This is a genomic window from Salmonella sp. NW884 (assembly GCF_051700745.1).
GTDB lineage: Bacteria > Pseudomonadota > Gammaproteobacteria > Enterobacterales > Enterobacteriaceae > Salmonella > Salmonella enterica.
Map to the genome: position 1 here is coordinate 228,224 of NZ_JAMMDE010000006.1, position 42,154 is coordinate 270,377.

A 42,154-nucleotide genomic window follows, 5' to 3' on the forward strand; every position below is an offset into this window, starting at 1 on the left:
TCATCGCTGGCCGTTAGTCAGGCGACGTTCTCTCGTCTGGTTTCCGCGCATCAGGACGTCATCCAGTTTGGTAAAGCTCGTGCTACGCGCTACGCGCTTGTTCGGCCTGTTCGCGGCGTCGCGGCCTTTCCCCTCTGGCAGGTCAATGCACAAGGACAGGCCGCTAAGTTTGGCGTTCTTTATCCGTGTTGGCCTCAGGGGAGTTGCCTGGTTGCGCTTGATACAGGTGAATGGCAATGGTTTGACAGCCTGCCATGGTATCTGACCGATCTTAGGCCACAGGGATTCCTTGGGCGAGCTTGGGGAAGGGCCGTGGCTGGGTATGCGCATCTGCCTGATGACATCCGGTTGTGGCAAGAGGATGAAGTCCTGTATGCGCTGCGGGCGTATCAGGGTGAAAATGCGGGCGGCTGGATCGTGGGTGAGGAGAATTACCAGCGTTGGGTGACCGCGCCGGATGCGACGGCGATTACGCAGTCCGAAAAACTCAATCGCTATCAGCAGCTGGCGGAAGACGCGCTCGCAGGTGAGGTCATTGGCTCTTCAGCTGGTGGTGAGCAGCCTAAATTTGCCTGTTTTGCAGAAACAAGATGGGGCAATCAGAACGTACTGGTGAAATTCAGTGCGCGTGAAAGGAACGCCGTTTCTGAACGCTGGAGCGACCTCTTGATTGCCGAGTCCATCGCATTAGCCGTGCTTTCTGCCGCCAGCATCAACGCCAGCTTAGCCACGGCTATTTGCAGCGAGGGAGGACAGGTCTTTCTGGAAAGCATTCGCTTCGACTGCACCGGGATACGTGGTCGTCGGCAAATTGTTTCCCTGGAGGCGTTGCAAGGCGAGTATGCATCTTCGCCAGGCATCTGGCCGGTGGTCACGCATCGGCTTGCCGGGCAGGGCATTATAGATGCTGTTGCCCATCAGCAAATTGAGAAAATTTGGGCGTTTGGTCGGCTTATCGCCAACAGCGATATGCATGCGGGTAACCTCTCGTTTTATTACTCCGATGCCCCGATGGCGCTCGCGCCTGTCTATGATATGTTGCCGATGGCTTACGCTCCGGCGGCATCGGGCATGTTGCGCTACGCGCCTGTCGACATTCGTGTGGAGGCCACAATCGATAAGAAAGCGTGGGAATTTGCCTTGCCGTTGGCCGAGCGCTTTTGGGTGCTGGTCGCTGATGATAAACGCATCAGCGCGGGCTTTCAGGAGATTGCCCGCGCGATGGTGGGAAAATTGAAGTTAGCCGCGCAGACCATCGGGCGGCTGGCGTAGACGCTTAGCGTACAGCTTGAGCCATCCACGCAGCCAGTTCCCGCAGCTCACCTTTCTGAGCCGGGAATTCAGCAATTAAAGATTCGCAGGCCTGTTGCAGCACATCCGCGCGGTACAAACACCCTTGCAGCCGCTCGGCCAGCGCTTCCAGCGGTGCCGGGTTCAGGCTATCGGTAAACACCTGTGCGCGGGTAATCACACCTTTCTCGACGTCAAAATGCAACTCGACGCCGCCCCAGGTGAAACGTTCGTCCAGCAGATGGCTGAACGCCGGTGCCTGGCCGAAATTCCACTCCCAACTGCTCTGGCGCGCAAAGGTTTCGGCAAAATTCGGCAGATCCGGCGTTTTATCCGGTGAAATCACTTCCGCGTCGACGCGTTCGCCGTAATGGGCGAAAAAGGCTTCAGTGACCGCCTGGCAGACCTGTTCATGTGTGATACCCGGTATTAGCTCGGTAAGATTGGTCACGCGGGAGCGAACGGAGGTAATCCCTTTCGCCGCAAGTTTCTTTTTATCGGGATTCAGATAGTTCGCCAGGCGGCTGAGGTCGGCGTTCAACAGCAGCGTACCGTGATGGAAACCGCGATCTTTGGTTTCGCGATAGGCTGAACCGGAGACTTTGCGATCGCCGTCCGGCATTTTTACGACCAGATCGTTGCGTCCCGAAGCATCGGCCATGACCCCCAGCGAATTCAGCGCCGCGAGCACAATATGGGTGGAGATGGTTTTATCGTATTCCGGTTTACCGGCCATAAAGGTAAAGCAGGTATTACCGAGGTCATGGAATACCGCGCCGCCGCCGCTGCTACGGCGGGCCAGACGGACATTATCTTCTTCCATACGCCGCGTATTACACTCTTTCCACGGGTTTTGCGCGCGTCCAATGACCACCGTATCCGCGTTGCGCCACAGGAACAGCACGCGCTGGGTGGCGGGCATCTGGCGGAAAATGCACTCCTCGACCGCCAGGTTAAACCAGGGATCGTAAGAGTCAGAAATAAGCAGGCGTAATGTTGTCATAGTGGTTTTCCTTACCTTTATTAAGCCGTCATTTTACTCTTTTTCCTCACGTTCTTCCTCTTCCGGAACAGGCTTGCTGGCCGTTAGCAGGAAGGGCGACTGCTGCCAGCGGGTGCGTTTACCTTGTAGCAAGGTGCGCGTCAGCACCACGCCTATCGCCAGCGAGAGTAGCAGCATCAGACGTAGAATGTTGGTGGTGTTATCGACCTGCTTTGCTTCGGTGGCCAGCGTGTGGGTATCCAGCGTCAGACGCAGGTAGCCCAATGGGCCGTTTTTCCCCTGGATAGGCTCGACAATTTGTTGGTTAAAATAGCTGCCCGCTTTTTTGCCATCCAGCGCCAGCCTGTCGCGCACGTTGACGCTTTCACCAGCGCGAGTAATAAGATCGCCCTGTTCATCATAGACGCCGGCATCCAGAATTCGGCTCTCTTGCGTGAGCTGACGCAGCACGGCGTTGATGCGATTTTCATCCGGTGTTTCGCTGCGCATCAGCGGGGCGATGTTGAGCGTCACCTGGCGCGCCAGCGTGCGGGCCAGCTCTTCCAACTGCGGATTGCGCTGTCGCTGGTGGTTTTGACTAAACCAGGACGCGCCCTGCATGAGCGCGACGAGCAGTGTGAGACAGAACAATACAATGACTGCACGATGCAGCCGAAATTTCAGTTTTGCGCGAGCCATATTCCACCTGCTGAAAATTTGAGGCTTAATGTTGCCAGAAGCGATGGTTACAAGGTAGCCTCATGCGTTATTTTCCGCGGGGCGGTTACCGGCCTGAACGATTTACAGGAGCTTTAATGCCTAACATTACCTGGTGCGATCTGCCTGAAGATGTCTCTTTATGGCCTGGTTTGCCTCTTTCTTTAAGCGGCGACGAGGTGATGCCTCTGGATTACCATGCAGGCCGCAGCGGTTGGCTGTTGTATGGGCGCGGGCTGGATAAGCAGCGTTTAACTCAATATCAGACCAAACTGGGCGCCGCAATGGTGATTGTCGCCGCCTGGTGCGTGGAGGATTATCAGGTCATTCGTCTGGCGGGGTCGCTGACGCCGCGTGCGACGCGGCTGGCGCATGAGGCGCAGCTGGATGTCGCGCCGCTGGGTAAAATTCCGCATCTGCGCACACCGGGGCTGCTGGTCATGGATATGGATTCCACGGCGATCCAGATTGAGTGTATCGATGAAATCGCGAAGCTGGCCGGTACCGGTGAGAAGGTGGCTGAAGTGACGGAGCGCGCGATGCGCGGCGAGCTTGATTTTACCGCCAGCCTGCGCAGCCGCGTGGCGACGCTGAAAGGCGCGGATGCCGATATTTTGCGCCAGGTGCGCGGGAATCTGCCGCTAATGCCAGGATTAACGCAGTTGGTGCTAAAACTGGAAGCGCTTGGCTGGAAAATCGCTATCGCCTCCGGCGGCTTCACTTTCTTCGCCGACTATCTGCGTGACCAGCTACGCCTGACGGCGGCGGTCGCCAATGAGCTGGAGATCATGGACGGTAAATTTACCGGTCACGTTATCGGCGATATTGTGGATGCTGAGTATAAAGCCAATACCTTGCTTCGTCTGGCGCAAGAGCATGACATCCCGCTGGCGCAGACGGTGGCGATTGGCGACGGCGCTAACGATCTGCCAATGATCAAAGCGGCAGGGTTAGGTATTGCCTTCCATGCCAAGCCAAAAGTAAACGAAAAGACGGAGATTACGATCCGCCACGCTGACCTGATGGGCGTGTTTTGCATTCTCTCCGGCAGCATGAACCAGAAATGATTAACCTGCCCAATGGCAAGGCGACCGTAGGCCGGATAAGCGTCAGCGCCATCCGGCAACAGCGTTAACGAAAGAGGTAAAACGTGGCAAAAGCTCCCAAACGCGCCTTTGTTTGTAATGAATGTGGTGCCGATTACCCACGCTGGCAGGGGCAGTGCAGCGCCTGTCATGCCTGGAACACCATTACTGAGGTGCGCCTTGCCGCGTCGCCGACGGTGGCGCGTAACGAACGTCTGAGCGGATACGCCGGCAGTGCGGGCGTATCAAAAGTGCAGAAACTGTCTGACATCAGTCTTGAGGAACTGCCGCGCTTTTCTACCGGTTTTAAAGAGTTTGACCGCGTGCTGGGCGGCGGGGTGGTACCCGGCAGCGCCATTTTGATTGGCGGTAACCCCGGCGCGGGCAAATCAACGTTGCTGCTGCAAACGCTGTGCAAACTTGCCGAGCAGATGAAAACGCTGTACGTCACCGGCGAAGAGTCTCTACAGCAGGTGGCGATGCGCGCGCACCGTCTCGGCCTGCCGACCGCTAATCTGAATATGCTCTCCGAAACCAGCATCGAGCAGATCTGCCTGATAGCGGAAGAAGAACAGCCGAAGCTAATGGTGATCGACTCCATACAGGTGATGCATATGGCGGACATCCAGTCGTCGCCGGGCAGCGTCGCCCAGGTCCGCGAAACGGCAGCCTACCTGACGCGCTTCGCTAAAACGCGCGGCGTGGCGATCGTGATGGTCGGCCACGTCACCAAAGACGGGTCGCTGGCCGGGCCGAAAGTGCTGGAACACTGTATCGATTGCTCAGTATTGCTCGACGGCGACGCCGATTCTCGTTTCCGCACGCTGCGCAGCCACAAAAACCGCTTTGGCGCAGTCAATGAGCTGGGCGTCTTCGCTATGACCGAACAGGGGTTGCGCGAAGTGAGCAACCCGTCCGCCATCTTTTTAAGCCGCGGCGATGAGGTCACTTCCGGCAGCTCAGTGATGGTCGTCTGGGAAGGTACGCGACCGTTGCTGGTGGAGATTCAGGCGCTGGTCGATCACTCGATGATGGCGAACCCCAGACGCGTGGCGGTCGGTCTGGAACAAAACCGTCTGGCAATCCTGCTGGCGGTGCTGCACCGACACGGCGGTCTGCAAATGTCGGATCAGGACGTCTTCGTCAACGTGGTCGGCGGCGTGAAAGTCACCGAAACCAGCGCGGATCTGGCTTTACTGCTGGCGATGGTCTCCAGCCTGCGTGACAGGCCGTTGCCGCAGGATCTGGTGGTGTTTGGCGAAGTGGGGCTGGCAGGCGAGATTCGTCCGGTGCCGAGCGGGCAGGAGCGTATTTCCGAGGCGGCGAAACACGGTTTTCGTCGGGCGATTGTGCCTGCCGCCAACGTACCGAAAAAGCCGCCGGAAGGAATGCAGGTGTTCGGTGTTAAAAAGCTCGCAGATGCGTTAAGCGTGTTTGACGACTTATAATTCTCTGTATGTAGTGATGTTGTATAATTTGCCGGATGGCGATGCAATGCGTCTTATCCGGCCTACGGATTGATACGGATTGATGTTGTAGGCCTGATAAGCGAAGCGCCGTCAGGCAGTGTTATGCGATTTTTCCAGCAGGAGGCTCTTGTGTCATCGTTCGACTATCTCAAAACCGCGATTAAGCAGCAAGGTTGCACTCTGCAACAGGTGGCTGACGCCAGCGGTATGACCAAGGGGTATCTGAGTCAGTTACTTAACGCCAAAATCAAAAGCCCCAGCGCGCAAAAACTGGAGGCGCTACACCGTTTTCTCGGGCTGGAGTTTCCCCGCCGGCAGAAAAACATTGGCGTGGTGTTCGGTAAATTTTATCCATTGCATACCGGACACATCTACTTGATCCAGCGCGCCTGTAGCCAGGTGGATGAGTTGCACATCATTATGGGATATGACGATACGCGCGACCGCGGACTGTTTGAGGATAGCGCCATGTCGCAGCAGCCCACCGTGTCGGATCGCCTGCGCTGGTTGCTGCAAACCTTCAAATACCAAAAAAATATTCGCATCCACGCCTTTAATGAAGAGGGGATGGAGCCTTATCCGCATGGCTGGGACGTCTGGAGCAACGGCATTAAAGCGTTTATGGCAGAGAAGGGAATACAGCCGAGCTGGATCTACACTTCCGAAGAGGCTGATGCGCCGCAGTATCTTGAGCATTTAGGGATTGAGACGGTGCTGGTCGATCCTGAACGCACGTTTATGAATATCAGCGGGGCGCAAATCCGCGAAAATCCGTTTCGTTACTGGGAATATATTCCTACCGAAGTGAAGCCGTTTTTCGTGCGTACCGTCGCGATTCTGGGCGGGGAATCAAGCGGCAAGTCTACGCTGGTCAATAAGCTCGCCAATATTTTTAATACCACCAGCGCCTGGGAATATGGCCGCGACTATGTTTTTTCGCATCTGGGCGGCGATGAGATGGCGTTACAGTATTCCGACTACGATAAAATTGCGCTGGGCCATGCGCAATATATTGATTTCGCAGTGAAATATGCGAATAAAGTGGCGTTTATCGATACCGATTTCGTCACCACCCAGGCATTTTGCAAAAAATACGAAGGGCGCGAGCATCCCTTTGTCCAGGCGCTGATCGACGAGTATCGCTTCGACCTGGTGATTTTGCTGGAGAATAATACGCCGTGGATAGCTGACGGACTGCGAAGCCTGGGCAGTTCAGTGGATCGCAAAGCGTTCCAGAACCTGCTGGTCGAGATGCTGAAAGAAAACAACATTGAGTTCGTTCACGTTAAAGAGGCTGATTACGATGGCCGCTTTTTGCGCTGTGTGGAACTGGTGAAAGAGATGATGGGCGAGCAGGGATAAGAACCAATGCCTGATGCGACGCTTACCGTGTCTTATCAGGCCTACAGTTTCACAACGTATTGGAATCGCTGGGTTTGTAGGCCGGGTAAGCGCAAGCGCCACCCGGCATTCAGACGTTTATTTGGCAATACGCTTGTACTTGATACGCTTCGGCTCCAGCGCCTCAGCGCCCAGCGTGCGTTTCTTGTACTCTTCGTATTCGGTAAAGTTGCCTTCGAAGAATTCCACCTTACCTTCATCCTGATAATCCAGAATGTGGGTGGCGATACGGTCAAGGAACCAACGGTCGTGCGAGATAACCATCGCGCAGCCAGGGAACTCCAGCAGGGCGTTTTCCAGCGCGCGCAGGGTTTCGATATCCAGGTCGTTTGTCGGTTCGTCGAGCAGCAGGACGTTGCCGCCCACCTGCAGCAGCTTCGCCAGATGCAAACGACCACGCTCACCGCCGGACAGTTCGCCAACGCGTTTGCCCTGATCGACGCCTTTGAAGTTGAAGCGGCCTACATAGGCGCGGCTTGGCATTTCGGTATTGCCGATCTTCATGATATCCAGCCCGCCGGACACTTCTTCCCAGACGGTTTTGCTGTTGTCCATCGCGTCGCGGAACTGATCGACCGAGGCCAGCTTGACGGTTTCACCCAGCGTAATGGTGCCGCTATCAGGCTGCTCCTGACCGGACATCATGCGGAACAGGGTCGATTTACCCGCGCCGTTTGGCCCGATGATCCCGACGATAGCGCCTTTCGGCACCGAGAAGCTCAGGTCGTCGATCAGTACGCGGTCGCCGTAGGATTTACGCAGGTTGCTGACTTCAATGACTTTGTCGCCCAGGCGCGGTCCTGGTGGAATAAACAGTTCGTTGGTTTCGTTACGTTTCTGATACTCAACGCTGTTCAGTTCTTCAAAGCGAGCCAGACGCGCCTTACCTTTCGACTGACGGCCTTTCGCGCCCTGACGCACCCACTCCAGCTCTTTCTCAATGGATTTACGGCGCGCCGCTTCGGCAGACGCTTCCTGCGCCAGACGCTGATCTTTCTGCTCCAGCCAGGAGGAGTAGTTGCCTTCCCACGGAATACCTTCGCCGCGGTCAAGTTCCAGAATCCAACCGGCAACGTTATCGAGGAAGTAACGGTCGTGGGTAATCGCCACGACGGTGCCTTCGAAGTCGTGCAGGAAACGTTCCAGCCACGCAACAGATTCGGCATCCAGGTGGTTGGTGGGTTCGTCGAGCAGCAGCATGTCCGGCTTTTCCAGCAACAGACGGCACAGCGCCACGCGACGGCGCTCGCCGCCGGACAGTTTTTCGACTTTGGCATCCCAGTCCGGCAGACGCAGGGCGTCAGCTGCGCGCTCAAGCTGCACGTTCAGGTTATGACCGTCGTGCGCCTGGATAATCTCTTCAAGCCGGCCCTGCTCTGCGGCCAGCTTGTCGAAGTCGGCATCCGGATCGGCGTACAGCGCATACACTTCATCCAGACGTTTGAGGGCGTTAACCACTTCCGAAACGGCCTCTTCAATCGACTCGCGTACCGTGTGTTCCGGGTTTAGCTGAGGTTCCTGCGGCAGGTAGCCAATCTTAATGCCGGGCTGCGGGCGCGCTTCGCCCTCGATATCTTTATCGAGACCCGCCATGATGCGCAGCAGGGTAGACTTACCGGCGCCGTTAAGGCCCAGCACGCCGATTTTGGCGCCAGGGAAGAAGCTCAGCGAGATGTTTTTCAGAATATGACGTTTCGGCGGAACCACTTTGCCGACACGATGCATGGTATAAACGAATTGAGCCACGTTGGACTTCGCCTCTATGTTTATCGTGATGGTGAATAGATTTCAAAGGCGAAGTGTAGCCTTTTTCCCTGCCTAAGCCCAGCCAGCAGATCGCACTCGCAATAAAAGTAAAAAAGTGTCCGTAACGTGGCGCAAATGGCTATGACTGGTTAGCATAAATTCATTACGCGGCATGATGCTGCATTGGATAACAATTGAGGAAGTGCTTGTGGATAGAGCCAAACCATTTGTCTGGCGTCTCGTCGCCGCCAGCGTATGCCTGCTGACCTTTTGTCACCTCGCGCGGGCCGACTCACTGGAAGAGCAGCGTAACCGCTATGCGCAGATTAAGCAGGCCTGGGACAACCGCCAGATGGATGTGGTAGAGCAGATGATGCCGGGTCTGAAAGATTATCCGCTCTACCCGTATCTGGAATACCGTAAGATCACCGACGATTTGATGAACCAACCGGCGATTGCTGTCACGCAGTTTGTGCGCGCCAATCCTACGCTTCCGCCTGCGCGTACGCTGCAATCACGCTTCGTCAATGAGCTGGCGCGTCGTGAAGACTGGCGCGGCTTGCTGGCGTTTAGCCCGGAGAAACCCGGCACCACGGAAGCGCAATGTAACTATTACTACGCGAAATGGAGCACCGGGCAAACGGAAGCGGCCTGGCAGGGCGCGAAAGACCTTTGGCTGACCGGCAAAAGTCAGCCGAATGCCTGCGATAAACTGTTCAGCGTCTGGCGGGCCTCCGGCAAGCAAGACCCGCTGGCGTACCTGGAACGTATTCGGCTGGCGATGAAAGCCGGAAATACGGGTCTGGTTACGGTGCTGGCCGGACAGATGCCGGCGGAATATCAAACGATCGCCTCAGCGATCATTACCCTCGCTAATGACCCTAATAACGTGTTGACCTTCGCACGCACCACCGGCGCCACCGATTTTACCCGCCAGATGGCGGAAGTCGCGTTTGCCAGCGTCGCCCGCCAGGACGCGGAAAATGCGCGTCTGATGATCCCCTCGCTGGTACAGGCGCAGAAACTTAATGAGGAACAAACGCAGGCGCTGCGCGATATCGTTGCCTGGCGACTGATGGGCAACGATGTGACCGATGCGCAGGCGAAATGGCGCGATGACGCGATTATGCGCTCGCAATCGACGTCGCTTATCGAGCGGCGCGTGCGTATGGCGCTGGGGATGGGCGATCGTCGCGGTCTCAATACCTGGCTTGCCCGACTGCCGATGGAGGCGAAAGAGAAAGACGAGTGGCGTTACTGGCAGGCGGATTTATTGCTGGAGCGCGGTCGTGACGCCGAAGCGAAAGAGATCCTTCATGCTTTAATGCAGAAGCGCGGTTTTTATCCGATGGTCGCAGCGCAGCGTTTAGGCGAAGAGTACACGCTTAAAATCGATAAAGCGCCCGCCAACGTAAACAGCGCGTTGACGCAGGGGCCGGAGATGGCGCGTGTACGGGAGCTGATGTACTGGAACCTGGATAACACGGCGCGCAGCGAATGGGCGAATCTGGTAAAAAGCCGTAGTAAATCTGAACAGGCGCAGCTGGCGCGCTATGCGTTTAACCAGCACTGGTGGGATCTGAGCGTACAGGCGACGATCGCCGGAAAACTGTGGGATCATCTGGAGGAGCGTTTTCCGCTGGCGTATAACGATCTTTTTACCCGCTATACCCGCGGAAAAGATATCTCACAAAGCTATGCCATGGCGATTGCCCGCCAGGAGAGCGCCTGGAACCCGAAAGTAAAATCGCCGGTAGGGGCCAGCGGCTTAATGCAGATTATGCCGGGAACGGCCACCCATACGGTGAAAATGTTTTCGATTCCGGACTACCGTGGCCCCGGCCAACTGCTGGAGCCGGAGACCAACATCAACATTGGCACCAGCTATTTGCAGTATGTCTATCAGCAGTTTGGTAATAACCGTATTTTCGCCTCGGCGGCGTATAACGCCGGGCCGGGGCGCGTGCGCACCTGGCTTGGCAATAGCGCCGGGCGTATCGATGCCGTAGCGTTTGTCGAAAGCATTCCCTTTTCGGAAACGCGCGGCTACGTGAAAAACGTTCTGGCCTATGACGCTTACTATCGCCACTTTATGGGGCAGAAAGAGGCCTTAATGAGCGACTCTGAGTGGCAGCGACGGTATTAATGCAGACGGGTTATGTTATCATTTGTACTCGTGTAACAGTACAAACGGCGGTATAACATGACCCAGCATTCCCCTTATTCATCGGCTATCGCCGAACAACGTAATCAGGAGTGGCTTCGTTTTGTGGAGTTACTCCGTCAGGCATATGCAGAGGATCTGCATCTGCCTTTATTACAACTGATGCTTACGCCGGACGAGCGTGAAGCGCTGGGAACGCGCGTGCGCATTATTGAGGAGTTGCTGCGTGGCGAAATGAGCCAGCGCGAGTTGAAAACCGAGCTGGGGGCGGGCATCGCCACCATCACGCGCGGGTCAAACAGCCTGAAATCCGCGCCGGTTGAACTGCGTCATTGGCTTGAGAACGTACTGCTGAAAAACGCCTGATTTGCTCGTAGGCCGGATAAGGCGAAGCGGCTATCCGGCAACATCGCCGCGAAATGCCTGATGGCGCTGTGCTTATCAGGCTTACAATATAGCGCAAATAATTATCGATACACCGCGTTATGAAACGGGCTGAGCGCCAGGATCACCGCCTGGTAGTAAACGCTGGAGCGCGTTAATTTTCCGGCGGTAAATACGCCAATGGCGCCCTCTTTGCGGCCAATCTCATCAATACCTGTGTACTGCGACATTACCGGGCCAAGCGCTTCTCCCTGGCGGACTCTGTCGAGAATGACGGCGGGCAGCGGCAGCGTGGCCGATCGCGCTTCACCGCGCTGAACGCCGTTATCAATCACCACCCAACTGAAGGTGGCGTCATCGTCAATTCCGGCTTCAATGGCTACCCAGAAATCAGCTTGTGGATGCAGGCGTCGCGCATTACCCACGCGATTTCGTGCGCCAGCACGCGTTTCCTCGCTTCCGAAGGGCTGCTCCGGTACGCCGCTCTCGACGGCGACGGGCGTAATATGGCACGATCCTTCGCCGAAAATCTCTTCAAATGCCTGTAGAATTGCCTGAATTTTGGCAGGATTGGTGGTCGCAGAGATAACCTGGTGCATAATTAAGCTCAGTTTTAAAAATTTATCGCAGTATAACGGAAAAAAAACATGTTACAGGTATACCTTGTTCGCCACGGTGAAACGCAGTGGAACGCCGAGCGACGTATTCAGGGCCAATCGGACAGTCCCCTGACAGCAAAAGGCGAGCAGCAGGCCATGCAGGTAGGAGAACGCGCCCGCAGCCTCGGCATCACCCATATCATCAGCAGCGATTTAGGCCGCACAAAACGCACGGCGGAGATTATCGCCCAGGCGTGCGGGTGTGATATTACCTTTGACTCCCGCCTGCGCGAGCTGGATATGGGCGTGCTGGAAAAGCGCCAGATCGATTCGCTGACGGAAGAAGAAGAGGGCTGGCGTCGTCAGTTAGTCAACGGCACGCAGGATGGTCGTATTCCCGGTGGGGAATCGATGCAGGAGTTGAGCGATCGCGTTCATGCCGCGCTGGCGTCCTGTCTGGAGCTACCGCAGGGCAGCCGACCTTTATTAGTCAGTCACGGTATCGCGTTGGGCTGTCTGGTCAGTACTATACTGGGACTACCCGCCTGGGCGGAACGCCGGTTACGTTTGCGCAACTGCTCTATTTCCCGCATCGATTACCAGGAAAGCCAGTGGCTGGCGTCTGGGTGGGTGGTAGAAACCGCAGGGGACGTTTCGCATCTGGACGCCCCTGCATTGGATGAGCTACAGCGTTAACGACGAATCGGGATCAGAAATTCGCAGCGCAGGTTGATAGGGCGATCGCCGGTTTTGGTATCTTCTGACGGGTAGTATCGCTCTATATCCTGCCCTTTACGACGGGTCAGATTCAGCATTGGCATACAGGTGCCGTAAACGGTCAGGATAAAATCCTGCACGCCGGTTCCTAACCCTTCATAGGTGAACATGACGTATTCACCGCCCTGCAACAGCACGGGATGCGCCGACTGAACATAGCCATCGGCCTGCTCTTGCGGCAGTGCGGTGGTATAGAATACTTCCTGCTCATCGTCTTTCTCCATGCTGGGGCGCGTTTCATTAAGCCCATAAAGCACTGGCGGAATAGTTGGCGAATGACCGAGGAAATCATGCCAGAATTGCACGCGCATTTCGTGGCGGAAGTCGGAAATCTGTTCCAGCGAGCAGGAATAGCTCTGCGTGACGCCAAGGAGCGGCGTATCTTCCAGCGTAACGAACTGATGTTCCGGCACGGTAAACTCGCCCAGCCGTAATGGCGGGCGAATGCCAAAGGCGCTCCATTCCGAGGAGCGACGATACAGCGCTGGCGTCTGGGAAAACTGTTTCTTAAAGGCGCGCGTAAAGGTTTGCTGAGAATCGAAGCGGTACTGAAGAGCAATATCCAGAATTGGACGCGCGGTCAAACGCAGCGCCACTGCTGATTTCGATAAACGACGGGCGCGGATGTAAGCGCCAATGGCGTGGCCCGTCACGTCCTTAAACATTCTCTGCAGGTGCCACTTGGAATAGCCTGCTTTTGCCGCCACATTGTCAAGTGACAGCGGCTGATCCAGATGACCTTCCAGCCAGATTAACAGGTCGCGAATTATGCCAGCCTGATCCATAAAATATCCCCATCCTTTCAACAACGAGCACCCGATATCAGGTAAGAGGATAATAGCATTTTTTGTTCTTTTAGCATTCAGTGTTTTTTTTGAGCTTAAATGCTTTTTTTAGGCAACGTGACAGGTAATTATTCTAATCCTGTGATCTATAACCATTTTATTTTAGAATGTCTAATAATTACGCAATGTAACTTTTATGAATGGTAACAATATGAAATACAAGAGCTTAGTACTTTTCTCAATTTTGTTGCTGCTGGGGCAGAGCGCCCGCGCGGAACAAATTGGTTCAGTCGATACGGTATTTAAAATGTTCGGTCCTGACCATAAAATCGTGGTGGAAGCTTTTGACGATCCTGATGTCAAAAACGTGACGTGCTATGTTAGCCGGGCGAAAACGGGCGGCATAAAAGGCGGATTGGGGCTGGCGGAAGATACGTCTGACGCCGCCATCTCTTGTCAGCAGGTCGGGCCTATTGAACTGAGCGACAAAATTAAGAACGGCAAGGCGCAGGGAGAGGTGGTTTTCAAAAAACGCACCTCATTGATATTTAAGTCATTGCAGGTCGTGCGTTTCTATGATGAGAAACGCAACACGCTGGCGTATCTGGCCTACTCCGACAAAGTAGTCGACGGGTCGCCGAAGAACGCCATCAGCGCGGTGCCGGTCATGCCGTGGCGACAATAACAGGGAAAGAGTATGCAGCAACCGCAGGTCTGGTTAGTCGAGGATGAACAGGGAATCGCCGATACGCTCATCTACACCCTGCAACTGGAAGGGTTTACCGTTGAGCTATTCGCTCGCGGGCTGCCCGCGCTGGAAAAAGCGCGTCAGCAACGGCCGGATGCGGTGATTCTCGATGTGGGACTACCGGATATCAGCGGCTTTGAGCTGTGTCGGCAGTTGCTGGAACGCCATCCTGCGCTGCCGATTCTTTTCCTGACTGCCCGTAGCGATGAAGTGGATCGATTGCTTGGTCTGGAGATCGGCGCAGATGATTATGTCGCCAAGCCGTTCTCGCCGCGCGAAGTGAGCGCCCGCGTGCGCACGCTGTTGCGCCGGGTGAAAAAGTTTGCTGCGCCGTCGCCGGTGGTGCGTACCGGACATTTTGAACTCAATGAACCGGCGGCGCAGATCGCCTGGTTTGGTACGCCGCTCTCGCTGACGCGTTATGAGTTTCTGCTTCTTAAAACCCTGCTGCTGTCGCCGGAGCGCGTGTACTCGCGTCAGCAATTGATGGATATTGTCTGGTCTGATGCCCAGGAGACCTTCGATCGGACGGTCGATACACACATCAAAACCCTGCGCGCTAAGCTACGCGCGATCAACCCGGATCTCTCGCCAATTAACACGCATCGTGGAATGGGATACAGCCTGAGGAGCGTCTGATGCGCATCGGAATGCGTTTGCTACTGGGCTACTTTCTTATTGTCGCCGTCGCCGCCGTGTTTGTGCTGTCTATCTTCGTGCAGGAGGTAAAGCCGGGCGTCCGCCGCGCGACGGAAGGGACGCTGATTGACACCGCGACGCTGCTGGCGGCGCTGGCCCGCGACGATCTTCTCTCCGGCAACCCGACTGACGGCCAGTTGGCGAAAGCATTCGCCCAACTGCAACATCGCCCGTTTCGCGCCAATATCAGCGGGATCGTCAAAGTGCGCAATGAATACCATGTCTACATGACGGATGCGCAGGGGAAGGTGTTGTTTGATTCGGAAAACAAAGCGGTGGGGCAGGATTATTCTCGCTGGAATGACGTCTGGCTTACGCTGCGCGGACAGTATGGCGCCCGCAGCACGGCAAAAGATGCTGCTGATCCCAATAGCACCGTGATGTACGTAGCCGCGCCGATAATCAGCGATGGACGGATTATCGGCGTCCTGTCTGTCGGTAAACCGAATGCGGCAATGGCGCCGGTGATTAAGCGCAGCGAACGGCGCATTCTGTGGGCCAGCGCCGTTTTACTGGGGATTGCGCTGGCGATTGGCGCGGGGATGGTCTGGTGGATTAACCGCTCCATCGCCCGGTTGACGCGCTATGCGGATTCCGTCACCGAAAACCGCCCGCTTGCGTTACCTGCATTAGGCAGCAGCGAGCTGCGTAAACTGGCGCAGGCGCTGGAGAGTATGCGCATTAAGCTGGAAGGCAAGAATGAGATTGAGCAGTACGTGTATGCGTTGACTCATGAGCTGAAAAGTCCGCTGGCGGCGATACGAGGCGCGGCGGAGATTCTGCGTGAAGGACCGCCCGCGGATGTGGTTACCCGCTTTACAGAGAATATACTGGCGCAAAATACGCGAATGCAGGCGCTGGTAGAGACCCTGCTGCGCCAGGCGCGGCTGGAAAACCGGCAGGATATCCCTCTCGCGCCGGTTGCTGTTGATGAGCTATTTACGCAGCTTAGCGAGGCACGCAGTATTCAGTTGGCGGCAAAAAATATCACCCTTACTCTACGGCCTTCCTCGCTGGTCGTCGTCGCCGACGCGGAGCTTCTGGCGCAGGCGTTGGGCAATGTGTTGGACAATGCCATCGACTTTACGCCTGAAAATGGCGTTATCACATTAAGCGCTCAACCGATGGGAGAGAAAGCGATCCTGCAGGTGACGGATTCCGGCTGTGGTATTCCTGATTTTGCGCTGCCGCGCATTTTCGACCGATTCTATTCGTTGCCCCGTGAAAACGGGCGTAAAAGCAGCGGGCTTGGGCTGGCGTTTGTCAGCGAGGCGGCGCGACTCCTCAACGGTGAGGTGACGTTGTGCAATCGTCCCGAAGGCGGCGTGCTGGCCTCGTTGACACTTCACCGTCACTTCACATAACTTCAAATTCTCCCCACATCGCGTTCTTACACTGCTGGCATTGCAAAGGAGAACGCTATGTTGAAATCCCCCCTGTTGTGGAAAATGATTACGTTAGGCGGCGCCATGATCCTGCTGTTAATTCCCCTGATGATGGTACGGCACACCATCGTGGAGCGTGCTGATTATCGAAGCCATGTAGAAGCCGCTATTCGTCAGAGTACCAGCGGCCCACAAAAGGTTGTCGGCCCGCTGGTGGCGGTTCCGGTGACAGAGCTCTATACCGTGCTGGAAGAGGAGAAAGAGGTCCAGTATAAGCGCAGCTATCTCTATTTTTGGCTGCCGGAGTCGCTATTGGTCGAAGGCAATCAAAACGTTGAAGCGCGAAAAATAGGTATTTATCAGGGGCAGGTGTGGCATACCGATATGGCGATAAAGGCGGAGTTTGATGTGGCCCGTCTGCATGAGCTGAACAGACCGAACATTACCCTTGGAAAGCCCTTTATCGTCGTAGGCGTCGGCGATGCGCGCGGTATCAGCGCAGTAAAAGCGCCGCAGGTGAATGGTGAAACGCTCACTGTAGAACCGGGGACCGGCTTACCGGAAAGTAGAGAGGGCATTCATATCCCGCTGCCGGACAGTCAGTGGGCGACGCGCAACCTGACGTTGGTGATGTCGTTAAATTTAAGCGGAACCGGCAGCTTTTCACTGGTTCCCGTCGGGCGTAGCAGTGAAATGACCCTGACCAGCAACTGGCCGCACCCAAATTTTGTGGGGGATTTTCTTCCCGGTAAACGCGAAATCAGCGGTTCAGGATTTCAGGCCCAGTGGCAAACCAGTCGGTTTGCCACGAATCTCGGCGAACAGTTTGCTGATGCGCAAAAGGTGGATTGGGACAACTTACCAGCGTTTAGCGTCGCTGTATCGACGCCAGCCGATCAGTATCAACTGACGGACAGAGCGACGAAATACGCCATTTTGTTGATTACGCTAACGTTTATGGCTTTCTTTGTCTTCGAAACCCTGACGGGGCAGCGGTTACACCCGATGCAGTATCTGCTGGTGGGGTTATCGCTGGTGATGTTCTACCTGCTATTGCTGGCACTGTCGGAACATATCGGTTTCACGCCAGCCTGGATCGCCGCCAGCCTGGTGGGCGCGTTGATGAATAGCGTTTATTTGCAGGCAGTGCTGAAAGGATGGCGCAATAGCGTGCTGTTTACGTTAGCGTTATTGGCGCTGGATGGCGTGATGTGGGGATTGCTGCGTTCGGAAGATAGCTCGTTGCTTCTGGGTACCGGCGTTCTGCTACTGGCGCTTGGCGGCGTGATGTTCCTGACGCGCCATCTGGACTGGTATTCGCTCTCTTGTCAGCAACGTAAGTCATTACCGCCAGTACAAGATGACGAATTACGTTTGTGGAAATAAATCTAACGGGCGCGCGCGTTAACGTTTTCCCGCGCAGCGCCAGAAAATGTGATGCCGTTAGTTATAGGTCAGGTTTAATGTTGCCGTGGCATTCGCTTGCCCGGCCGTTACCGTGGCGGCGGTTTTATAGTAGCGCGCGCTAATTTTCAGGGTGGTCGACATATTCATGGTTCCGCCGTTAACCGTCTGGCTGCCATCGGCATTGGTGGTAATCGTGTGAGTAAAGAGATCAATTTTTTGATTGATTGGCAAACTGTCGGTAAAGAAACCGGCGTCCGGCGCCTGAATACCCAACTGTACGCCAACGCCGGTTGCGCTGGTTGGCGCGCTTGCATTGCTCAACTGGATGACTGAATTATCAGGATTGTTTCCGCTGGCCGGTTGGGCGCTTAACGATGCGGAAATAGCGGTGCCTTGTTCGCAGGTCAATAAGATATCCTGCTCGCCTGTGCCCGCCGTTTGACTGTTAGCGAAACTGCCTAAATTGACGCTGCCTAAATCAACGATGATGGCAGGTGTTTCTACCCGACATCCCATCGCTTTCATAATCAATTGTGTATTCCCCAAATACAGATGGGTCAGGATATCGCCGCCGGAGTCTTCCGTTGCGCTATCGCGAAAGGATACGCGCGCCAGTGGGCTTTGGAATGTCGCGGTACCGGAGGTGATCGGACCGCCTAAGGCGACCAGTTCAACATTGTAGGCGGGAGCCATCGCATGGTGTGTTTTATTGCCATCGCCATTATGGTAGGTATTATCGATTGGCATGACATTATCGTAAGGGCCAGCATTCGTTTGGGTTTTAATCGCAATGCCCACGCCGGAAATCCCTGTGCTAAATACCGGCGTGTTGTTCCCGTCATTCGCATTGATTGTCGCTGATGTATTTGACTGCGCGCTACCGGGTTCATATAAAAAACCGACCTTATAATCGCGACTACAGCCATCCATTGTGACTTCGGAGGTGGAAACCCAGCCCGATTGCCACAACACTTCGCCTGCGGTATAGGCGTGGCTATCCACCACAAGCTGCGACGGCGGGGTGATAGTGATCGCGCCTTCATTTCCGGAACGTTTACAGGAGGCGTAACCATGACCGGAATACGCGAACAGCAGAATAAGCGCCAGATATAACCTTCTCATGAAAAATTCCTGCTTTTATACCAGGTGAAATAGAAAGATGTTATTGCCATGCGATAGTGATCGTCACAACGGACGTGAAATCCCCTGCCGTGACTTTTCCATACGGGGTATACATCCTTGCGGCGACAGGCAAATTGGCTTCATGGGTATTACTGTTGATATCCACCGTGTAAGTGACGTTGTTGGCCAGATTGACCAGACTTTTACCGTCCAGGTTAAAAAGCTGTAATCCTAAATCCTGCGCCGGATTGGCCGCGCTGTTTGCATAAATCGCAGAAGCATAATTTGGATCGGGATAAGGTACGCCGTTAAATGAAATCGCGGCTTTTGTGGTCGTTGCCGGGCAATTCGTCATTTTTATGGTAAAAGGAATGGTGGCGGTATTGCCGCCGGCCACGGCGATATCCGCCCGGGCATATTGTCCAAGAGAGAGCGTGTCGGGGACCGTCACGGTACACGGATCGGCATAAATTAATCCCGTAACGTTAATGTCTACGGCATCTGCGGTATTGTATGCCGCGCTGATCGATGGCGACCATAATGCCAGACCCGTGAACGTTAACAGGGCGGCTAATGCAGCAAATCTGTTCATATTCATCTTTTATCCCACCAGAATCACTGGCATTGCTCGTGTAAGATTTCTACGCCAGAAGCGGAGGGGGAGCTCGGTATACGATAAGAGACCTGACACCGGTCTGCTGCTGTTGGTCCCCACTTCACTAATAACCGCCCTTGTTTTTCCAGTCCGGTTAACCAGGCTTGCCCCGCATCACCAACAAAACTGCTGTGATTGTCTGGTTTTGTTAAAGACGAGACGGTCGCGCCAAAAGGAACAGGAAGATTGTTTATGCGGGTTAATACCATCAATGCCTTGTAACCAATATTGGTTTTATATTCAGCCCTGACCACCGCGCCACGGGTAGGCACCAGCGTTTTACTGGTATCAATGAGCTCAATATTTTTTCTAATGCCCGTCGTATCTAAAGAGACTTCATTACGATGGTAAGGCGAAGCATAAGGTACAACGGCATAACCCCGAAAATCGGTGTCCACGCCCGTTTCGTTATTCACGGGGACACCCGCTGCGCCAGGGGCTTTAACCAATATGATGGTGTCGTCCATTGGCTGGGATAGTGTCAGGCCATTTCGATGTAGTAGTACGCCGCCCTGAACGCCATAATTCAGGCGACGCATATGATTATCGTAGCTATACCCGCCGTTAATATCCGCATACGTCCCGTTATAGGTTGCGCTCACATTACCGCTGGTGGCTTTCTCTTGAGAGGAATAACCTTCCTGAACGCTCCATGAGAGATTTTTCTGTGCCAGCGCTGTTCCGTTTAAACCGACAGTGTGCGTGGTATCGCCGTCTTTCGCGGAGTTCATATTGTAGGTGGCATACGTTGACGGCATAAAGGCATCTAACGGAATACTAATATTGATTGAAATTTGCTGGTCATTACTGTCTTCCGTATCGTCGTCTTCATCCTGAGAATTATCGGCGTTCAGCGTATAAGAATAGTTAATGCCATAGCTTACGTTATGCCATATGTTGTTATAGCCAATACCTAATGATGTGGTATGAGTGTCATTCCAGTAATCTTCATTATATAAAGTGAGTGAAATGGAACCGTAGATAATGTCTTGCGATAACGACAGGTCGGTGCGATTACGTACATGATCATAGTGACTATTATCGCTATAGGTATCCAGCACATCCTCAAGAGCGTAGTAATCTTTGGTCGAATAACGGTAGCCAGCGACAGTGAAATTGGTGCCTGTTGACTGAATATCTTTGCTGTAACGAATACGCCAGGACTGTCCGGTAAGCGTATCGCTAACCACATCGCCTGCTTTAATTTTTGACCATGAGTTGGTGACGTCTAAAGACAATGCGCCCAGATCGCCAAGGTTTAAACCTGTCCCGATGAGCGCCGCATGATAAATATCATTGCTCAGCGTACTCTCTATTCCGCCATAGGCGGTTATGCCGCCTGCTAATCCGTATAAGGCCGTCAGTTCTGCGAAATTTTGTTGTGCGGAATGCGTATCTGATGAACGCGTGCGGCCTACCGTCAGGTCGTATTTCAGGTGGCCTTCACGCTGTAATACCGGAACGCTGGCGTAGGGCACAATGAAATGCTGTTCAGAACCATCGGATTCTTTGATGGTGACGTACAGGTCGCCCGAACCGCCGGTTGGATAAAGATCGTTGATGGCGAATGGACCCGCCGGAACGTTAGTTTTGTAGATGGTATAACCGTTTTGTTCAACGGTTACCTGCGCGCTGCTTTTGGCCACCTCGCGAATGACCGGGGCGAACCCTTTCATACTGTCCGGCAACATATCGTCATCAGAAGAGATCTGTACGCCTTTAAATGAAATACTGTCAAAGACGTCCGCGGGCGTGTTATTTTCCCCGGCGATCAGCTGTCCTTTTAAAAATTCGATATCGCGAGAAACATAGGTGTAGGCAGAATCCCAGCTATTTTGCCCATCGCTATCATGATTCCAGGTTGAGTAGTTACGAAAACGCCATGCGCCAATGTTAATACCAGGGCGCAGGTTAGCGTATTCGCTATTTTCCGTCCGGTTTTCATCAATATCGTGATCCTGCGATCCGGTAAAACTGTAGTTCAGCAAAAAAGCATTAATGCCTTCATCCCATTCGCTGGTAGGGACGAATTCTCGCGGGTCGGCGATCAACGCGATTTGAGGGATCGCTAAATCCAGCCGGTTACCGATGACATTAAACTTTGCTACAGCGCCAGCCAGCAGACTAAGATCGGTACACCCGTTTGGGTCATTTTTAAGCTCGGGGAAGTTTTCTGTTTTTACGCCCCACTGCTTGAGTTGTTCAACGCTAAGACACGGCTGTAGGGAGAGCTTATTATCTGCTGATTTTTTATTTTTAAAGGCAATATTTTTTGTTTCAACACTGGTGTTATTAATATAAATATCAACATTATAGGTGCCTTCTGCCTGCCCCCCCTTTTCGAAAACCGATAGATCGACATTCTCCACGCCCGGTTCATCATTTTCCAACGATAATGGATTAAAATGATCATGCGCTAACGCTGGTTTTATGGAACAGCATATAAAGAGAAACGATAACGCTAATTGAGAACGGGGCTCTACTCTGGAGAATTGCACAGTAAAAGTCCTGAAAGGGTAAAAGTAAAGTGAAGTCGTTAATGGCTAGAATGAACCGGAATGCGGCTCTAAACTCATCCCATAATCGCTGATTAATCGCCACGTTACCGTGCCATGAGGGGCGGCAGTAGAACTCAATTTAAATGACGCTGAAGATTTTGGCGGAACGAAGGTCGCTGATTTCACTTCATGGCTGTTAAGCGTCACACTGGCAAAGTTCATATAATAGGGAGTGGGGTTATTTACGGTAATAACATCACCTGCCGTCTGCCATTTTAATTGTTGGCTCTGGCTATCAGGCGTTGATTTTGTTAATGCTGGCGGTCGATAAATAAGCTTTATTTGGGTATTAATGGAGATTTCCACGCGGTTCGCGGAGGCATTATCATCAATAGAAGGAATACCCTTAATATTGAGCCAGTACATAGACTCCCGATCTGCAGGTAGAGGGGCGCCAGAGCGAATAACCCGAATGCTGTTCTTTTGCCCGGCATCAAGGCGAAAAAGAGGCGGGGTGATAATAAACGCCTGCTTATTTGTGACCTGGGGATCGGCAACCGATAACCATGACTGAACAAGATTCGCTTTGCTGTCTTTATTCTCTACATTGATTGACGACTCATCATTATTGCCGTCGAAAACCAGTCGGGTTCCGCCAACAACAATGCTGGCATGGGCAACATGGCTTGTCAGTAATACGACCAACACGGATTTCTTTATGTGTTTCATTTTTTACTCTGTAAAGATGTTTTACGCTATGGACTGGCATCCTGCCTGTCCACATCAGGATGAGAATGCCTTACTGATACGAAACGGTATACGTAACCTGAGTGCTAACATCTCCACCGGTTACGGTTGCGGAACCATCGTTTGCCATGGCGGCGTAATAGGTAAAGGCTGCTGTCGAGCCGTCGGTTGGCAGGTTTACTGCGGCATCATCCGTGTTATCTGTTACATCGCTATGTGAAGCGTTCTGAATAGAAATACCGACACCCGCGGCGCCCGTTTCCGATCCTTCGTCCGCGTTTTTGAAGTACGTTGGGTTGGAATCATCCGTTGCGCCGTGGAAGCGGAACATGGCCTGGGTTGGTACGCCAGTCCCTGCTTCCGGGCAGCTAACCAGGCTTACGGTAAACGGCACGTAATCGGTTGTGGCGCCTTTTTCCGCGATGCGTTCTTTGCTGTAATTACCCAAATCAATGGTGGTATCCGTGGAGCCATTCACCTGAACCGTACACGCCTGATCGTAAATTTTGCCATTGAACGTAATCGTGTTCTGGGCAAATATCGGTGTGGATGCTACGGCAGTTAACATTGCCAGGATGATAATTTTCTTATTAAACATATTAATTGTTGCCTGATTCTATTCGCTGAAAAATAAAGATAGCTATATAAAATAAAATATTATATTTTACTCTGTATGCGCTTCTTTCTGTTCTGTAGATAAGCAGGCGGCTATTCTACGTATATCAACTATGAACTCAATAAAAATTCTGATGCAATATTGAACGGCAGTCCAGTTTCGGACCCGGTAACAAAGTTTAATAAAATACCACTAAAGAAATATGGTTGATGACTGAATTTATAGAGCAAGATCTCTTTTTTGATAATAGTTATTATTTCCTGGAGGATTTATTTAACTCTATATTGCTTTATTTTTAAGAGTATACGACGCTTGTCCGTTTAAAATGAAACCGGCAGGTTTCGAAGCTCTAACAGTCTTCCATGCAGTATTTTTATATAGTCCCCCGCTTTTAGTTCTGAAAGTACCTGCATGATACGGCTGCGTGAAAGCCCGGTTCTCTGCTGTATGAAGTTCTGTGCATTGATCTCAAATCGTGAGCTTTCAGGATACGACCACAGTTCAAGTAACAGCGCTTTTATCTGGCTATAGGCGTCCTGCCCGATAAGATTTCTGTCACGGTTAGTCATGAAAGCAATGCGGTGCATCAGGATGTTCGAAATGTCACGCCAGAGATGCTTTTCATCAGCTATTTCCACAAAATCTTTTACTGGGACAGGATAATATTCACAGGTGGTTTCGGCGATAAAAAAGACGTCTGAATTCTCTTCTAACTGGTATAAGTCAGCATAGGCATCTACAAGGCCTAAAATCATTGGTGAGACACCGCAGCCCATTACAATGCTGTCGATACGCCGACATACTTTAATAGCGCCTTTAGTGATTAACAGGATGTGGGATTGATTATCAATCTTGATATCCAGTGTTTTACCGGCCGTAATAGTGACAGGGGAGATGTTTTGAATAACGTGCCGATGAATATTTAAAATGGCTTGCAGGTTTTTTTCTTTCCCTGTGGGACGATACACATTCCCGCCGTTTAACTGCTTCATATCTTCCCCATTATTATGGCTGATAAAGTGGTTGACTATTAAAAGGTAAACATAAATTTAATATTCACTTAAAATTATAATTAAGTAAATTAAAATAGCCAACAAGAATATTTAAGTCAATGTATTCACCTTGTCAATGCATGAGCGACAACGCTGTTTGTAAGGTTAACCATAGTAAATGTGATGATTTTATTTGCAATCATTTTATGACAGCTATCATAGGTACCGTGCTTAACGAGCGCGTAGAGCGTACAGGATAGCGAAGCGATGAACATCGCTGTTGTAGGATACGAATGAGAGAAAAGTACAAAATGCAGGCGGGCGGCGTTTTACTGAGCGAAATCGCTGCCTGCCGGAACTCCTCCCGGCGGGAGCCATAAGCGGTTAGCGGTACTGGACGATCAGACTTTGAATCTCCGGATGATCTTTTAACGACACGTGCCGTACCGTGGCGATTCCATTCATCAACGAAATAGCGTTTCCAGACGGTGTGGCGACTGTCTGCAAATGGGGGATATTATTCCGCAAACATGATACCTCGATATTGCGATCGTGAGGCGCAAGATTACAACCATATTCGACAATCTGGCCTTTGAAATGAATAACGCCTGCGGAGACCGGCGCGGTAGCAGCCAGCGCGGCTGATGAAGCTGACATCGCTGCACAAAACAGGTAGCAGCATAATGGTGATTTTTTCATCCTTTGAAACCTCACGTCCTGTGAGCATCCCCTTATTTTTTGGGGACTAACAAATCCCGTGTATTACTCTTTAATGTAAATACACAAACTACCTTAACTTTCGCAAGCTGAGATAAACAGCGCTATACGACAATTTTTATGTAAAAGAGTACGTCATAGCGGCAGGTCAGGAGGGAAAGCGAGGCCGCTTAGCGGAAGGGGAGCATAAGAAACAGCCAGTAAGAATAACTTACCGGCTGTTTTTACGGTTCGGCGCCTGGGCCGAATTAATCCTGCAGGTCGCCGCAGAAGCGATAACCTTCGCCGTGAATGGTGGCGATGATTTCCGGCGTATCCGGCGTGGATTCGAAATGCTTACGAATACGACGAATGGTAACGTCAACAGTACGGTCATGCGGCTTCAGCTCGCGGCCGGTCATTTTCTTCAACAGCTCTGCGCGCGACTGAATTTTGCCAGGGTTTTCGCAGAAGTGAAGCATCGCGCGGAACTCGCTGCGCGGTAGTTTATACTGCTCGCCGTCCGGGCCGATCAGTGAACGACTGTTGATATCCAGTTCCCAACCGTTGAACTTGTAGCTTTCAACGCTACGACGCTCTTCGCTGACGGTACCCAGGTTCATGGTACGGGACAGCAGGTTGCGGGCACGGATGGTCAATTCGCGTGGGTTAAACGGTTTGGTGATGTAATCATCCGCGCCGATTTCGAGGCCGAGAATTTTGTCGACTTCGTTATCGCGGCCCGTCAGGAACATCAGCGCAACGTTAGCCTGCTCACGCAGTTCACGCGCTAACAGGAGACCGTTTTTCCCTGGCAGATTGATATCCATGATCACCAGGTTGATGTCATATTCAGAGAGGATCTGATGCATTTCCGCGCCATCTGTCGCTTCGAATACATCATAGCCTTCCGCTTCGAAAATACTTTTCAACGTGTTGCGTGTTACCAACTCGTCTTCAACGATAAGAATGTGCGGGGTCTGCATGTTTGCTACCTAAATTGCCAACTAAATCGAAACAGGAAGTACAAAAGTCCCTGACCTGCCTGATGCATGTCGCAAATTAACATGATCGGCGTAACATGACTAAAGTACGTAATTGCGTTCTTGATGCACTTTCCATCAACGTCAACAACATCATTAGCTTGGTCGTGGGTACTTTCCCTCTGGACCCGACAGTGTCAAAAACGGCTGTCATCCTAACCATTTTAACAGCAACATAACAGGCTAAGACGTACCGGACACCTAATAAAACTACGCTTCGTTGACATATATCAAGTTCAATTGTAGCACGTTAACAGTTTGATGAAATCATCGTAGCTAAATGCTAGCTTTCATCACAAATTTGCAATATTCCAACTAGTTACGTAAGCCAACTAATAAATGTGATGAATCCAAAGAACAGGATCTATTTTAAATTAAATTATCCTAAATAAACAGCAGGATAACGATGTTCTGTTAACATAAACAGCAATAGTACAGATACGCAATAGTGTAGCGTCTTTTACGAAATCAAAAATGCTTTTTCAGTGATATCCGTTAAAATTTTGTAAATTTGCGAAGCGTAATATGCTTACAAACGCCAGCTAATTTCCTGTAAATTAGTCAAAAAGAGTAATGAAATGCGTGTAACAATCGTTCTTGTCGCTCCCGCCAGAGCGGAAAATATCGGCGCAGCCGCCCGGGCTATGAAGACCATGGAATTTACTGACCTGCGTATTGTCGACAGCCAGGCGCACCTGGAGCCCGCCACCCGTTGGGTCGCACATGGATCTGGAGATATTATTGATAATATTGAGGTTTTCCACACCCTTGCCGACGCACTCCACGATGTGGATTTTACCGTAGCGACGACAGCCCGCAGCCGGGCAAAATTTCATTACTACGCTTCGCCCGCTGAACTGGTTCCCTTATTACAGGAAAAATCACGCTGGATGCGTCATGCCGCGCTGGTTTTTGGCCGTGAGGATTCCGGTCTGACCAATGACGAGCTGGCGCTGGCGGATGTATTGACCGGCGTGCCGATGGCGGCGGATTACCCTTCGCTCAATCTGGGTCAGGCGGTCATGGTGTATTGCTATCAATTAGCAGGTTTAATGCAACAGACCACAGAATCCGTTGATATTGCTGATGAATCGCAGTTACAGGCGTTACGCGCGCGCCTTTTACGCCTGCTAACGACTCTGGAGGCGGCCGATGACCACAAATTAACCGACTGGCTACAACAGCGAATCGGCCTGCTGGGACAGCGAGATACGGTAATGTTGCACCGTTTGGTCCATGATATTGAAAAAAAACTAACAAAATAACGTGCTGTAATTTTTAAAATAATAAGAGATTACGTCTGGTTGCAAGAGATCATGACAGGGGGAATTGGTTGAAAATAAATATATCGCCAGCAGCACATGAACAAGTTTCGGAATGTGATCAATTTAAAAATTTATTGACTTAGGCGGGCAGATACTTTAACCAATATAGGAATACAAGACAGACAAATAAAAATGACAGAGTACACAACATCCATGAACCGCATCAGCACCACCACCATTACCACCATCACCATTACCACAGGTAACGGTGCGGGCTGACGCGTACAGGAAACACAGAAAAAAGCCCGCACCTGAACAGTGCGGGCTTTTTTTTCGACCAGAGATCACGAGGTAACAACCATGCGAGTGTTGAAGTTCGGCGGTACATCAGTGGCAAATGCAGAACGTTTTCTGCGTGTTGCCGATATTCTGGAAAGCAATGCCAGGCAAGGGCAGGTAGCGACCGTACTTTCCGCCCCCGCGAAAATTACCAACCATCTGGTGGCGATGATTGAAAAAACTATCGGCGGCCAGGATGCTTTGCCGAATATCAGCGATGCAGAACGTATTTTTTCTGACCTGCTCGCAGGACTTGCCAGCGCGCAGCCGGGATTCCCGCTTGCACGGTTGAAAATGGTTGTCGAACAAGAATTCGCTCAGATCAAACATGTTCTGCATGGTATCAGCCTGCTGGGTCAGTGCCCGGATAGCATCAACGCCGCGCTGATTTGCCGTGGCGAAAAAATGTCGATCGCGATTATGGCGGGACTTCTGGAGGCGCGTGGGCATCGCGTCACGGTGATCGATCCGGTAGAAAAATTGCTGGCGGTGGGCCATTACCTTGAATCTACCGTCGATATCGCGGAATCGACTCGCCGTATCGCCGCCAGCCAGATCCCGGCCGATCACATGATCCTGATGGCGGGCTTTACCGCCGGTAATGAAAAGGGTGAACTGGTGGTGCTGGGCCGTAATGGTTCCGACTATTCCGCCGCCGTGCTGGCCGCCTGTTTACGCGCTGACTGCTGTGAAATCTGGACTGACGTCGATGGCGTGTATACCTGTGACCCGCGCCAGGTGCCGGACGCCAGGCTGCTGAAATCGATGTCCTACCAGGAAGCGATGGAACTCTCTTACTTCGGCGCCAAAGTCCTTCACCCTCGCACCATTACGCCCATCGCCCAGTTCCAGATCCCCTGTCTGATTAAAAATACCGGTAATCCGCAGGCGCCAGGAACGCTGATCGGCGCGTCCAGCGACGATGATAACCTGCCGGTTAAAGGGATCTCTAACCTTAACAACATGGCGATGTTTAGCGTCTCCGGCCCGGGAATGAAAGGGATGATTGGGATGGCGGCGCGTGTTTTCGCCGCCATGTCTCGCGCCGGGATCTCGGTGGTGCTCATTACCCAGTCCTCCTCTGAGTACAGCATCAGTTTCTGTGTGCCGCAGAGTGACTGCGCGCGTGCCCGCCGTGCGATGCAGGATGAGTTCTATCTGGAGCTGAAAGAGGGGCTGCTGGAGCCGCTGGCGGTTACGGAGCGGTTGGCGATTATCTCTGTTGTCGGCGACGGTATGCGCACGCTACGCGGCATTTCAGCGAAATTCTTCGCCGCGCTGGCGCGGGCTAATATCAATATCGTGGCGATCGCTCAGGGATCTTCTGAGCGTTCCATTTCTGTGGTGGTGAATAACGACGATGCCACCACCGGCGTGCGGGTAACGCACCAGATGCTGTTCAATACCGATCAGGTGATTGAAGTGTTTGTCATTGGCGTCGGCGGCGTCGGCGGCGCGCTACTGGAACAGCTTAAACGTCAGCAAACCTGGCTGAAGAACAAGCACATCGATCTACGCGTGTGCGGCGTGGCGAACTCAAAGGCGTTGCTAACCAATGTGCATGGACTGAATCTGGACAACTGGCAGGCGGAACTGGCGCAAGCGAACGCGCCGTTCAATCTGGGACGCTTAATTCGCCTGGTGAAAGAATATCATCTACTCAATCCGGTGATTGTTGATTGTACCTCCAGTCAGGCGGTGGCCGACCAGTATGCCGACTTCCTGCGTGAAGGATTCCATGTGGTGACGCCGAACAAGAAAGCGAACACCTCGTCGATGGACTACTACCATCAGCTACGTTTCGCCGCCGCGCAATCACGGCGCAAATTCTTGTATGACACCAACGTCGGCGCCGGTTTGCCGGTAATCGAAAACCTGCAAAACCTGCTGAATGCGGGTGATGAACTGCAAAAATTTTCCGGCATTCTTTCCGGGTCGCTCTCTTTTATTTTCGGTAAACTGGAAGAGGGGATGAGTCTCTCACAGGCGACCGCTCTGGCGCGCGAGATGGGCTATACCGAACCCGATCCGCGCGACGATCTTTCCGGTATGGATGTGGCGCGTAAACTGTTGATCCTCGCCCGCGAGACGGGCCGCGAGCTGGAGCTTTCCGATATCGTGATTGAACCGGTGTTGCCGAACGAGTTTGACGCCTCCGGCGATGTGACCGCCTTTATGGCGCATCTGCCGCAGCTTGACGACGCGTTTGCCGCCCGTGTGGCGAAAGCTCGTGATGAAGGTAAGGTATTGCGCTATGTGGGCAATATCGAAGAGGATGGCGTGTGCCGCGTGAAGATTGCCGAAGTTGATGGTAACGATCCGCTCTTCAAAGTGAAAAATGGTGAAAACGCGCTGGCGTTCTACAGCCACTATTATCAGCCCTTGCCGTTGGTGCTGCGCGGCTACGGCGCAGGCAATGATGTGACGGCGGCGGGCGTGTTTGCCGATCTGTTACGGACCCTCTCATGGAAGTTAGGAGTTTAACATGGTGAAAGTGTATGCCCCGGCTTCCAGCGCGAACATGAGCGTCGGTTTCGACGTGTTGGGCGCAGCCGTCACACCCGTTGACGGCACGTTGCTGGGCGATGTGGTATCCGTTGAAGCAGCGGACCATTTCCGTCTGCATAACCTGGGGCGATTTGCCGATAAACTGCCGCCGGAGCCGCGTGAAAATATTGTTTATCAGTGCTGGGAACGTTTTTGCCAGGCATTGGGGAAAACCATCCCGGTGGCGATGACGCTGGAAAAAAATATGCCGATTGGTTCCGGGTTAGGGTCCAGCGCCTGTTCCGTCGTCGCCGCGCTGGTCGCGATGAATGAGCACTGCGGCAAACCGTTAAACGACACGCGTCTGTTGGCGCTGATGGGCGAGCTGGAAGGCCGTATCTCCGGCAGCATCCATTACGATAACGTCGCGCCGTGCTTTCTTGGCGGTATGCAGTTGATGATTGAAGAAAACGGCATTATTAGTCAGCAGGTGCCGGGCTTTGATGAGTGGCTATGGGTACTGGCTTATCCGGGCATTAAAGTTTCCACCGCAGAAGCACGGGCCATTTTGCCTGCGCAGTATCGCCGTCAGGATTGCATTGCGCATGGACGGCATCTGGCCGGTTTTATTCACGCCTGTTACTCGCGGCAGCCGCAGCTTGCCGCCGCGCTGATGAAAGATGTTATTGCCGAACCATACCGCGCGCGTTTACTGCCGGGCTTTAGCCAGGCGCGACAGGCGGTGTCGGAGATCGGCGCGCTGGCGAGCGGGATTTCCGGGTCGGGGCCGACGCTGTTTGCGCTATGCGATAAACCGGAGACGGCGCAGCGCGTCGCGGACTGGCTGAGCAAACATTATCTGCAAAATCAGGAAGGCTTCGTTCATATTTGCCGGCTGGATACGGCGGGCGCACGAGTAGTGGGATAATCAATGAAACTCTATAATCTGAAAGACCATAATGAGCAGGTCAGCTTTGCGCAGGCCGTCACGCAAGGACTGGGCAAACAGCAGGGACTTTTTTTTCCGCACGAACTGCCGGAGTTTAGCCTGACGGAAATTGATGAGATGCTCAACCAGGACTTTGTCAGCCGTAGCGCAAAGATCCTCTCGGCATTTATTGGCGATGAAATACCGCAGCAAATTCTGGAAGAGCGCGTCCGCGCGGCGTTTGCGTTCCCGGCGCCGGTAGCGCAGGTAGAAAGCGATGTCGGCTGCCTGGAGCTGTTCCATGGTCCGACGCTGGCCTTTAAAGACTTCGGCGGGCGTTTTATGGCGCAAATGCTGACGCATATCAGCGGCGACAAACCGGTGACGATTCTGACCGCAACGTCAGGTGATACCGGCGCGGCGGTGGCTCACGCGTTCTATGGCCTGGAAAATGTGCGGGTCGTTATTCTCTACCCGCGCGGTAAAATCAGTCCGTTGCAGGAAAAACTGTTCTGTACGCTGGGCGGCAACATTGAAACCGTGGCGATCGACGGCGATTTCGACGCTTGCCAGGCGCTGGTGAAACAGGCATTTGATGACGAAGAACTGAAAACGGCGCTGGGGCTGAATTCAGCTAATTCGATTAATATCAGCCGCCTGTTGGCGCAAATTTGCTACTACTTTGAAGCCGTGGCGCAATTGCCGCAGGGGGCGCGTAACCAACTGGTGATCTCTGTACCCAGCGGCAACTTTGGTGATTTGACGGCAGGACTGCTGGCGAAGTCGTTAGGCCTACCGGTGAAACGTTTTATCGCCGCCACCAACGTCAACGACACGGTGCCGCGTTTTCTGCATGACGGGAAGTGGGCGCCGAAAGCGACGCAGGCGACCCTGTCGAATGCGATGGATGTCAGCCAGCCGAATAACTGGCCGCGCGTGGAGGAGCTATTCCGCCGTAAAATCTGGCGTCTGACTGAGCTGGGCTATGCGGCGGTGGATGACACTACGACACAACAGACGATGCGCGAGCTGAAAGCGAAAGGTTATATCTCGGAACCTCATGCGGCGGTAGCGTATCGGGCATTACGCGACCAGTTAAACCCTGGCGAGTATGGCTTGTTTCTCGGAACGGCGCATCCGGCGAAGTTTAAAGAAAGCGTGGAGTCCATTCTGGGAGAAACGCTGGCCTTGCCTGAAGCGCTCGCCGAACGCGCCGATCTGCCGCTGCTTTCACATCATCTGCCTGCGGATTTTGCCGCCCTGCGTAAGCTGATGATGACCCGCCAGTAACCATTGTGCCCGGTGGCGCTGTCGCTTACCGGGCCTATGGGGTGGTGTCGATTTGTAGGCCGGATAAGGCGTAACCGCCATCCGGCGATGTCGTTACTGCTCGTAGCGTTTAAAGACCAGCTCGTCTTGTGTGGAGGTTTCTTCATCAAAGAAATACCCTTCACGGTCAAACGCGGTAAGCTGTTCCGGCTTCGTTAAGCGGTTTTCAATAATAAAACGGCTCATCAGTCCGCGCGCTTTTTTGGCGTAGAAGCTTACCACTTTAAACTTGCCGTTTTTCTCATCAAGGAACACGGGCTTAATCAGTTCGGCATTCAGTTTCTTCGGCTTCACCGATTTAAAATATTCCTCGGAGGCCAGATTCACCACCACCCGATCGCCCTGCGCCTCAAGCGCTTCGTTGAGCTTATCGGTAATGATATCGCCCCAGAATTGATAAAGATCTTTGCCGCGCGGATTCTCCAGGCGAATCCCCATCTCCAGACGATAAGGCTGCATTAAATCCAGCGGGCGCAATACGCCATACAAGCCAGAGAGCATGCGCAGATGCTGTTGGGCAAAATCAAAATCCGCGTCGTTGAACGTTTCCGCCTGTAGGCCGGTATAAACATCGCCTTTGAACGCCAGAATCGCCTGGCGTGCATTATCCGGCGTAAAATGAGGCTGCCAGTCATGAAAACGCGTGGCGTTGAGATCCGCCAGTTTGTCGCTAATTCCCATTAGCCTGGAAATTTGCGGCGCCGAAAGCTGGCGGGCCTGTTGAATAAGCTGCTGGCTGTGATCCAACAGCTCCGGCTGGGTATAGCGGGTCGTGGCCAGCGGGCTTTGATAATCAAGCGTTTTTGCAGGTGAAATCAGAATCAGCATATCCAGTCCTTGCAGGGAATTTTCTGCGACTTTAGCAAAAAAACGCCGCAGAGTTGACCGATGGTTGCGATTGTCGGCTTAATCGCGCGATGCCGCATCCCAGGTATCTGGCGCCAGTTGTGGTTCGATATCCGGGAAGCGCCGCGGATCGAACTGCGGTCTTACGCCCAGTTTCCGTTGTCGCAGATAATCGCCGGCGAGGGTATACACCACCGGTGAGAGCAACAAAATCGCCGTCAGATTGGTAATGGCCATACAGGCCATGATCATGTCAGCGAGCTGCCATATCAGCGGAAAACTGATAAGCGTACCGGCGATGACCATGCCAAGCGTCGCAAGACGTAATAGCCAGATGGCCTTTGCGTTATGTAACCGCAGAAAAAACAGATTGTTCTCGGCGTAAATATAGTTGGCGACGATAGAACTGAACGCGAACAGAATGACGATAAGCGCGACAAAACTGGCGCCCCATTCACCGGTCAACGAAACCATTGCATGTTGGAGAAGCTGAATGCCTTCTGTTGACGAATGGGACGCGTGATTCCCCGCCAGCAGGATAATCATCGCGCTGGCGGTACAGATGATAATGGTGTCGCTGAATACGCCAATCATTTGCACAATCCCCTGCGCGACAGGGTGAGGGGGATACGACGTTGCCGCTGCGGCCGCATTAGGCGTTGACCCCATTCCCGCTTCATTAGAGAACATCCCACGCTGAAAACCGCTGGTAATAGCCTGGGTGAGCGTATATCCGGCTGCGCCTGCCGCGGCTTCCTGCCAGCCAAATGCGCTTTTGACTATCGAGGCGATAACGCCAGGCATTTGCTCAATATGCCAGAGGCAAATGAATACGCTGCCGGCGACCCACAATAACGCGATGATGGGAATCAGCCATTGCATCAGGCGGGCGACGCCTTTGATGCCGCGGATGATAATTAACAGGGCACAGAACGCCAGAGCAATGCCAGAGATAAGCGGCGGAATGTTGAAGGCGAAATGGAGCGCGCGTGAGACGGCATTCGCCTGCACGCTATTAAAAATCAACCCGTAGGCGACGAGCAGAAAGAGGGCGAAAACCACGCCCATCCAGCGCATTCCCAGTCCGCGCGCCATATACCACGCCGGGCCGCCGCGGAACTGGCCTGTCGGGTCACGTTCTTTATAAAGCTGGGCAAGCGAACATTCGGCGAAGGAGGTCGCCATGCCAATGATGGCCGAGACCCACATCCAGAATACCGCGCCGGGACCGCCTGCGGCGATAGCTAGCGCCACGCCGGCCAGATTACCGCTGCCAATCCGCGCCGCGAGGCTGGTACACAGCGCCTGAAATGACGTCAGGCCGCCTGGCTGCGGGCTAAGGCTGCCTTTCAGACTGCGGCTAAATTGGCGAATATAACGAAATTGAATGAATCCGGTACGCCAGGTAAACCAACATCCTGCGCCGAGCAGCAGGTAAATCATTACCGAGCCCCAGAGTATTTCGTTAATAAAACTGAAAAACTCAGGCATTAACGTCCCTCTTGTTGATGCCGTCACGCTTTGATGATCCTGTATAAGCGTGACCCATGATGTAGATGACCTTGTCAGGCTAATATTAACGGTAGTTTACCATAAATACGGCGGTATCCTTTAATTGCGCATCAACCGTCGGCAGATACGCAAACAGTTCACAAGGGCAGCCAGGTGCATGTAGGCGGTTGCGCTGTGAGTGCGTCGTGTTATCATCAGGGTAGACCGGTTACATCCCCTAACAAGCTGTTTAAAGAGAAACTCTATCATGACGGACAAATTGACCTCCCTTCGTCAGTTCACCACCGTAGTGGCTGATACCGGAGATATCGCGGCAATGAAGCTGTACCAGCCGCAGGATGCTACAACTAACCCTTCTCTCATTCTTAACGCAGCGCAAATCCCGGAATATCGTAAGCTGATTGACGATGCTGTCGCCTGGGCGAAGCAGCAGAGCAGCGACCGCGCGCAGCAGGTTGTTGACGCGACCGATAAGCTGGCGGTGAATATTGGCCTGGAAATCCTGAAGCTGGTGCCGGGGCGTATTTCTACCGAAGTTGACGCGCGTCTGTCTTATGACACTGAAGCGTCTATCGCCAAAGCAAAACGTATCATTAAACTCTACAATGATGCGGGTATCAGCAACGATCGTATCCTGATCAAGCTGGCGTCCACCTGGCAGGGCATTCGCGCAGCCGAACAGCTGGAAAAAGAAGGCATCAACTGTAACCTGACGCTGCTGTTCTCCTTCGCGCAGGCGCGTGCGTGCGCCGAAGCGGGCGTCTACCTGATCTCGCCGTTCGTAGGTCGTATTCTTGACTGGTATAAAGCCAATACCGACAAGAAAGACTATGCGCCAGCTGAAGATCCGGGCGTGGTTTCCGTAACGGAAATCTACGAGTACTACAAACAGCATGGTTACGAAACCGTCGTTATGGGCGCAAGCTTCCGTAACGTAGGCGAAATTCTGGAGCTGGCGGGCTGCGACCGTCTGACTATCGCGCCGGCATTGCTGAAAGAACTGGCGGAAAGCGAAGGGGCGATTGAGCGTAAGCTCTCTTTCTCCGGCGAAGTCAAAGCGCGTCCGGAACGCATTACCGAAGCCGAGTTCCTGTGGCAGCATCACCAGGATCCCATGGCGGTGGACAAACTGGCGGATGGTATCCGTAAGTTTGCGGTAGACCAGGAAAAACTGGAAAAAATGATCGGCGATCTGCTGTAATCATTAACGCGTGGCCCTGATATGGGTCACGCTACCTCTTCTGAAACCTGTCTGTCCTTCCCTTCGCAGTGTATCATTCTGTTTAACGAGACTGTTTAAACGGAATAATCATGGATACCTTACGTATTGGCTTAGTTTCTATCTCCGACCGCGCTTCAAGCGGCGTTTACCAGGATAAAGGCATTCCTGCGCTTGAGGAGTGGCTCGCTTCTGCGCTGACCACGCCTTTCGAGGTCCAACGGCGCTTAATTCCTGATGAACAGGAAATTATCGAGCAAACGTTGTGTGAACTGGTTGATGAGATGAGCTGTCATCTGGTGCTGACCACTGGCGGTACCGGTCCGGCGCGTCGCGACGTTACGCCGGACGCGACCCTTGCCATCGCCGACCGTGAAATGCCAGGTTTTGGCGAGCAGATGCGCCAGATCAGCCTGCGCTTTGTGCCGACCGCCATTCTTTCCCGCCAGGTGGGCGTTATCCGTAAACAGGCGTTAATTCTTAATTTGCCTGGACAGCCAAAATCGATCAAAGAAACGCTGGAAGGCGTAAAAGCGGACGATGGCAGCGTTAGCGTGCCGGGCATTTTTGCGAGCGTGCCGTATTGCATACAGCTGCTTGACGGGCCGTATGTCGAAACCGCGCCGGAAGTGGTTGCCGCTTTCCGTCCGAAGAGCGCCAGACGTGAGAATATGTCATCCTGACCGGAAGAGACTGATAGTAGGGTTATTCCTCCCGGTGCGGGAGGAATAAAAGAGATTTAGTGCGCCTCGCCGATTGGCAGAATAGTGCGGCCAAATTGCTCGTTTAGCACTTCACCCATCGCCAGATAAATAGCGCTGGCGCCGCAAACCAGACCAACCCAGCCTGCGATATGGATAATGGCTTCGTTACCGGTGATATTGCCGACCGCCAGCAGAGCGAACAGTACGGTCAGGCTCAGGAAAACAAATTGCAGCGCGCGGGCGGCTTTCAGCGTACCGAAGAACATAAACAGCGTGAACACGCCCCACAGACCTAAATAAGCGCCGAGTAGCTGAGCGTCAGGCGCATCCGTCAGGCCCATTTTCGGCATCAGCAGGATAGCGACCAGCGTCAGCCAGAACGAACCGTAAGAGGTAAAGGCCGTTAAACCAAAGGTATTGCCTTTTTTATACTCCAGCAGACCGGCAAAAATTTGCGCGATACCGCCGTAGAAAATCCCCATCGCCAGAATAATACCGTCCAGGGCGAAAAAACCGGCATTGTGCAGGTTAAGCAGAATGGTGGTCATGCCGAAGCCCATCAGGCCCAGCGGTGCCGGATTAGCCAACTTAGTGTTGCCCATAATTCCTCAAAATCATCATAATTGAATGGTGAAATAGTTTCCCAGAATAACGAGTTCCGTATTCGGGGCGCGGCATAATAATCAGGGGGAAGAGGACTGTCTATGATCTAATAAGGGGGAAAAGAAAATATTTCCCCCTGTGAGGGCATTCACGCCTGAACGGCTGCCATCATTCGTCGCAGGCAGGCTATTTGCAACACCGCCGGAATAGTCACGCGATACGCGCTGCCGCTCATCGCTTTGACGCCGTTTAACGCCGCGCCGACCGGGCCGCCAAGACCTGCGCCGCGCAGCAATCCGTGGCCCAGGATGCTCATTGCGGCATGGGTACGCAAAATGCGGGTAAGCTGGGTGGAAAGCAGGTGGGAGACCCCTTTTGCCAGACTGCGATCTTTCATGAGCAGCGGCAGCAGTTCTTCCAGTTCAGAAACTTTGGCGTCTACGGCTTGCAGAAATTCCTGCTTATGCGCCGCGTCCATCTTCTGCCAGGTATGACGTAAAAAATGCTCCAGCAGTTGCTGTTCTATTTCAAACGTCGACATGCTTTTATCTGCTTTGAGTTTTAGCCGTTTTGCGACATCCAGCAGAATCGCGCGGTACTGTTTTCCGTGTCCGCGCAATTTGTTGGCGATACTGTCGCCGCCGTAATGCTGAAACTCGCCGGCAATGAGCTGCCAGTTACGGCGGTGTTGCTCCGGGTGACCTTCCATCGCTTTGAACAGTTCGTTATGACTAAGGACGCTCGACAAGCGAGCCTTGCCCTTTTCGTTATGCGTCAGCAAACGGGCGAAATCGGCGAGTTGTTCTTCGCTACAATGCTGAAGAAAGTCTAAATCCTCGTCGTGTAAATAGGTGACGTTCATTTTCAGTCTGGCTTTTGGAATAGAAATAACAGCGATTAATCGTCGCCAATGACTTTAAGTCTCGCCATATCGGAAGAATTTACCGTATGGCCTGAGAAGGTAATCTTTGATACGCAGCGTTTGTTGTCGTTATCGCTATTAATATTGATCCAGCCTGTCGTCTGGCCTTCTTTGATTGAGGAAGGGACGTTCAGGCTTTGGCTGGCGCTACGCGCAGTTTTAAAATAGACGGATGCGCCGCTAAGTTCGATGTCGCCGTGATCCGCCGTGAGTTGAATGCGCTTCACGATGCGGCAGACGGGAATTTTCAACGCGAGATCGTTCGTTTCATTTCTGGGCATGGCAATAACACCCAGTATTTTATGGTCGTTCGCGTGCGCGACGCTACTTAACGCCAGGCCGAAAAGCAGGCCGACGGAAATCGTTAACACAGATCGCATGAAATTTCTCTTTGACGGGTTCAATAAGCAATTACCGTCTATCATACTCTGCTCATGACAACGATTCAGTTTTGTAATCTTTTCTTTTTATTACAATTTTTCCGTGAATGGTATTCGTTGTTTAATTTATTTTATGAATGTTTACCTGTCTGGTTTTCCATCGCGCCCTCTCGTCAATAAAAAATTTTTTCATCTCCCCCTTGATGACGTGGGTTACGACCCCATCTTGTAGTCAACCGCAGTGGTGAGTCTGAAAAAAAACGATTCAGGGTAGTTGAAACCGCACGTTTCGCCCTTATTACAGATTCACAACCACATGATGACCGAATTTTTAGTGGAGACGTTTAGATGGGTAAAATTATTGGTATCGACCTGGGTACTACCAACTCTTGTGTAGCGATTATGGATGGAACGCAGGCACGCGTGCTGGAGAACGCCGAGGGCGATCGCACTACGCCTTCTATCATTGCTTATACCCAGGATGGTGAAACTCTGGTTGGTCAGCCGGCTAAACGTCAGGCAGTGACAAACCCGCAAAACACCCTGTTTGCGATTAAACGCCTGATTGGCCGCCGCTTCCAGGACGAAGAAGTTCAACGTGACGTTTCTATCATGCCGTACAAAATCATCGGCGCCGACAACGGCGACGCATGGCTTGATGTGAAAGGTCAGAAAATGGCGCCGCCGCAGATTTCTGCCGAAGTGCTGAAGAAAATGAAGAAAACGGCTGAAGATTATCTGGGCGAACCGGTAACTGAAGCGGTTATCACCGTACCGGCTTACTTTAACGATGCGCAGCGTCAGGCAACCAAAGATGCTGGTCGAATCGCGGGGCTGGAAGTTAAACGTATCATCAACGAACCGACTGCCGCAGCGCTGGCTTACGGCCTGGATAAAGAAGTCGGCAACCGTACTATCGCGGTTTACGACCTCGGTGGTGGTACTTTCGATATCTCTATTATCGAAATCGACGAAGTTGATGGCGAAAAAACCTTTGAAGTTCTGGCAACCAACGGTGATACCCACCTGGGTGGTGAAGACTTCGATACCCGCCTGATCAACTACCTCGTTGACGAGTTTAAGAAAGATCAGGGCATTGACCTGCGTAACGATCCGCTGGCCATGCAGCGCCTGAAAGAAGCCGCAGAAAAAGCCAAAATCGAGCTGTCTTCTGCGCAGCAGACCGACGTGAACCTGCCGTACATTACCGCAGATGCCACCGGTCCGAAACACATGAACATCAAAGTGACTCGTGCGAAACTGGAAAGCCTGGTTGAAGATCTGGTGAACCGTTCTATCGAGCCGCTGAAAGTCGCACTGCAGGACGCTGGCCTGTCCGTGTCTGATATCAACGACGTGATCCTCGTTGGCGGTCAGACCCGTATGCCAATGGTGCAGAAAAAAGTGGCTGAGTTCTTTGGTAAAGAGCCGCGTAAAGACGTTAACCCGGACGAAGCTGTGGCTATCGGCGCAGCGGTACAGGGCGGCGTATTGACCGGTGATGTGAAAGACGTACTGCTGCTGGACGTTACCCCGCTGTCTCTGGGTATCGAAACGATGGGTGGCGTGATGACTCCGCTTATCACCAAAAACACCACCATCCCGACCAAGCACAGCCAGGTGTTCTCTACTGCGGAAGACAACCAGTCTGCGGTAACCATCCATGTGCTGCAGGGTGAGCGTAAACGTGCGTCTGATAACAAATCTCTGGGTCAGTTCAACCTGGATGGCATCAACCCGGCGCCGCGCGGTATGCCGCAGATCGAAGTCACCTTCGATATCGATGCTGACGGTATCCTGCACGTCTCCGCGAAAGATAAAAATAGCGGCAAAGAGCAGAAGATCACCATCAAGGCATCTTCTGGTCTGAACGAGGAAGAAATTCAGAAAATGGTTCGCGATGCAGAAGCGAACGCTGAATCCGACCGTAAGTTCGAAGAGCTGGTTCAGACCCGTAACCAGGGCGACCATCTGCTGCACAGCACCCGTAAGCAGGTTGAAGAAGCAGGCGATAAACTGCCGGCTGATGACAAAACCGCTATCGAGTCTGCGCTGAGCGCGCTGGAAACTGCCCTGAAAGGCGAAGATAAAGCCGCTATCGAAGCGAAAATGCAGGAGCTGGCGCAGGTTTCCCAGAAACTGATGGAAATCGCTCAGCAGCAGCATGCGCAGCAGCAGGCTGGCTCCGCTGACGCTTCTGCAAACAACGCGAAAGATGACGACGTTGTCGACGCTGAGTTTGAAGAAGTAAAAGATAAAAAATAATCGCCCTTTGAACGGGTAATTACTGGCACGGGCGAAGAGGTTTCCTCTCCGCCCGTGTATGCATGTTAAGGGCAGATAAAAAGAGATGGCGAAAAGAGATTACTACGAGATTTTAGGCGTTTCCAAAACAGCGGAAGAGCGTGAAATCAAAAAGGCGTATAAGCGCCTGGCCATGAAATATCATCCGGACCGCAATCAGGGTGATAAAGAGGCCGAAGCTAAATTTAAAGAGATTAAAGAAGCCTATGAAGTGCTGACCGATGCGCAAAAACGCGCAGCCTACGATCAGTATGGTCACGCCGCGTTTGAACAAGGCGGTATGGGCGGCGGATTTGGCGGCGGCTTTAATGGCGGCGCTGATTTCAGTGATATCTTTGGTGACGTTTTTGGCGATATCTTTGGCGGCGGGCGTGGTCGCCAACGTGCGGCGCGTGGGGCTGATTTGCGTTATAACATGGATCTCACCCTGGAAGAAGCGGTGCGTGGCGTGACCAAAGAGATCCGTATTCCGACGCTGGAGGAGTGCGACGTTTGCCACGGCAGCGGGGCGAAAGCTGGCACGCAACCGCAAACCTGTCCGACCTGTCATGGTTCTGGTCAGGTACAGATGCGCCAGGGATTCTTTGCTGTACAGCAGACCTGCCCACACTGTCAGGGACGCGGTACGCTGATCAAAGATCCGTGCCATAAATGTCACGGTCATGGGCGTGTTGAAAAGAGTAAAACTCTGTCCGTTAAAATCCCGGCGGGCGTGGATACCGGCGATCGTATTCGTCTGGCAGGCGAGGGCGAAGCGGGCGAGCATGGCGCACCGGCAGGCGACTTGTATGTTCAGGTCCAGGTGAAACAACACCCTATTTTCGAGCGTGAAGGCAATAATCTTTATTGCGAAGTGCCGATCAACTTTGCGATGGCGGCGCTCGGCGGTGAAATTGAAGTGCCGACGTTAGATGGTCGCGTGATGCTGAAAGTACCGAGCGAAACACAAACGGGCAAGCTGTTCCGTATGCGCGGCAAAGGCGTGAAGTCCGTACGCGGTGGCGCGCAGGGCGATTTGCTGTGCCGTGTGGTGGTTGAAACGCCGGTCGGTCTGAGCGAAAAACAGAAGCAATTGCTAAAAGATCTTCAGGAAAGTTTTGGCGGCCCGACGGGAGAGAAAAACAGCCCGCGTTCAAAAAGCTTCTTTGACGGCGTGAAAAAATTCTTTGACGATTTGACTCGCTAATCTTTTTCCCGTTGTATTTTTCTTCAGCCCGGGTGTATATCCGGGCTTTTTTGTCTATGGAAAACCCCCAGCTAGGCTGGGGGTTCCGGAAAGCTTTCAGCTTTAAGCCAGTTATTAAAACCC

The 42,154-nt window shown here is 52.9% G+C and carries 39 protein-coding genes and 1 other annotated feature (1 of these 40 only partly in view); of the genes, 21 read left to right on the top strand and 18 right to left on the bottom strand.

Annotation, left to right across the window (positions count from 1 at the left end):
- On the top strand, window positions 1-1,272 hold the 3' portion of the coding sequence (gene yjjJ, locus NA197_RS15345; protein ID WP_023204489.1) for a type II toxin-antitoxin system HipA family toxin YjjJ. 57 nt of this gene lie to the left of the window's left edge; only the last 1,272 of its 1,329 coding nucleotides appear in the window; its start codon lies beyond the left edge, outside the window; the stop codon is at window positions 1,270-1,272.
- Window positions 1,273-1,276: 4 nt separating this feature from the next.
- Here the strand turns inward: yjjJ and lplA are convergent, their stop codons facing one another.
- Entirely contained in the window at window positions 1,277-2,293 is a 1,017-nt protein-coding gene (gene lplA, locus NA197_RS15350; RefSeq protein ID WP_023226895.1) for a lipoate--protein ligase LplA, read from the bottom strand.
- Window positions 2,294-2,326: 33 nt separating this feature from the next.
- Complete coding sequence (locus tag NA197_RS15355; protein ID WP_000090067.1) at window positions 2,327-2,971, bottom strand: YtjB family periplasmic protein; 645 nt, start codon at window positions 2,969-2,971, stop codon at window positions 2,327-2,329.
- A 116-nt stretch (window positions 2,972-3,087) separates the two neighbouring features.
- Here NA197_RS15355 and serB point away from each other — a divergent pair, with 116 nt between their 5' ends.
- The 3 genes from serB to nadR all read left to right on the top strand — a co-directional run bounded on the left by serB (window position 3,088) and on the right by nadR (window position 6,905).
- A complete protein-coding gene (gene serB, locus NA197_RS15360) occupies window positions 3,088-4,056 on the top strand; it encodes a phosphoserine phosphatase (RefSeq protein WP_001132983.1) in 969 nt (322 codons plus the stop codon).
- Window positions 4,057-4,139: 83 nt separating this feature from the next.
- Complete coding sequence (gene radA / locus NA197_RS15365; protein WP_001029710.1) at window positions 4,140-5,522, top strand: DNA repair protein RadA; 1,383 nt, start codon at window positions 4,140-4,142, stop codon at window positions 5,520-5,522.
- 150 nt (window positions 5,523-5,672) lie between these two features.
- On the top strand, window positions 5,673-6,905 hold the full coding sequence (gene nadR / locus NA197_RS15370; protein ID WP_001532645.1) for a multifunctional transcriptional regulator/nicotinamide-nucleotide adenylyltransferase/ribosylnicotinamide kinase NadR: 1,233 nt from the start codon (window positions 5,673-5,675) through the stop codon (window positions 6,903-6,905).
- Window positions 6,906-7,022: 117 nt separating this feature from the next.
- On the opposite strand, the gene ettA is transcribed toward nadR, so the two are convergent.
- Window positions 7,023-8,690 carry an energy-dependent translational throttle protein EttA gene (gene ettA, locus NA197_RS15375; protein ID WP_000046770.1) on the bottom strand — a complete coding sequence of 556 codons (1,668 nt, stop codon included), beginning with the start codon at window positions 8,688-8,690 and terminating at the stop codon, window positions 7,023-7,025.
- 175 nt (window positions 8,691-8,865) lie between these two features.
- Between ettA and sltY the strand changes: the two genes are divergently transcribed.
- Together sltY and trpR are read left to right on the top strand one after the other, a co-directional pair.
- The gene (sltY, locus tag NA197_RS15380) at window positions 8,866-10,836 is read left to right on the top strand and encodes a murein transglycosylase (protein WP_155580949.1); all 1,971 of its coding nucleotides are present in this window, start codon (window positions 8,866-8,868) and stop codon (window positions 10,834-10,836) included.
- Between the two features lie 57 nt (window positions 10,837-10,893).
- Window positions 10,894-11,220: a trp operon repressor gene (trpR, locus tag NA197_RS15385; protein ID WP_000192003.1), complete on the top strand. Its 327-nt coding sequence runs from the start codon at window positions 10,894-10,896 to the stop codon at window positions 11,218-11,220.
- Between the two features lie 101 nt (window positions 11,221-11,321).
- On the opposite strand, the gene yjjX is transcribed toward trpR, so the two are convergent.
- Window positions 11,322-11,837, bottom strand: coding sequence for an inosine/xanthosine triphosphatase (gene yjjX / locus NA197_RS15390; RefSeq protein WP_000554315.1), 516 nt, complete (start codon window positions 11,835-11,837; stop codon window positions 11,322-11,324).
- A gap of 48 nt (window positions 11,838-11,885) precedes the next feature.
- On the opposite strand from yjjX, the gene gpmB reads away from it, so the two are divergent.
- Entirely contained in the window at window positions 11,886-12,533 is a 648-nt protein-coding gene (gene gpmB / locus NA197_RS15395) for a 2,3-diphosphoglycerate-dependent phosphoglycerate mutase GpmB (RefSeq protein ID WP_000942363.1), read from the top strand.
- Here the strand turns inward: gpmB and robA are convergent.
- The gene (gene robA / locus NA197_RS15400) at window positions 12,530-13,399 is read right to left on the bottom strand and encodes an MDR efflux pump AcrAB transcriptional activator RobA (RefSeq protein WP_000371685.1); all 870 of its coding nucleotides are present in this window, start codon (window positions 13,397-13,399) and stop codon (window positions 12,530-12,532) included. The genes gpmB and robA overlap by 4 nt on opposite strands.
- A 211-nt stretch (window positions 13,400-13,610) precedes the next feature.
- Between robA and creA the strand changes: the two genes are divergently transcribed.
- From creA to creD, 4 genes are read left to right on the top strand one after another with little or no spacing between them, the layout of a single operon-like run.
- Window positions 13,611-14,084: a protein CreA gene (gene creA / locus NA197_RS15405; protein ID WP_000875811.1), complete on the top strand. Its 474-nt coding sequence runs from the start codon at window positions 13,611-13,613 to the stop codon at window positions 14,082-14,084.
- Between the two features lie 12 nt (window positions 14,085-14,096).
- Complete coding sequence (gene creB / locus NA197_RS15410; protein ID WP_001187046.1) at window positions 14,097-14,786, top strand: two-component system response regulator CreB; 690 nt, start codon at window positions 14,097-14,099, stop codon at window positions 14,784-14,786.
- Window positions 14,786-16,210, top strand: coding sequence for a two-component system sensor histidine kinase CreC (creC, locus tag NA197_RS15415; protein ID WP_064043462.1), 1,425 nt, complete (start codon window positions 14,786-14,788; stop codon window positions 16,208-16,210). The genes creB and creC overlap by 1 nt, the downstream gene beginning before the upstream one ends.
- Before the next feature lie 57 nt (window positions 16,211-16,267).
- Window positions 16,268-17,617 carry a cell envelope integrity protein CreD gene (creD, locus tag NA197_RS15420; RefSeq protein WP_064043463.1) on the top strand — a complete coding sequence of 450 codons (1,350 nt, stop codon included), beginning with the start codon at window positions 16,268-16,270 and terminating at the stop codon, window positions 17,615-17,617.
- A gap of 57 nt (window positions 17,618-17,674) precedes the next feature.
- Here the strand turns inward: creD and sthE are convergent, their stop codons facing one another.
- From sthE to arcA, 8 genes are all read right to left on the bottom strand, one after another.
- Window positions 17,675-18,760, bottom strand: coding sequence for a fimbrial major subunit SthE (gene sthE, locus NA197_RS15425; RefSeq protein WP_064043464.1), 1,086 nt, complete (start codon window positions 18,758-18,760; stop codon window positions 17,675-17,677).
- Between the two features lie 40 nt (window positions 18,761-18,800).
- Entirely contained in the window at window positions 18,801-19,358 is a 558-nt protein-coding gene (locus NA197_RS15430) for a fimbrial protein (protein WP_001056984.1), read from the bottom strand.
- Between the two features lie 17 nt (window positions 19,359-19,375).
- On the bottom strand, window positions 19,376-21,913 hold the full coding sequence (locus NA197_RS15435) for a fimbrial outer membrane usher protein (protein WP_064043465.1): 2,538 nt from the start codon (window positions 21,911-21,913) through the stop codon (window positions 19,376-19,378).
- A 45-nt stretch (window positions 21,914-21,958) separates the two neighbouring features.
- Window positions 21,959-22,642 carry a fimbrial biogenesis chaperone SthA gene (gene sthA, locus NA197_RS15440; RefSeq protein ID WP_000680523.1) on the bottom strand — a complete coding sequence of 228 codons (684 nt, stop codon included), beginning with the start codon at window positions 22,640-22,642 and terminating at the stop codon, window positions 21,959-21,961.
- 70 nt (window positions 22,643-22,712) lie between these two features.
- The gene (locus NA197_RS15445; protein WP_064043466.1) at window positions 22,713-23,258 is read right to left on the bottom strand and encodes a fimbrial protein; all 546 of its coding nucleotides are present in this window, start codon (window positions 23,256-23,258) and stop codon (window positions 22,713-22,715) included.
- Between the two features lie 338 nt (window positions 23,259-23,596).
- Entirely contained in the window at window positions 23,597-24,268 is a 672-nt protein-coding gene (locus NA197_RS15450) for a winged helix-turn-helix transcriptional regulator (RefSeq protein WP_023234397.1), read from the bottom strand.
- 384 nt (window positions 24,269-24,652) lie between these two features.
- Complete coding sequence (locus NA197_RS15455) at window positions 24,653-24,967, bottom strand: hypothetical protein (RefSeq protein WP_000749515.1); 315 nt, start codon at window positions 24,965-24,967, stop codon at window positions 24,653-24,655.
- A gap of 266 nt (window positions 24,968-25,233) precedes the next feature.
- Complete coding sequence (gene arcA / locus NA197_RS15460) at window positions 25,234-25,950, bottom strand: two-component system response regulator ArcA (protein WP_001194359.1); 717 nt, start codon at window positions 25,948-25,950, stop codon at window positions 25,234-25,236.
- A 95-nt stretch (window positions 25,951-26,045) separates the two neighbouring features.
- On the opposite strand from arcA, the gene yjjY reads away from it, so the two are divergent.
- From yjjY to thrC, 6 genes are all read left to right on the top strand, one after another.
- Window positions 26,046-26,186, top strand: a complete 141-nt coding sequence (yjjY, locus tag NA197_RS15465; protein ID WP_001541509.1) for a protein YjjY — start codon at window positions 26,046-26,048, stop codon at window positions 26,184-26,186.
- A 399-nt stretch (window positions 26,187-26,585) separates the two neighbouring features.
- Entirely contained in the window at window positions 26,586-27,272 is a 687-nt protein-coding gene (locus NA197_RS15470; RefSeq protein ID WP_317176357.1) for a tRNA/rRNA methyltransferase, read from the top strand.
- 213 nt (window positions 27,273-27,485) lie between these two features.
- Window positions 27,486-27,551, top strand: a complete 66-nt coding sequence (thrL, locus tag NA197_RS15475) for a thr operon leader peptide (RefSeq protein WP_001575544.1) — start codon at window positions 27,486-27,488, stop codon at window positions 27,549-27,551.
- Window positions 27,487-27,607 (top strand) — a sequence feature (Thr leader region). (Overlaps the previous gene by 65 nt.)
- 25 nt (window positions 27,608-27,632) lie before the next feature.
- Entirely contained in the window at window positions 27,633-30,095 is a 2,463-nt protein-coding gene (gene thrA, locus NA197_RS15480; RefSeq protein ID WP_001264681.1) for a bifunctional aspartate kinase/homoserine dehydrogenase I, read from the top strand.
- A 1-nt stretch (window position 30,096) separates the two neighbouring features.
- The gene (gene thrB / locus NA197_RS15485; protein ID WP_000241685.1) at window positions 30,097-31,026 is read left to right on the top strand and encodes a homoserine kinase; all 930 of its coding nucleotides are present in this window, start codon (window positions 30,097-30,099) and stop codon (window positions 31,024-31,026) included.
- Window positions 31,027-31,029: 3 nt separating this feature from the next.
- The gene (thrC, locus tag NA197_RS15490) at window positions 31,030-32,316 is read left to right on the top strand and encodes a threonine synthase (RefSeq protein WP_000781110.1); all 1,287 of its coding nucleotides are present in this window, start codon (window positions 31,030-31,032) and stop codon (window positions 32,314-32,316) included.
- Window positions 32,317-32,409: 93 nt separating this feature from the next.
- Here the strand turns inward: thrC and yaaA are convergent, their stop codons facing one another.
- The gene (yaaA, locus tag NA197_RS15495) at window positions 32,410-33,183 is read right to left on the bottom strand and encodes a peroxide stress protein YaaA (RefSeq protein ID WP_000906175.1); all 774 of its coding nucleotides are present in this window, start codon (window positions 33,181-33,183) and stop codon (window positions 32,410-32,412) included.
- Window positions 33,184-33,261: 78 nt separating this feature from the next.
- A complete protein-coding gene (locus NA197_RS15500) occupies window positions 33,262-34,692 on the bottom strand; it encodes an alanine/glycine:cation symporter family protein (protein WP_001113812.1) in 1,431 nt (476 codons plus the stop codon).
- 268 nt (window positions 34,693-34,960) lie between these two features.
- On the opposite strand from NA197_RS15500, the gene tal reads away from it, so the two are divergent.
- Both tal and mog read left to right on the top strand, forming a co-directional pair.
- Window positions 34,961-35,914 carry a transaldolase gene (gene tal, locus NA197_RS15505; RefSeq protein WP_000130175.1) on the top strand — a complete coding sequence of 318 codons (954 nt, stop codon included), beginning with the start codon at window positions 34,961-34,963 and terminating at the stop codon, window positions 35,912-35,914.
- A gap of 110 nt (window positions 35,915-36,024) precedes the next feature.
- On the top strand, window positions 36,025-36,615 hold the full coding sequence (gene mog / locus NA197_RS15510; protein WP_000380373.1) for a molybdopterin adenylyltransferase: 591 nt from the start codon (window positions 36,025-36,027) through the stop codon (window positions 36,613-36,615).
- Between the two features lie 56 nt (window positions 36,616-36,671).
- On the opposite strand, the gene satP is transcribed toward mog, so the two are convergent.
- The 3 genes from satP to NA197_RS15525 all read right to left on the bottom strand — a co-directional run bounded on the left by satP (window position 36,672) and on the right by NA197_RS15525 (window position 38,541).
- On the bottom strand, window positions 36,672-37,238 hold the full coding sequence (gene satP, locus NA197_RS15515; RefSeq protein WP_000528525.1) for an acetate uptake transporter: 567 nt from the start codon (window positions 37,236-37,238) through the stop codon (window positions 36,672-36,674).
- 149 nt (window positions 37,239-37,387) lie between these two features.
- A complete protein-coding gene (msyB, locus tag NA197_RS15520; RefSeq protein WP_001103477.1) occupies window positions 37,388-38,101 on the bottom strand; it encodes an acidic protein MsyB in 714 nt (237 codons plus the stop codon).
- 35 nt (window positions 38,102-38,136) lie between these two features.
- Window positions 38,137-38,541, bottom strand: coding sequence for a DUF2541 family protein (locus NA197_RS15525; protein ID WP_001258093.1), 405 nt, complete (start codon window positions 38,539-38,541; stop codon window positions 38,137-38,139).
- A gap of 348 nt (window positions 38,542-38,889) precedes the next feature.
- Here NA197_RS15525 and dnaK point away from each other — a divergent pair, with 348 nt between their 5' ends.
- Entirely contained in the window at window positions 38,890-40,806 is a 1,917-nt protein-coding gene (gene dnaK / locus NA197_RS15530) for a molecular chaperone DnaK (RefSeq protein WP_000516126.1), read from the top strand.
- Between the two features lie 85 nt (window positions 40,807-40,891).
- On the top strand, window positions 40,892-42,031 hold the full coding sequence (dnaJ, locus tag NA197_RS15535) for a molecular chaperone DnaJ (RefSeq protein ID WP_001119009.1): 1,140 nt from the start codon (window positions 40,892-40,894) through the stop codon (window positions 42,029-42,031).
- Window positions 42,032-42,154: the final 123 nt, after the last annotated feature.

Coding starts and splice junctions, on each gene's coding strand:
- lplA (WP_023226895.1), bottom strand. CDS start 2,293: ATGACAACATTACGCCTGCTTATTTCTGACTCTTACGATCCCTGGTTT.
- NA197_RS15355 (WP_000090067.1), bottom strand. CDS start 2,971: ATGGCTCGCGCAAAACTGAAATTTCGGCTGCATCGTGCAGTCATTGTA.
- serB (WP_001132983.1), top strand. CDS start 3,088: ATGCCTAACATTACCTGGTGCGATCTGCCTGAAGATGTCTCTTTATGG.
- sltY (WP_155580949.1), top strand. CDS start 8,866: ATGCTGCATTGGATAACAATTGAGGAAGTGCTTGTGGATAGAGCCAAA.
- trpR (WP_000192003.1), top strand. CDS start 10,894: ATGACCCAGCATTCCCCTTATTCATCGGCTATCGCCGAACAACGTAAT.
- yjjX (WP_000554315.1), bottom strand. CDS start 11,837: ATGCACCAGGTTATCTCTGCGACCACCAATCCTGCCAAAATTCAGGCA.
- gpmB (WP_000942363.1), top strand. CDS start 11,886: ATGTTACAGGTATACCTTGTTCGCCACGGTGAAACGCAGTGGAACGCC.
- robA (WP_000371685.1), bottom strand. CDS start 13,399: ATGGATCAGGCTGGCATAATTCGCGACCTGTTAATCTGGCTGGAAGGT.
- creA (WP_000875811.1), top strand. CDS start 13,611: ATGAAATACAAGAGCTTAGTACTTTTCTCAATTTTGTTGCTGCTGGGG.
- creB (WP_001187046.1), top strand. CDS start 14,097: ATGCAGCAACCGCAGGTCTGGTTAGTCGAGGATGAACAGGGAATCGCC.
- creC (WP_064043462.1), top strand. CDS start 14,786: ATGCGCATCGGAATGCGTTTGCTACTGGGCTACTTTCTTATTGTCGCC.
- creD (WP_064043463.1), top strand. CDS start 16,268: ATGTTGAAATCCCCCCTGTTGTGGAAAATGATTACGTTAGGCGGCGCC.
- sthE (WP_064043464.1), bottom strand. CDS start 18,760: ATGAGAAGGTTATATCTGGCGCTTATTCTGCTGTTCGCGTATTCCGGT.
- NA197_RS15430 (WP_001056984.1), bottom strand. CDS start 19,358: ATGAATATGAACAGATTTGCTGCATTAGCCGCCCTGTTAACGTTCACG.
- sthA (WP_000680523.1), bottom strand. CDS start 22,642: ATGAAACACATAAAGAAATCCGTGTTGGTCGTATTACTGACAAGCCAT.
- NA197_RS15445 (WP_064043466.1), bottom strand. CDS start 23,258: ATGTTTAATAAGAAAATTATCATCCTGGCAATGTTAACTGCCGTAGCA.
- NA197_RS15450 (WP_023234397.1), bottom strand. CDS start 24,268: ATGAAGCAGTTAAACGGCGGGAATGTGTATCGTCCCACAGGGAAAGAA.
- NA197_RS15455 (WP_000749515.1), bottom strand. CDS start 24,967: ATGAAAAAATCACCATTATGCTGCTACCTGTTTTGTGCAGCGATGTCA.
- arcA (WP_001194359.1), bottom strand. CDS start 25,950: ATGCAGACCCCGCACATTCTTATCGTTGAAGACGAGTTGGTAACACGC.
- yjjY (WP_001541509.1), top strand. CDS start 26,046: ATGACTAAAGTACGTAATTGCGTTCTTGATGCACTTTCCATCAACGTC.
- NA197_RS15470 (WP_317176357.1), top strand. CDS start 26,586: ATGCGTGTAACAATCGTTCTTGTCGCTCCCGCCAGAGCGGAAAATATC.
- thrA (WP_001264681.1), top strand. CDS start 27,633: ATGCGAGTGTTGAAGTTCGGCGGTACATCAGTGGCAAATGCAGAACGT.
- thrB (WP_000241685.1), top strand. CDS start 30,097: ATGGTGAAAGTGTATGCCCCGGCTTCCAGCGCGAACATGAGCGTCGGT.
- thrC (WP_000781110.1), top strand. CDS start 31,030: ATGAAACTCTATAATCTGAAAGACCATAATGAGCAGGTCAGCTTTGCG.
- yaaA (WP_000906175.1), bottom strand. CDS start 33,183: ATGCTGATTCTGATTTCACCTGCAAAAACGCTTGATTATCAAAGCCCG.
- NA197_RS15500 (WP_001113812.1), bottom strand. CDS start 34,692: ATGCCTGAGTTTTTCAGTTTTATTAACGAAATACTCTGGGGCTCGGTA.
- tal (WP_000130175.1), top strand. CDS start 34,961: ATGACGGACAAATTGACCTCCCTTCGTCAGTTCACCACCGTAGTGGCT.
- mog (WP_000380373.1), top strand. CDS start 36,025: ATGGATACCTTACGTATTGGCTTAGTTTCTATCTCCGACCGCGCTTCA.
- satP (WP_000528525.1), bottom strand. CDS start 37,238: ATGGGCAACACTAAGTTGGCTAATCCGGCACCGCTGGGCCTGATGGGC.
- msyB (WP_001103477.1), bottom strand. CDS start 38,101: ATGAACGTCACCTATTTACACGACGAGGATTTAGACTTTCTTCAGCAT.
- NA197_RS15525 (WP_001258093.1), bottom strand. CDS start 38,541: ATGCGATCTGTGTTAACGATTTCCGTCGGCCTGCTTTTCGGCCTGGCG.
- dnaK (WP_000516126.1), top strand. CDS start 38,890: ATGGGTAAAATTATTGGTATCGACCTGGGTACTACCAACTCTTGTGTA.
- dnaJ (WP_001119009.1), top strand. CDS start 40,892: ATGGCGAAAAGAGATTACTACGAGATTTTAGGCGTTTCCAAAACAGCG.